The following is a 54,926-nucleotide window of genomic DNA, read 5'->3' as shown; positions in this document are numbered from 1 at the left end:
CAGCCCGGCACCTGCGCCCAGGGCTACATCACCGTCCGGTGAGATAACCAGTACGTCCTGACTGGCCGTTTCACTGCGAACAAAGAACGACGTGCGTGATGCGGTACCACCATCGGTGATGCCCATGCTCCAATCTTCTATAGGAAAACTGGCGGTATTGCTGGTGTCCCAGAAGTGAATTTGCGGGGTTGGTGATTTCAGTCGCAGAGTGTCGAAGTCGAAGTCTTCGCCGTCGACACAGTCGCTTCCCACGCACATGCTGAACGGGACAATAAGGTCGTCAAGGATCACTTCATCAGCACTGGCCACTACTGTCAGGGTCATGGCCAACCCGCCCGCTATCAAACGTAATGCACCCATTGCCCACCTCGTCTGAGCTATACGAACCCCTTGAGCGGCAGTGCCCAATCAGAGTTCTGGAAAAGAGCCTGCGAAATTAGCGGATCATGCTAAATGATACAAATGCTAAATTGTTAAATGTCGACATAATTGGCGAGCGCCCGCCGAGGCGGCCGCTCAGGGATCGGTTTGCGGTGTCAGTTGCAGGTGCTCCGGCAGCGTTATGTGGACGGGCCGGTTTCTTAATGGGCACTGGAATTCCAGTTCAACGGCAAGCAGCTGCAGTGGCTGTGGGCCGGCCTGACCATACAGTCGGTCGCCCACAATGGGGTGGCCAATGCCGGCAAGGTGGCGGCGGATCTGGTGTTTCCGCCCGGTTTCTATTGTGACTGAAACCAGGGTTTGATCATCAGCCTGGTGCAGGGTGGTGACGCGGCTCACCGCCGCTTTGCCCTCGACAGGCGCGTCGATCAGGCGATCGTCCGCCACAAGTTGTCCTGAGATCCGGGCCTGGTAGACCTTGTGAATGGTACGACCCTGGAACAGCCGGGACAGCTCTCCGGCAGCCTTGGGATCGTGGGCAATGACCATCAGGCCGGCGGCATCGGCATCCAGCCGGTGTAACAGAAAACAGTCACGGCCGGTTTTCTGTTCGGCCCAGCGCAGCAGGCTGCAGTGATCCCCCCATTGGGACCCCTGGGCCAGCATGCCATGGGGTTTGTACCAGATGCTGTAACGTTTGTTGTCGAGCAGGCACTCGGCGGGCAAGGGCTTCAGTGCCAGGACCTTGTCATCATAGTAGAGGGCAATCCGGGTACCGGGCTGCAACGCCTTGGTTGCCCTTCTGAGTCGCAACTGTTTCCCCTTGTAAGTCCACCAGCAGGCGCCTTTAGTCATGGCATCCTTGATCCTGCCCTTGGGCAGGCCGGTGCGTTCGGCCAGGGCTTCCGCGGCAGTTTGGGGTTCGGTGACGGTGAGTTCAAAAGTCTTTCGCATGGCTCCGGCCGGTCGGATGGTGAGCCGGCCATTTTAAGCCGAGTTGAGGCGCAAGTGGGGAGATTCGTGCTCATTGACATGGAATGGCAAACAAAATCTATAGAACACGGTGTAAAGAACCGCTCGAATGACCTCGTGCCTTCGAGGGATTGAGGTCGTGTCGCGGCCAAGAGCTTTGTGTGGACTTACAATCCGTTACCAAACCTTCCACCATAGTCCCATTGTTGCCTTGGCAAGGGCTGCTGAAACTAACCGGCTTAAGAAAAAAACCATAAAACAGACAACACTGGTCGACCGAGGGGGTGCAGGAACGGTGGGCCTGCCGTTGTTGCCAACCGGAGACCTGTCACCATGAGTTTCAGAACGCTGCTTTTGTCTGTCTGTCTGCTTGCCCTAGTCAATACCGGCGCCGCCGCCGAATCACTCAGGCTGGGCTTCAACTATCCCCAATCCGGACGCTACAAGGAACAGGGGTTGCAGCAGCGACTCGGGGCATTTCTGGCGGTGGAGGAGATCAACCGGTCCGGCGGCGTGCTGGGTCGTCCGTTGGAGTTGGTGATTCGGAACAGTCGCGGTGAGCCTGACCAGGGCGCCGAGAATACCGCAGAACTCATCGACAACGAGGGTGCACAGATGGTGTTCGGCGGCGTGTCCAGTGCGGTTGCCATTGCCTCAGGCAAAGCCGCCAGGGACCGGGATCGGCTCTACTTTGGCACCCTAACCTATTCCAATGCCACCACCGGCAGCGAAGGGCACCGTCACATGTTCCGTGAGCCCTACAATGCGTGGATGACGGCGCGGGTGCTGAGTCAGTACCTCAATGCCAATCACGCGAATGAGGAATACTTCTACATTACTGCAGACTACACCTGGGGGTGGTCGGTGGAAGAGTCGCTGCGGGGATTCTCCAATACCTCCGATGTCGAACGTCATCAGGGCGTGCGTACGCCGTTCCCCAGAGCTCTGACCAGTGATTTCCAGGCGGCCCTGGAACAGGCCAAGGCCAGCGATGCCAAGGTGCTGGTGCTGGTGCTGTTTGGTGACGACATGGTGCGGGCGGTGAATCTTGCCTATGAGCTGGGGCTGACCCAGCAGATGCAGGTGGTGGTACCGAACCTGACGCTGGGCATGGCTCGTGAAGTCGGCCCGACCATTCTTGAAGGTGTGGTCGGCGCGGTGCCCTGGGTCTGGAACCTGCCTTACGAGCATGACTACGCCCGGGGGATGGCGTTTGTCGACGCCTTCTCCGAGCATTATGACATGCGCCCATCCTCGGCTGCGGCCTCGGCCTACAGCATCGTTTACCAATATCGCGATGCGGTTGAGCGGGCGGGCAGCACCAGAACGGCAGATGTCATGCGCGCTCTGGAAGGTCACCGCTACAGTCTGTTGAAAGATGAGCAGTACTGGCGGGCGTTCGATCACCAGAATGTGCAGAGCGTCCATGTGGTCAGAATCAACGACCGCGAGACCGTTATGGCGGACCCCTACAGTTCCGGATACTTTACTATCATTGCTTCGTTACCCGGTGACGAGGCCGCGCAGACCCGGGAGGAGTGGCAAGCCCGGCGTCGTGAAGCCGGCCGGTCTGATACACTGTAATACCCCTTGTTTGCCAGAGAGTCAGACCCGTGATCAGTCTCTACCAGTTTCCGTATGCCTGGCAGGTCAATGCCAGTCCCTTCTGTCTGAAGGTTGAAACCTACTGCCGGCTGGCGGGGATTGATTACCGGATCTGCCCGACCCCTCCGTTCAGGGCGCCCAGGGGCAAACTGCCCTACATTGTCGACGACGGTCGCACCATTGCTGATAGCCGCGAGATTGTGCAGCACCTGGAGAAAAAGGGAGGAACGCCACCGGGAGCGCCGTTGAGTGATGAACAGCGGGCAACGGGACACCTGTTGCGTGAGCTCTGTGAGCAAAGCCTGTACTTTGCCATGCTCTATTCGCGCTGGATGGACGACGCTTTCTGGCCGGAAACCCGCGTTGAGTTTTTCCGGACGTTGCCCCCCGGGGTGAAGAGCCTGTTGCCTCGCGTCGCCCGGCGCGGGGTGCTGGCGGCCCTGAAGGGACAAGGGCTGGGACGCTGCCCGCAGGAGGAAGTGTATGCCCGTGCTGCCGCTGATCTGGACGCCCTGGCCTGGGCATTGGAGCGCAATCCGTTTGCGGTGGGGCCGCAGCCCAGCGAATACGATGCGACGGTCTACGCCTTTCTGGTCAACCTGTTGCGGGTGCCGCTGGCGACGCCGGTTCGCCATCACGCTGAGACTCACCCGGTGTTTGCGGCTTACCTGGCGCGGATGGATCTGGTGCTGAACGGCTCCCCGTCCTGAGATTCTCGCCTACGATACCGAACGGGGTGTGTTCAACGGCCAGCTCAGCCGTCATCCTGAGTCAGGGCGACCAGCGTGGCGCCGGTGAGCTTTTGCAGGTCCGCGGGGGTCAGTTCAATTTCCAGACCCCGGCGACCGGCACTGACAAACAGAGTGTCGAAGTGGCTGGCGGATTGATCGATGAAGGTTTTCAAGCGCTTTTTCTGCCCCAGCGGACTGACACCGCCGAGCACATAACCGGTGGCGCGCTGGACCTCAGCGGGATCGGCCATGGCCGCTTTTTTGGCGCCCGCGGCCTTGGCAATCCGTTTCATACTCAGCATTGCGCTGACTGGAACCACGCCGACCGCCAACTCCCTGCCATCCACCGTTACCACCAGGGTCTTGAACACCCGGTTGGGGTCCACCCCCATTTTTTCCGCCGCCTCGGTGCCGTAGGACTCACTGGCGGGGTCGTGGCTGTATTCGTGAATGGTGTGCGTAATCTTGGCCTTGCGGGCGCTGTTGATGCCTGGGGTCATTGGGCTGTCCTTGGAATGGCAACGGCGGAATCAGCCCGCAATTTACCATGAATCCGGTCCTGCCGGGGGGCGCAACAATGGGGATGTTTTGCCCGGAAGATGGCGATACAGTGAGTTCAGGCGTGAGGATCAGGAGTGACACGTGGTGGTCAGCGATGTAAATACCAGTGAACAGCGTCACCGGACCCTGGTCGCGGAGCTCTGTCGCCGCATTGAGCAGGCGGAATCCGCGCCGACACTGGCAGAGCTGGCCGCTCAGGCCGGCCTGAGTCGTTATCACTTGCAGCGGGTGTTCAAAGCCGTGACCGGGATCAGCCCGGCGGCCTATGCCCGCCGCCATCGCCACCAGCGGCTGGCCCAGACGCTGCATCAGCCGTTGTCGGTGACCGAGGCGGCCTACGCCGCCGGTTATGCCTCCAGCAGTCATTTTTATCGGGAAGCCAATGAGATACTGGGTATGAATCCGAAGGATTACCAGCGTCATGGGCGCAACAACACCATCCGATTCGCGGTGGGCCAGTGTTCACTGGGGGCGATCCTGGTGGCGTGCAGCGAGCGCGGTATCTGTGCCATCGCCCTGGGCGAAGATCCTCAGGCGCTGGTGGAGGAGCTACAGGGTCAGTTCCGCAATGCGGAGCTGGTCGGCGGGGATCGCGGATTTGAGCAACAGATTGCGGCCGTGGTGGGGCTGGTGGAGCAGCCGCAATTGGGGCTGACGTTGCCACTGGATATTCGTGGCACGGCCTTTCAGCAGCGGGTATGGCAGGCCCTGCGTGCCATACCTCCGGGACAGACCGTCAGCTACAGTGATATCGCCCGCCGTATCGGATCGCCGGCAGCAGTGCGGGCGGTGGCCGGTGCCTGCGCCGCTAACCGGCTGGCCGTGGCGATTCCCTGCCACCGGGTGGTGCGCAGTGATGGCGGACTTTCCGGTTATCGTTGGGGCATTGCCCGCAAAAGAGCCTTGCTTGAACGCGAGCGGGGATGATCCTCTACCACAGCAGCGCGATGGCGCGATGGCCCATCACCGGTGCATCAAAAACCACTTCTGCGGGCTGGTTACCGGCCATTCCGGCACACAGGTGCAGTGGCAGCAGATGTTCCTCCCGCGGGTGGCACAAGCGGGCTCCGGGGGCCTGGGCCCAGTCGCGCAGCCGCTGATTGCGGGTGTCTGCGGTCAGCTCCGGATGGCAGCAGGTGTCGATCAGCCAGTGGTGGAATGCATCGACGTCATCGCGGTAACGGTCATCGCCGCTTCGCAATAACTGCATGTTATGGAATGACAGGCCAGAGCCAACCACCAGAATGTTGCGCTCACGCAACGCCGCCAGAGCCTGACCGATGGCCAGGTGCTGACCCGGATCCATCTCCTGCTGCAGGGCAATCTGCAGGCAGGGAATGCTGGCGTCCGGGTACATCAGTTTCAGCGGGATGAACAGGCCATGGTCAAAGCCGCGGTCGCGATCGCCCTGCGCATCGATACCAGCCGCTGCAAGGTGCTTGAGGATGGTCTCAGCCAGCGCTGGCGCGCCCGGTGCCGGGTATTCGATGCTGTAGCTCTCCGGCGGAAAACCGTAATAGTCGTAAATCAATGCCGGCTGTGCACCACTGGTCACAGTGACGACGGGGGCTTCCCAGTGGGCGCTGATGACCACTATGGCCTCGGGGGTACCCAGTCGTTGTGGGATGGTCTGCAGGAAGTCAGTCATCGCCCGGTGCCCGGGGTCCGCCAGCAGTGGCAGCGGGCCGCCGCCATGGGGCAGGTACAGGATTGGGGCCGGAGGTGTGGCCATGGCGTTTCTCCCGGATAGTGGGCCGATAATAGTACCCAATCATGGCGCTTTCACCACATTGGTGAAAGCGGAACCTGGTGACGGACTCCATCAGGAATATTGACGAGGGCCACTTCGCTGGTCCGGTGCTGGCCTATAATGGGCGCAAACCTCTTCAGAAATCTGGCAAAGAGCGACCATGCTTCGAGACATACTGCACCCTTCCCTGGTTTTCCTGTCCGAGCTTTGGGATCGGCTGCTGATTGCCTGGCCGATTCTGGTGTTCCTGATGATGCTCATCGCCCTGATGGGCTTGTGGGTGGGGCGCCGTGAAGGCTGGCGCTGGCAGGACAGTTTGTACTGGGCGGGTATCACCGCGACCACGGTTGGTTACGGCGACATTCGACCCAGACGTGGCGGCTCGCGGTTGCTGGCCCTGTTGATTGCGATGATCGGGCTGGTCTTCAGCGGCCTGGTGGTGGCGCTTGCGGTGAACGCCGGGCAGTCCATGGTTGAGCTGCTCAGGTAAGGCTGGCGTTCGTCACAGCCAGTCGTGGAGCATGATGCCGATACCGATCCGGTGAATCCGCACGTTGTAATCCACCAGGCTTTCCCCGTAGCCATTGAAGTACTGCACGTAGCCCTTGGTGGTTTTGCCCAATGGAAAGCTGTAACCAAGTTCAAAGGTGGTCTTGTTGTCGTGGCTGCGGAAGTTGTTACGTAACCGCAGTGACAGCGACTGGCTCTCATCGACCTTGTAGATCGCCCAGTAGTCACCATAGCCCACGTAGCGGGTCATATCCGGGTTGTTGTCGTCGCTGCTGCTCTCCGGGATGCGATACCAGGGATTGGCAATGAACAACCAGCGATCAACACCATACACCAGGTTGGCGGTAATCCGGTTCCAGCTGCGGGATTGCGGCTCAGTGCGACCATTGGACTGGTGGTTCAGACCCAGAGTCACCATATCGAGTCGCCCGGGCCCCAGATCGAGGCGGGCATCGTAGCGATAAAACAGCTCTGGCTGGTAATTGGTTTCCCGGAACGGTGCGGAATCTTCGGTATTGTAGAGTTGCCAGAAGCTGAGCTGGGTGTAGCCAAACCAGAGCGTGGAGCGCTTATCGAAAAGGCCGGGTAGCAGCGGCACCTTAAAGCTGATCTGAAACTTGACCTCATGCTCTTTGACGTCGTAATCGTAATCGGTAAAACCCAGGCTGGGACTGTAGGGTTGCTGGTTCGGCGATGAGACGTATGAGTACGGCATCAGGTACGTCTGTTTGTAGGGCAGAAAGTTACCCGAGAGCGACATGAACGCTTCCTCAGACGCCAGATGGCGGCTGATCAGTGCCCCGGTGAAACTGCTTTCCTCGCTGGCGCCGACTGCCCCCCCGGGCTTGGGGGCGAGCAGTTCGGTGGCCTGTTCGACCTGCTGCCGCTGCTCGGGCGTCGCGTTCATGGCGCGTTCCTCGGCGTTGACTGCGGTATCGAAGCAGGCCAGGCGCTTGGCGCCGTTTTCAATCAGCGCACAGTTTTCAACGGTTACCGGAGCGACGGGAGGGGGGCTGACCGACTTACTGGGAGGCTCGGCTCCCTGAGCCATCACGTGTCCGGGTAAAACAAAGGCCAGTGCCAGGCACCACCCTGATTGCCGTTGGTTACATGCCCACTCTGCCACTGCTAGCGCCACTGCCCCGCCCTTTCGTTGTTAAAACCAGTGCAGAGGTTACCACCATCGTGCGGCGAAGCTGAATGCCAGTTGTGCCAATGCAGGCGGTGGTTAGCCCAGCACCGGCCAGTGTTCGTGGCTCCGGCGATCATTGCCGTCGTAGCTGTCGATACCATCGAAGGCAAGGAAGACCCGCTCGCTCTGGCTGGGCCGCAGAAAGACCCAGTCGTCCGGCTGCAGGGCAAGAGCGGCGCTGCCGTTGAGCATTTCCTGGTTGGTAGAGCGGCCATAGATCGGGTTGGGACTGAGCCCCGCTGGCGACTCGGCGACGGCTTTCCAATCTCCGCCATAGATGAACACCGCCTTGTGACGGTTGGGGTTCCACCACCCCATCAAGCGGCCGAGTCCGGGTATGCCGGGGATCTCGGGTGGCTCCACGACCTTCAGCACCGGGGTGGCAATGTAGGCGGCTGGCTGGTGGTCGGCCAGGGTCGGAAGGTCGAAGTCGGTGGGTTTGACCAGCGCAGAGCCGGCGGCGATCTCGTTGGCGGCGAAGCGCTCGTGCTGGTCGCGGTAGAGTGTATAGGTGGTGCTGCCGCCGGTATTCAGCGTGAGATTGCGGATGGAGCGGCCCAGTGTCTGTTCAGCCTGATCGACAAAGCCCTGGTAGCGGGCCATAGCCTGGTCGCGGCGCCAGGTGACCGACCCCGGTGCCTTTACGATGTGCGGCTCATAGCCCATGAAGCCGGCGAAGCTCAGCCGTGGCGACTGTTCAATGTGGTTGAGCATGGGGACCAGCTCGGCGGGCGCCCGGATCCCGCCCCGGTGCAGTCCGACATCAATCTCGATGTTGATGCGCAGCTGCAGGCCCAGCTCGGCGGCCAGCTGGTCGTACTGAGCCAGCCGCTCGGGACTGTCGATCAGCCACTGGAGCTGGTGCGCGGGCTCGAAGCCCCCCGGACTTGCCGCTGGCAGGTCGTGGTAGAACTGGCGTGCGGCCTTTACTGGCATGGGTTTGCCGAGCAGGACATCGGCGTCGGGCAGCGCGCTGGCCACCTGGTTCAGGAACGGCTGGTGAAACACCATCAACCGCCGGGTTCCGGTGCGCGCCATCACCAGTTTGAGCAGCGGCAGTGACGGCAGTGATTTGGTGACAATGCGGTAGTTGAATTGTCCCGCCAACTGTTGGCTGAGCAGGTCAATGTTGGCCAGCAACCGCTGCCGGTCGATGATCAGACGCGGCTGGTAGGGGCCGTGTTGACGGAGGGTGTCGTCGAGCCCCTGAAAATAAGGGCCATGACCACCATCGGCGCTGGACGGTCGCAGCCAGCTGGCCGTGCCGGCCAGCGTCAGGGCGCCGGCCCCCAGAAGCAGCCGGCGTCTGCCGGGGGAGAAGTTGTCGTTCTGACTCATCCGTTGAACAGTCCTTGCAGGTAGACGTTGAGGAAGCGTCCTTGCGGGTCCATCTGCTGTCGCAGGGCCCTGAATTCCTCCCAGCGTGGGTAAAGGTCAGCAAAATCCGTTGCGGTGCAGGTATTGAGCTTGCCCCAATGAGGGCGGCCGCCGTAGCGGCGGAAAACGGGTTCTATCGCCTGGAACAGTGGCTGATAGTCTTCCTCAAAAAAGCGATGCACGGCGATGGAGAGGGTGTCGCGTTTATAGAATGGGCTCAGCCAGATGTCATCGCCCCTGACAAAGCGCACCTCCAGCGGAAAGAACACTTCCGGAAAACGGTGCTCGATCAGGTCGCGGATTTCTGCCAGGGCCTTGAGACCCTCCTCTCGCGGCAGGTGATATTCCATCTCATTGAAGCGTACGTTGCGGTCACTGGTGTAGTTCTGCCACGACGAGGCCACTTTCACTTCCCGGTCGATGCTGTTGAGGATCCCTTTGAGCACCATTCGTCGCAGACTGGGGGACCAATCCAACAAATCACGGATTGTCTGCAGATCACGGGCGCCATCGTTCTGGTCAAAGGTGTCGGTACTGGACAGCGGCTCGTCGGTGAGTTCATGGGTGTCACACAGCCCCATGCCGGAAAACGGAATGTAGAAAAACTCGAAGTTACGGTAGCGGTCGGCGTTTTCCTGGGCGTTGGCCAGAATGTCCTCGATCGGCAGCCACTCGGACACCCGCTTGAGCCGGTATGGGCGGGTATTCTGCAGGGTGACATCGGTGACAATGCCAAGGCTGCCGAGGCCGACCCGGGCAGCCTGGAAGAGGTCACGGTTGTGATCCCGGCTGCAATGCATCAACTCGCCACTGGCGGTCACCAGCGACAGCGCCTCAATATTGGCGGACAGGCAGGTCAGGCCTGCGCCGGTGCCGTGGGTGGCTGTGGCGAGCGAGCCGGCGAGGGTCTGCTGGTCGATATCAGGCATGTTGATCAGGGCCTGATTAAGCGCCTCCAGGGGCTGGCCGAGCTGTCCCAGACGGGTGCCGGCGGCGATGGTGGCCTGCACCCGGTCATCATCATGGCTGAGGACTCCGCTGAGCCGGTGCAGGGCAATCAGGGTGTCGTCAGTGGGCACCAGTGGCGAAAACGAATGTCCGGAGCCGACCGCGCGGATAACCCCTGAGGCGTTGCGAACCTGCTCCTGCAGTTCGGCCACAGACGCCGGTGCGAGCCGGTTGAGGGGGTGGCAGGTCTGGCTGCCCGACCAGTTCTTCCATGGCAGGCGGCGGGAGGCACCGGCTTCGCGGGTCGTCGCCAGGAGCGACTCGAGCGGCAGCGAAGTGGCGGCGGCGACCGCCACCAGACGTTTCAGAAACTCCCGACGGTTGGGCATGTTGGTGGTCCTGTGGTGCTCACGGTGTGGCTGGATCACGGCGGGCCCCCGGATGGCGCGACATGAATGCAATCAGCTGTTCAAAATCCCGGGCCGAACAGTCCATGCACAGGCCATAGGGGGGCATGCCGCCGTAGCCTTCGATCACATGCACTAACAGGGTGTCCATGCCCTGGTTCAGCCGTGGCTGCCAGTCTGCGACATCACCGGTTAACGGAGCGGCGGAGCCGGGCCGGCTGTGGCACGCCTGGCAGGAACGCTGATAGATCTCCGCCAGGTCGCGATCTTCCGGTATGGCGGAGCTGGCATAGTGTTCCAGAGTCGCCCGGTCCGGCTCCTGCGAGCAGCCGGTCAGGATCAGCAGAAGCGACAGCAGCCATGGCCCCGGTGTGATTTGTATTCTCAGGTGATATCCCTCCAGCATGGCCCTTTTACGTAAGCACCGTCCGGTGTTTCCGGGTTGCATGGGCATGGTTTATGGGAAAACATGATTGTGTATCACGTATTGGCTGTCAAGGGTGTCGGACGCGTGGCGGCGCCGTCGTGCCAGTCACGGGGGTCAAGGCGGTAAAAGCCGGCCATGCAGTCGTACAACTCGGGTTCCTGGCTGGCCAGCAGCGCAGGGTGAAGGAAGAACGCCTCGGTTGCGACCGCGAAAAACTCGGCGGGTGAGGTGGCGCCGTATTCGTCGATGATGCTGTTGCCTCCAGAGTGTCGCCGGCGCCGTTCCCAGGCTTCGGAAAACACCTGCTGCCAGTGCTGGGCAACCTCTCCCGAGGCCAGCGGTGGCGCGCCGTCGGCGGCTCCGTCGACCTGGTCGAGCTGGTGGGCAAACTCGTGTAGCGCAACATTACTGCGGCTGCTGTTGTCGCCGGCTTCCCGTATCAGGGTGTCCCAGGCCAGTACCAGCTTGCCCTGCTGCCAGGATTCGCCCAGCCGTTCCTGGTCGTCGAAATGCAGCACCGGGCCGTCCTGTTGTGACTGGCTGACGCGGTAGGCACCTGGATAGACCAGGATTGACTGTAGTTTGTGGTAGTAATCCGGCGACAACTGATTGATCAACAAGGCACCGTGGGCCGCAATCAGCACCTTCATGGGCTCGGTCAGTTCGAGGCCGGCACAGCCATAGAATTCGACCCGCTCCAGCAGCACCCGCATGTGGGTGTGCAGGCGGGCGCGGCGGATGGGGGGCAGCCGCCGGTACAGGGCCATCTGTGCCCGTAGCTGCTCGATCCAGTCCATTGGCACTGGTATCCGGGCCAGCCGCTCGAGCTGGCGGCGGGGGCGTACAAACAGCCAGTAAAAGGCCGCTAAAACGATGGCGGTGAGCGCAATTCCGTAACCGAGCATGGGCTTCCCAGATCAGTAGTTGAGTTATTTGTCGTTGCCGTGGCAGGCGGTTCGGCCAATGTAACCGGGGCCGCCAGCTACAATGATAGGTAAGCGATAGCCCAGAACCAAACCAATAAGAGCCGTAACAAAAAGGTTAACCGAATGAAACAGCTTGCCCGTCGTGCGTTCCATACCAGTGCGATCCCCAAAGACCTGGACTCTGTGACCTGCCGTGACAGCGCCGGAGAAAATCCGGCGCTGGTGGGCGTTAGTCCGGAGTCGGTGGAAACTATCTGGCGCAGCGTGCAACGGTTGTACCGCAGTGGTGTGCACCCAGGTATTCAGGTGTCGATCCGCCACCGTGGCGAACAGGTGTTGCACCGTGCCATCGGCCATGCCACCGGTAATGGTCCCGACGATGGCCCGGACACCCCAAGAGTGGCCATGACCACGGACACCCCGGTGTGCTACTTCTCGGCGTCCAAGGCCGTCACCGCCCTCATCATGCACCTGCTGGCAGAACAGGGGCTGGTCAACCTGATGGATCCGGTTGCCTATTACTGTCCGGAATTTGCCCAGAGCGGCAAGCGCACCATCACCGTGCACCAGATACTGTCTCACCGGGGCGGCATTCCGGCCATCCCCAAGGACACTCCCATTGATGTGCTGTGGGACAAGGACGAGATCTGGCGGCTGTTGTGTGAATCCAAGCCGGTCGAAGTGGACGGAGCCAAGGTGGCCTACCATGCCATTACCGGTGGTTTTGTGCTGCAGAGAGTCCTGGAGAAGGTCACGGGTGACAGCATCGAGAACTTCCTTGATCGCCACCTGCGCCAGCCGATGGGGATGAAATGGTTCACCTACGGCATCGATCCTGCGCGCCTGGATCAGCTGTCACTGACTTATGCCACCGGCCCTCGCCCGACGCCTCCCGTGTCCTGGGTGGTCAAGCGCGCTCTGGGTGGGGACATCAAAACCATTGAGGAAGTGGTCAACGATCCGCGCTTCCAGGCGGCGGTGATTCCGGCCGGCAACCTCTGCGGTACCGCTGAGGAGATGAGCCGTTTCTACCAGATGATGCTCAACGGTGGGGTCTGGAATGGCAAGCGGATCTGCCAGGAGATTACCGTACGGCGGGCGATCCAGCAGTTTGGCTCGCTGCAGATCGATCGGACCATGCTGGTGCCGATGCGCTTCAGCGCCGGGTTGATGCTCGGTGGAAATCCTGTGGGTATCTGGGGACCGCAAAGTCGTTATGCTTTTGGTCACCTGGGATTGATCAACAAGCTGTGCTGGGCCGATGCCGGCCGTGATATCTCGGTCAGCATGCTCAATACCGGACTGCCCATCGTCGCCCATCACATCCCGGCACTGATGCGCTTTGTCCAGACCGTCTGCCGTGAGTTCCCGCTGATGCCTGAACAGGAGCGGCCGTTGGTTCTGGCCTGAGCCCGGCGCAGGCAGGACTACCCGGACAGCGATCGCTGTCCGGGGGCTTTCAAAGGTCGGTCAGCTGTGCCTCGAGGATGCCGAGTACCGACGACACCACATCGCGAAAGTCGGTGAGGGTCTGAGTGCGCTGAATCACCTCTTCCCGTTCATCGTCCAGCCGTTCCAGTTTCGGCACCACCCGGCGAATCCCCTCGGTGATGACTTCGTAAGGGTAGTGGTGATCCATGATGCTGAGCTTGTTGAGCTCAGCCACTTCCTGATGAAAGATGCTGATGATGTCGTACAGCATGTCCTTGTGCTGAATGCTGCCGGCTTCCCAGTAGGCGTCGTCCAGCAGTTCGAGCAGGGACAGGTATTCCCGAAGGGTATCGGCGACGGAGGTCTGGTTCATTCACTTGGCTCCAGGAGCGGTTGCGGCGGGTCAGGATCCTTGGCCCGCGCTTGCCAGGGTTTTCTTGGACTTACGGTTGCCTAGGACTATAGCAGCAGATGTGGCTGTGCGGCCTCGGTAAAATCATGAGGCGCCGTTCATTTTGTTGCCGGGGTAGTGAAAAGCAGGCAGAATTGGCCGGATCCTGCCGCTTTTTCAGCAACTGCTATACTCTTCTCTGAGGTAACCGACCTGCGGTGGTGCTGATGGCAGGACCGCGGTTCAGCCGGGAAAAGGTGTTCCCGTAACCTGATGATTTGCTCAATGGATGAGACCGATGAATAATAACGACCAGAAGGCTCCGCACAAGGAGCAGAGCGCCCGGGCCGTCGAGCTCGGCCAGCATGAGAGCGTTCGCTCCCATGTCCTCCGCCGCCTCAACGATGAGGTGGCCCAGCTTGAACGTCGCATTGAAACCCTGCGGCTGACCAAGGCACCGCACACCGCGATCATGATTTCCACCTACGAGCGCATGATTGACCGCAAGAAAGGCTTCATGCAGAGCTGGGGGTTCGGCCCCCGCAACTGACTATTGGCGCAGTGCCAGGGTAATGGTGTTGTAGCTGTGGGCCTCGTCGCCGGGTTGCTGGTGGCCGCAGTAGGCAGGGTTATCCACCTCCGGGGTTTGCGGATCACCATCGTCGTCATGATTGATGGGTTCTCCGTCGGACGTATAGATCAACACCCGTGACAGCGGATAATCCAGTTCCACTCGGATACAGTCGGGTGTTTCTGCTCCCAGGCTGACACCGCTGTTCTTTAGGAACAGGGTGTCGGTTTTGTCCATCACAAAATCCTGGCGTAACTCCATATCCCCCAGCGAGCGGCTGGCGAAACTGGCAATGGTGAATTCTGCGGCATTGTAGCCTTCGCTGCTGAACTGAATGGCATCGAACTGGCTGCTGGAGGTGAGGCTGGTGAGCTGCTGGGTGGCCGCTGCGTCGTCCCCGGCGCCGTTGCGGGCTACGTACTGGATGACTCGGAAAACCTTTTCAAATCCGCTGGTGCCGTCAGCGCCCTGTGGTGTGTAGTTCCAGTACAGGGTGTCGAAGATCCATTGGCGATTGGCCAGCGGCGCGCCGCTGCTGGTGGCGGCCTGATCAACAAAGCGGATGCTGGCTCCGTTGGCTCGGGTGTTGTAGGTGCCGGCCACGCCATTATCTATCAATCCGCTGATGTACTGGCGGCCAGCGTTGAAATTGTCAACCTCGGTGGAGGCCACCACCTGATTCATCAGATCCAGTGGGTTGCGCACCCGGACAAAACCGGTGTCGGTGTCGTTGCGGGTGTGGCCGAGGAACGCATCAATATGATTGCGCAAGGCTGTGGCCAGTGCTTTGCTGGCGGTGTCACCGGCATCGGCCGGCTCGAGGCCGAGGTAGGCGTCGTAGAAGCGGGTGTGTTTCAGGTTAGCCGGCTTGCCGGTGAGGTCTTCCAGGTCAAAGGTGGAAAAAACCAGGTCTACGTCATTGGCCGGGTTGAACGCAGAATCCCCGCTGTCGCTACCTCCGCAGCCGGAAAGTACCGCGCATAGGACGGACAGTTTCAAAAACAGTTGGTGATTTCTCATTCCTGGCATCCCCGAGGTGCGAAGGCACCGATTACGCGCTAAAGTGGATGTGGGCGCAGTGACGCGTTGATTGTCGAAAGTCGTTGCCCACTACGATCGCTAACCCTAGAGAATAAAGCGGGCGTCTTCCCACGCGGAGATCACATTTTGCATTATCGGTTTTTCCCGGCCGGCCTTTTATGGCTGATGGTGTTGCTGTCCACCCATGTGGCGACGGCTGCTGCGGGTGAAGACTGTTCTTCCCGGCCGCTGATGCTGGCTGATCGTGATGCCTCCTATGATCTGGCGCGGTGTGTCTGGTTTCTGGAAGATCCGGACCAGTCCCTGAGTCTGCGCGACATCCGTGATGAACAGCGTCACCCGTTTACCCTCCACGAAGGCAGTTTGCTCAATTTTGGCTACACCGAGTCGGCCTATTGGGTGCGCTACGACGTACGGCGGGGGACGACCACCGAGACGGATGAGTGGGTGCTCGAACTGGCGCTGCCGCTGGTGGATGAGGTCCAGCTTTATGTCGTGCAGGGCGGGGTTGTCGTCGAACGGCAACAGGCAGGCTATGCGTTGAGCCTGAAGGAGCGGGTGCTGGCGGTGCCCAATCCCACCTTTGTGCTGACACTTGAGCCCGATGTCGAAACCCGCCTCTACCTGCGGGTGGTCAACACGAATACCTTCCGCCTGCCCATTACCCTGTGGCAGCCGGCGAGCTACCTGGAAAAGGTGGCGGTCGAGGAGGCCTTCCGCGGAATCCTGCTTGGCTCGATCATCGGCATTCTCGCCTACAACCTGTTCGTGGCGGTCTCTGTCCGCGAGCGCAGCAATATCTATTACGTTCTCTATCTGCTGGTCGCCGTTGCCTTCATCATGACCGAGCAGGTCCATGGTCTCCAGCTGTTTGGTGAGCGCCCCTGGTTCCTCGACAAACAGTATCTGCACCAGCAGATCATAACGACCTGGTTCTTTGGCCTGTTGATGGCCCGGGCCCTGCTGGAAACTCACAAGCGGTCGCCCGATCTGGATCATGTGATCCGGATCTGCCTGTATTCGGTGTTGAGCACCTTCGCCCTGTCCTTCTTCGTGCCTTACCACACCGGCATGCAGTGGGCGGTGCTGGTATCGATCGTGCTCAGTGTGGTGATGATTGTGGTGAGTTTCCTGTCCTGGCGCCACTACAACCCGGCGGCGAAATCCTATTTCTATGCCTGGACAGTGGCGCTCACCGGCTTCTGTATCTATGCCCTGACGGTGATGGGCTTCCTGCCACTCAATATCTTTACTGCCCATAGCAGCCAGATCGGCCTGGCGGGTCAGATTATCCTGTTTTCCTTCTCCCTCGCCGACCGGATCAAGCTGGTTCAGGGCGAGGCACTCAACTGGAACCAGCGAGCCCTCGCCAACCTGCGCCAATACCGGTCACTATTCGACAATGCGGTGGAAGGGGTGTTCCAGATGTCGGTTGCCCGCCGTTTCGTGACCGCCAATCCGGCGATGGCGGCACTGCTTGGCTACACCGGTAGCGGGCAGTTACTGGCGACCAACCCGGACGTGCTGGATACCTGCTTCGTCGATGATGAGGTGCGCCAGTGGGTGGTCGGCAAGCTCGAGGCTACCGGTGCCATCAAGGGCGTTGAAGCCCGCTACATTACTCGCCAGGGCGAAGAACGCTGGGCCACGATCTCCCTGCATACGGTTTACGACGACTATGGTGAGCCCACCTACCTGGAAGGCACCTGCATCGATGCTACCGAGCGGCACCATCGCCAGCAGATTGAAAAAGAGCGTGAGCAGGAGCGGCTGGAGAAGGAACTGGCCCGCAACTCCGCAGAGGCCAAGAGCCAGTTCCTGGCCAACATGAGCCACGAAATCCGGACCCCGTTGGCGGCGATCATCGGTTATGGGGAAACTCTTCTGGACCCGGACCTGAGTGAGCAGGAAAAGCGCAACAGCGCGGAGACGGTGGTACGCAGTGGTCACCACCTGCTGGAACTGGTCAACGATATCCTCGACCATTCCAAGATTGACGCCAATAAGCTGGCGGTGGATGTCGTCACCGTCAACCTGGCGGAACTGTTGGACGAGTTACGGGCATTTTTTGAGCCCCGGGCGCAGGAGAAGGGCCTGGAATTTAACATTACCTGCGAATACCCATTGCCGGAAACCATCCATACCGACCCGACGCGATTCCGGCAAATCATCATCAATTTGTGTGGAAATGCGTTAAAGTTCACCGAAAAAGGGGTTATCTCCCTGACGGTGCGATGCGATCGTGAGGCTCAGCGGCTGTACGTTCGGGTGGTGGACAGTGGCATTGGCATGAAGCCAGAGCAGATGCAGCGTCTGTTCGATCCGTTCGCCCAGGGCAGCGCCGCGATCTCCCGTCAGTATGGTGGAACCGGGTTGGGTCTGAGCATCTCCCGCCGCCTGGCGGAATTGCTGGGGGGCTCCATTACCGCTGACAGCACCTACGGTGAAGGCAGTGACTTTGAGGTCAATATTGCCACCGGGCCGTTGGATGGCGTCCATTTCCTTCGCAATTCGTCGGAGCTGACCCAGCGCCGCCAGCTGCCGCTGGTTCTGGCACCACGACTGTCCGGCCGGGTGTTGTGTGCCGAGGATAACGAGGTCAACCGCAAGCTGGTGAGTTTGCTGCTTGAACGGACCGGGGTTGAGCTGGTTCATGTCGGCAACGGTGCGGAAGTGCTGGAAACCGCACTGAACGAGCCTTTCGACCTGATCCTGATGGATATCCAGATGCCGGTGATGAACGGCCGGGATGCCACTGTGGCGTTGCGCGAGGCCGGGTTGAACACGCCGGTGATTGCCCTTACCGCCAACGTGATGGCTGAAGATATCGACGATTACCGGCAGGCCGGGTTCAGTGAGCACCTGGCCAAGCCCATCGACAAACGGCGGTTCTACGAACTGTTGTCACGATACCTGAAGACCGCGCCGGATAATGGTAACCACCATAACCGCAGTTACCGGGGGCTGGTGTTGGTGGCGGAGGATAACCGGGATAACCGTGCCCTGGTGGAACGTCTGCTGACCCGCCTGGGGCTGGATGTCATGTCGGTGCCTGCCGGCGATGAGGCCGTCAGAACCGCGCTGGCGAAGCCGGTCGACCTGGTCTTGATGGATCGCCACATGCCCGGTATGGATGGGGTCGAAGCGACCCGGCTGATGCGGCAGGCGGGTTTTCGGCGTCCGATTATCGCGTTCAGTGCCGGGGATCAGCGCGAAATTGACGACATGGTGGGCGCCGGTTGCGAAGGGGTGCTGACCAAGCCCATTGACCAGAGCCGGCTGGTGGCCGTTCTGGATCGTTATCTGCCAACGGGGCCACGGCCAGTGGCGGATGCGGAAGCCAGTGCTGCGGGCATCCGTGAACTGGCGGCCCAGTTCCTGGCTGGGCTGGGAGAGCGCAAGGTGGCTATGGACGCTGCGCTGGCCTGCCGGGACCGGCAGGGCCTGCAGCGGGAATCCCACCAGATCAAGGGGACCGCCGGTGCCATGGGCTATCCTGCCATGACCAGCCAGGCCGGTGCTCTGGAGCAGGGACTCAAGGCCGAGCCGGTCGATTGGGATCAGGTAGCCCGCCAGTTGGCGGTACTTAATGGCATGATTGAACAGGCGGTGAACAGCGGCACGGCCCAGGCCTGAGCCGCAGACACAGGACCACAGGAAAGCAGACTATGACAGAGAATTATCCACGTCAGGAAGGGCACTCGCTGAGCATGATGTACGGTACCTACGCCGATGTCCTGTTTGTGCTGTTCCCGTTCCTGGTCATTGTGATGCAGAGACTTTGGGATGGCGAGCTGGCCGATGTGCTGTTACGGCCGGACCTGAGCATTGCCTCGGCGATTCTGGGCGGGTTGGCGATTGGCAAGTTCGTCCTGGGCCTGGTGACCGAACGGAACCTGGGGCGCTATAAGGAACGCATTGTCTTTTTTATCGCGCTGACCCTGTTTGTGGTCATGGGGCCTGCGATGATCCTGATTCTCAGCATTGTGGGCGGCGGTGCAGTGCCGGGTTTTGTCGCGTTCCTGCAGCCGGTCCTGTTGATCGTTTCGATTTCGCTCTATACCACGGCGATCAGCATCAGCAACCTGCTCACTCAGTCCAAAACCGGGGACTCCGGCGGGGCACGGGAGTCGGGCGCGGATTCGGCCAAGAGCGCCAGCGTCGTTAACCATGAGCCACTGTCAATCCCGCGCCGACCCAATGGCGACGGTGTCTGAACGGCAGGGTCTGTAACCTATTCATTCAGAGGTAGCGAGTTATGCATAATTTGAAAGTGATGGTCGTGGAGGATGAACCGGTGATGCGGGAAATGCTCCGTGACATGCTCTATCACGCCGGGGCCACCAGGGTGGTGGAAAGCGAAGATGCCCGTGGTGCGCGGGCGGTGTTCGCGGCGGACAGCTATCAGATCGTCATGCTGGATCTGGGGCTGCCGGATGGTGACGGCCACGAACTGATGAAGGAATTCAAGGACGCCAACCCGGGCCAGCACGTGGTGCTGGTGACAGCTGATGACTCGATTGAAAGCATTCAGAAAGCCATCAGTGCCGGAGCCAATGGCTATGTGGTGAAACCCTACTCGCAGGAGAAGATCCACGACGTCGTCAATAACTACGCCATGATCCATGGCTCTGAAGCGTCCGGGGTCGGTGCAAGTGGAGGCCTGGGCCGGAAGCACTAGCGTTCCGCGAGTGCTCGGTTTCCGGCCCGGGGCTCCGGGTCAGGCAACCTGGCGGGCAATCCAGGAATTGTAGCGGGTGGCCAATGCTCTTACATAGCGGGCCTCGTCGCCATCAAGGCTGCTCAGCACACCTTTGAAAATCCAGCCCCGTTCATACAGGCCCAGCACCCGTTGTTCGTCATCCAGGTTGACCCGCTGGTTCAGCTTCCTGCAGATGGCGTCCAGCAGCGGCAGTTTGTTGGGACGACGGATGGGGGCATCGCGCTGGCTTGACGATGAGCTGGCGGGGCGCCGGGTAGGTTGTCTTCTCATGGGATTCTCCTTGTCGTTTGCTGCTGCAAATACCCCGTGCGTTTCACAACCGGGGCTTAACAGGGAGAAGCGTGACCCGGTTGCTCGACGGCTCCCGGGATTGACCGAAAGCCGCTAGTTTTCCAACACCATGGCGCAAACAATCTGCCGCTGGGGGCAGCGCTCGCTGGTGACGATGACTTGATGGCTAGGGACAATTGGCATTGATCGGCTCGTTGGAAATAGGACGACTGTGGTATTCGGTTCGACAGGCAGTGTAGCGCTTACTGGGGGCTTTGCCTATGGGCAGTTGTACGCACGATTTGACGATCATGGAGTGTAGCGGCAAACCACTACAGACCGGCCCGGCGCCAGGTTCCATAATTCGTCCTGTCACGTGTTTTACGTTGTGCAATCCGCGATGCCTCCCGCAAGGCGTCGAGTGGATCTCTCCTTATTAACGCAGCCAGCTGGCTGCGTTTTTTTTGTCTCGGGTTCCCCGTAGCGGCTACTTACTACAGTTTTTCACACGCTCGGTGGTGATAATGTGAACCGTATTTTTATTGATCGTTCACCGAGGTTGAAACTGAAGAAAATGGAAAGTGACAGAGGCGCCGTTCGCCCATTCCGTAAATTCCGGACAGATCTGTTAGTCGAGGTGGTGTTATTGCTGGCCATGGTGGGTTATTTCGTAGGGACGGCCAGCCAGAGTGTCGGAGAGAACATCTCGGTAACCGCAATCGGAGCAGGTTTGATGGCTCTGTTGAGCTGGTGGACCCTGACGACAGTCAGCGATGGCCTGGAACTGCTGGTCTCCCGCGACCGGACCTGCCATTAGGCCAGCTGGCTGCAGCCCGGGTCACTGCTGTTACCCAGCGGGGGTGTCGCGAGTTCACACCAGGTTTCTCTCAGGATCAGGGCGTCGTTGGCGGCGCGGTGAATGGGCAGTGACAGTCGTTGAATAACCTGCTGGCGGGTGGCGGACCAGACTTTGACCTCGGCCGCTGTCAGCAACAGCGAAATGGACTCAAGCTGAAACCTGGGCTGAAGATTCGCGGCGCGGAACAGTCGGTGCAGCCAGAAACTGTCAAAGGTCCAGGCATCACAGAACACATGGCCATCCAGCAGGTCATTGAGCTGCTGGGCCACCTCGCTAACGGGTACCCCTTCCCGTTCCAATGTTTCCCGGCTGATGCCATGAATGCGCTCTGCGCTTTCAGACCAGTCCTTCCAGAGTACGTGCGGGTGGATGAGCCAGCTGTGGAGAGTGCCATCAGGCAGGCACAAGCCAACCTCAATCGGGTAACTGGCGATCAGGTCCAGACTGGACGCTTCAAAATCGATAAATGCCGGGCTTTTTGCGGTGTTCATTCCGTTCTTTTTTATTTGTGGAGCCGTTCTGAGAGTGTAACCGTCCTGTCAAACAGACGCGAATCCTTGAAGGGTTTTTAAAGGCTCCTTATATCCTGCCACAGCACTGTTACAATATGCCGATTAACCGAAACATCGGCCGCCCGACCGATCTGTCTACGAGTCTTTCATGAAAGAAACCGTTGTTGTCATCTATTCCGGGGGGATGGATTCATTCACCCTGCTGCACAAGGCGCTTGCGGAGGGGCATGCGGTTCATGCCCTGTCGTTCAACTATGGCCAGCGTCATGTGCGTGAACTCGACTGCGCCCGCACGGTGTGTGAGTCATTGGGGATTCCCCATCGGGTGATTGATATTCGTGCCCTCAGCGAGGTCATGGCAGGGTCGGCCTTGACCGGGGAGGTCGAGGTGCCGGAAGGCCACTATGAAGAAGACAGCATGAAATCCACGGTGGTGCCCAACCGCAACATGATCCTGTTGTCGTTGGCCACGGGCTATGCGGTGACGGTTGAAGCTCAGGCGGTCTGGTTCGGGGCCCACGGTGGTGATCACGCCATCTACCCGGATTGCCGGCCGGAGTTCATGGAAAAAATGGACGCGGTCTGTCGAGTGGCCAATTACCAGCCGGTGGCGATCGCGGCGCCGTACATTCGCGCCGACAAGGGTGAAATCCTCGCTGAAGGGCTCGCCATGGGACTCGACTATAGCCACACCTGGACCTGTTACAACGGTCGTAACAAGGCCTGTGGTCGCTGCGGATCCTGTGTGGAGCGGCTGGAAGCGTTCGCCAGCAATGGCCTGCGTGATCCCTTACCCTATGAAGAGAGTGTGCGCTGATGTATCGGGTCAAGGAAGCCTTCTATACCCTGCAGGGCGAAGGAGCGCAGTCGGGGCGGGCTGCGGTGTTCTGCCGCTTTAGCAAATGTAACCTGTGGAATGGCAGGGAGCAGGACCGGGCGTCGGCGGTATGCAATTTTTGTGATACCGACTTTGTGGGCACCGATGGCCAGAATGGCGGTCGTTTTGAGTCTGCGGAGGCACTGGCGGCCCATATTCGCCGGCTCTGGCCCGGTGAACAGGGGCGCCCCTATGTGGTGTGCACCGGGGGCGAGCCGCTCCTGCAGCTGGATGAGCCGCTGATTGCGGCCTTTCATCAGGCGGGGCTTGAGGTTGGGGTGGAAACCAATGGGACTCTGCCTGCACCCGCGGGTATCGACTGGCTCTGCGTCAGCCCCAAGGCCGATGCGGAGGTCGTCATCCGGCGCTGCAATGAGCTCAAGTTGGTGTATCCGCAGCCGCTGGCGTTGCCGGATCGGTTTGTCGATATCGAGGCTGACCACTACTTCCTGTCGCCCATGGCGTCACCGTCATTGCCCGAGGATGGGCCGGATCCGGTCAAGCAGAGCAATACCCGCAAGGCGACGGATTACTGTCTGCAGCACCCACGCTGGCGGCTGACCCTGCAAATGCACAAGATCGTCGGTATCGACTGAGCGGGCCGGGGGCTCAGGCAGTTGCCGACGCCTGCGGCTGGTTGGACTGCGCGGCAGCTTCCCGACGTTCGTTGCGGAACTGGCTGGGGCTGACACCGGTCCAGCGCTTGAAGGCGCGGGTAAAGTTGGCGGCATCGGCATAGCCCAGGGCGTCGGCGATCTGGCTCAGATTCATGCTGGTGTTTTCCAGCAGTTCACCGGCGCGTTCCAGACGCACATCGTCCACCAGATGCTGAAAACTGCGTTCCTCTTCCTGCAGCCGCCGTTTCAGGGTGCGCTCGGACACAAACAGGGTGTTGGCGACCTGGGCCAGCTTGGGCGGAAACGGGTGGCTGGTTTCGATGACACGGCGCACCCGGCAGCCAAAGCCGGCGTCTTCGGTGAGCTGGCGCAGGGATTCTTCACACTCGGCACGGGAGGATGCGGCCAGGGCCTCGTCGCTGAACTGGATCGGCGCGTCGAGAATGGCAGCCGGGAACACAAAGGCGTCCTCGCGGCTTTCATAGCGAACCGGGACCGGGATCTGCTGGCGGAAACGCTGGAAGTAACCCGGCTCTGCCCCCACGCGACGTATCTCGGCATCCCTGACTGGGCTTCCCAGCAACTGATTGCCCATCGTGATGCAGCCAAACAGCATCGCATCAAGAATGAAGCCCTGCAGGGGCCCCAGGTCAATATCACACACCAGCCGGAACACCACGCGATCACCTTCCCGATGCTGATGGACCCGGATGTGGGGGGCACGCAGGGTCAGGTAACGGCTCACCAGATCGAGTGCTTCACCAAGGTTCTCGCTGCTCATTACGGCAATGCCGAGGGCACCGTGCAGCGGCAGTTTCATTTCTCTGGCCAGCATGATGCCTAGGCCGGGCTCACCGCTTTCGATAATGGCACGGGTGACGAATTCGCTGGCCTGGGACTGGCTGACCCGCAGCTCAGTGGATTGCAGGCGCGACGGATCCAGTCCGACCCTCAGTAGCAGAGCGTGTTCGTCAACATTGAGGTTGTGTAGTAATTCGGCCAGCAAATGTAAGTAGATGGCTGGCAAACCGAGGTCCTGGGCCTGGGAAGCGGAGGCTCGCATGTCTGTTTCCTCGTCTGAATAGGGGCTGTTCTTATTGTGTTGTTACGCTAAGGGTCAATTGATTATGACTTGATCAGCTGCCCCGCCCCATGACTTCACTGACGGTGTTCAGGGATCTGCAGGCCAATTGGCATTGAGGGCATGACAAGATTTTCAATATGTGCTCTGTGCACGGACAAAGCGAATCAATGCTGACGCAGAGCGTTTTGGTGCCTCCAGCATGGGTAGATGACCTACCCCGCGGAACACGTGGATGTCGGCCTCTGGCCGCACTCTGCGGAAATAATCCACACAGCAGGTCGGGGTAATAACGTCCCGTGCACCCCACTGGACCTGCAGCGGAATGGTCTGGCTGTCGAGATAGCGGGCCGGGGCGAGGCCGTCCGCAACCATGTCCGAAAAAATGTGGCGGTGGGCATGTTCACGGCTGATCAGGTCGGGGCCGAGGAGGCCGGTTATGGCCAGGGCGCCGGGGTTGGTGCTGCCGTTGCCGACCGAGGTAAACATGCGGTGGACCTCCGGTAACGAGGTCGGTACCAAAATACTGTCACGGTCCGAGGTGAACGGAGCATTGATGTCGACATCTGCGTGTTCGGGAATACCGGCACTGTTCAGTACGGTCAGCGAACGGGCTTCCGGCTCCAGGCGGCCTGCCAGAATCGAGGCAATGGCTCCACCCATGGAGCTGCCCACCAGATGGACATTGTCCAGGTTCAGGCTGCTCAGCCAGTTACGCAGCCGTGACGCCTGGATTTCGTAGCGATAGCTGGCGTTGGCGTGGTACTCACTTTCCCCAAAACCGGGCAGGTCTGGCACCAGCAGGTGCCAGTCGCGAGGCAGCAGCGGCAGCCACAGCCCCCAGTTTTCCTTCATTGCGGTAAATCCATGCAGCAAAACGACCGTCGGGCGGCCGGCGCTGGGGCTGCCCCGTTCCAGCCAGACCAGGCGATGGTTGTCGACCACGGCCTCGCGGCGGCGGGTCTGTTGCAGCCAACGATGGCTGGTGCGGGCCAGGGGCCAAAGGTCTGGGGTCGGAATGCGCATGTGAGTGCCTCGCGGTACGTTGAGCTTTCAGTGTACCGGGCTGCGGGCGGTAGGCTTTGGCTGTTCCGCCCTGGCATGGAGGTTACGAGGGCAAGTGTGCTCTGCTCTCAGAGCTGCAGATCGGTGATCAACGGGTCGTGATCGGAGCTGCGCCAAGGGGCGATGGGTTCGGCTGACACAGCTGCGGGGGCACGAAAGTCCAGCGCGCGGGGTTCGTCGGCATTAATGGCCCAGATCCGGGCGGCTACTATATGGTCGGCCAGCGCGCGATCGGCCAGGCTGTAATCGAGGGTGCCGCGGCGACCCTGATAGCGGTAGCTGGCCGCGGGCGCGTCAGTGGTGTCGTTGATCAGGTCCCGAAAGCCCTTGTCGCGCAGACGTTGAATGGGCCACTCGCGGGCATAGCTGTTGAGATCTCCGGTTACCAGGGTACCGGCAATAGCCTGTGCGGGCAGGGTCGCCAACCATCGTGTCAGAGCGTCGGCCTGCTCCGTACGACGGTTGGCAAAGCAGCCCTGGCCGTCGTGCTGATCGCGGTCTGCGCCGCGGGCATTGCGGCAGTGTTTGGACTTGAAGTGGGCCAGCACCAGCCGCACGGTTTCACCGCCGGAAAGCGGCTGGAACTGTTGCAGCAATGGCCGCCGTCCCAGTCCCGGCCATTGTTCGGCAGGCGGTCGCAACGCGGGCCCTACCGTGCGTACCCGGTCTGCCCGATACAGAAAGCCCACGGTAATAGCCACTCCGGGATCACGGCTGGCAGGAATCACATAACGCCACGGTGCACCAAGTGCCTCGGCGAGGCTGGCGATGGCGCTATCCGATCCATAGCCATCGTTCTCCAGTTCGCTGGCAGCCAGTACGTCCGCCTGGCTCTGCTCAATGGCGGCCACCAGATGGCGGGTTTGGCGCAGCCATTGCTGGCGGTTACGGGCGCCGCGGCTGGTGGTGAACGTCCCCTGCTCGCCATTGAAATAGTTACCCAGATTCAGGGTCATCAACCTCAGGTTGCTGTTGATACCTTGTGCCGGAGCCTGTGGTCGTGGGTTGGTGGGCTCGAAACGGGGGGCTGCCAGAGGTTGCAGGCGCCAGTGCTGATAGCGGTAGTCGAGGATGCCGTCGAGTCCGGTGACCACAGTGCCGGTGCGAAAATTGGTTTGCCGGCTCAGGCCGCCATCGGGATAGGGCGTTGGCACTGGGCCGCGTTGGCTGCGACCGTCATCGAGAATCAGCCGCAGCAGCTGTTGCCGTTGTTCCAGTATCCAGGCTTCGTCACCCGGGGGGAGCAGCTGGGTCGGGACGGTTTGTTGTTGCGGGGCCAGTGTGAGGGTGCCGAAGTCAGCCAGCTGGTGGTGATCAATGATCTGCAGCGGCTGGCTGAGGGCAATGCGCATGCCTTCCAGAGACTCGCGCTGTGCCTCATTCAGTGGCAACTGGACGGATACCGGTGGCGGCAGTGACGCCGGGCCGCAGGTCTTGATCGAATCCACCGCGGTCAGCTCGGTGAGTCCGTGGTATTCGGTCACGGTCCCGGTGACGGCTACCTCCTCGCCAACGGCCCCGTCGCGCAGACGGGTGTAGATGAACAGCGCGCTGGAGGCGTCGGTGTCATGCTCGGGTTGCTGAAGGAAGAAGCCGCCGAGGCCCTGGTCACCGCGGGCGTCGAGGGTGATCACACCGCGGACAGACACCCGCTCGCCGATTTGCGGGGACTGAGACCCGGAACCCTGGATGTCGGTGATTGACCGGTACACACCATCGCACGCGGCGGCCGGCACTGACAGAGCGAGCAGGACAAGGCCAATGTTCCAGGTGTTGGTGAGGCGAGTCATGATGGTACAGTCAGTGGTTGTGTCGAGGGAACCGTGAAGGAGCATTGTAGACGATGAGTCATGGATTATGGGTGGTGCTTGTGGTGGTGGTTATGGCCGTGGGGGTCATCTGGTACCAGAAAACCCGCACCGACCGAACTCTGCAGGCGCTGACCGAGAAGGGCTTTGAGGTGTCCCGGCAATGGCGCTCCAATGTGCTGGTGGTGGCCGATGACAGCCGCCGGCAATTGGCGATTGTCTGGCCACAGAGGTACACCATTGTCGACGCGACCGCACTGACCGGGGTTGAGGTGACGGAGCAGGAGCTTGAAGCCAGCCGTCACCGTTATAACCTGGTGCTGACCTTCGATCACCCCGAGGTTCAGCGTGTAGGACTGGCTCTCAATAACCGGGGTGACCGTGCCCGGGCCTGGGCGGCAGAGATCGAGCAGTGGCGTGCCGGGGGACGCTGAGCACGGACGTGCTTCCGGTCAGAGGCAGGCGGCCGCTTGCGGACTCTGGCCAGACAGTGCCTGAGTAGCCTCGTCGCTGACCAGGGCCAGTGGCTGGGCCAGCGGATCGCTGTTTTCGTGGCCAAGCCCCATCTGCCGCAGCAGGTGGGGCATCAGCGCAGCCCGCACGCTGAGCTCGAGGCGTTCGTTGCGCATGTGGTAGTCATCGGCAATCAGCGCCCGCTGGTGGCTGTTTAGGCGGGGGTTGGGCTGAAAAATCACGGTGACTGTGCGGTTCCAGTGCTGATCCTGGAGCTGGCTGTGGCTGGCCCGTTCAGGCAGCAGGCTGATCGGCGCACGGAAATGGCTGACCAGGAAATCGCGGAAGTTCTGCTGGTTATGGCACCAGGCCCGGACATGCCAGCCGCGGTCACTGCAAATCAGGGTGTGGGGCTCAAGCAGGCATTGTTCCGGTTGCGGGTTGTCCATGGACAGATACACCGCTTTCAGCTGGCGACCCTGGCGGCAGGCTGCAATCAACGGACGCACTACCTCGGGGCGGGCCAGCGGCAGCGGATGCCGGAGCATCTGGCTGTTGGGCAGCTCGATGTCGAGGTTTTCAACGGTCTGGCTCAGGCTCTGGTGACGGCAGACCAGTTCCAGGTATTCGCTGGCATGGCCCTGGGTCACTGAGGGGCTGAAATCGCTGGCGGGAACATAACCTTTGAGATGGCGATCATAGACCAGATTGCCCGGCGCCACTTCCCGCAGGTAAGTGTTGATGTCCTTGGAGGCCTGTTGGCGCCCGATCCCGAAACTGTGGCAGATATGATTGGTGGTCAGCCTGCCTTCCCAAAGCGCAATGATCTCAATCAGGCGATAGCGCAGCAGCAAGTCCCAGCGGATGGGCCACTCCGTTTTTTTCATGTTGCTCAGCTCTTCGATTTGGCGAATCGGGCCGGGGAATACTCCGGATTTTCGGCCATGTTAGCAGCTTTGCCCTGCGCCGGTGTGTTACGTCACCTTAATGTAAAACAATGTTAACTGCTTGCAGCCCATGGCCTGGACGCACGTTACACCCTGTCCTCTTTCGGTTTCCACTGATAGGGTTTGTGCATGCAGTTCTAGGTTCTAATCAGTCATTAGCTTACTATTAGCTATTACCAAACCTCGATGTGCCCATCCTGTTATCTGGGCTTACTTTTTTATGGGAGCCCGGGGCTCCTGTTGTTGTGGAGTACGAGTAATGAGAGACCAGTTTCCTTTTGCTGTGGCCCGTGTCACCCGCCGCTGGCGCAAACTGTTGGATGAACGTCTGAAGGATCTTGGTGTCACTCAGGCGCGCTGGACCACCATGGTCTACCTGCAGAAAGGTGGCGAAGGGCTGACCCAGCGCGAACTCGCCAGCCTGATGGCGATTGAGAATCCGACGCTGGTCCGGCTGCTTGACAGCCTGGAAGAGCAGAGCCTGATCGAACGTCGTCCCTGCCAGAATGATCGTCGGGCCCGCCGTCTGTTCCTGACTGAAGATGGCGAGCGCTTCATGGACGATCTCAACGCCCGCGCCCAGGCGCTGCGAGAGGAGATGCTTGAGGGCATCAGCGATGACGAAATCGCCTGCGCCCTCAAGGTGTTCCAGAAGATCATGGTCAACGGCGACAGCCAGAAGTAATCTTTCATCCGCTCACCCCGCAGCGCCTGAGGGCATCAGGGAGCCAGCTTGAGTAACAACACCGTTGAGGCACTCAGGGCACGGTATGGTGACGGCTGGCGCTGGCTGGCGGTAACCACCGTTATGCTTGGGACCATGGCGACGGTGTTGAGTGCCACGGTGATCAACGTGGCACTGCCGGATATCATGGCCGAATTCGATATTCGCCAGGGCACCGCCCATTGGCTTGCCACCGGCTATATCGCTGCCATGACCACCACCATGCTGGCATCCACCTGGTTGCTGGAGCATTTTGGTGTACGCATGGCGCTGGGCTGCGCCATGCTGCTGTTCAGCGGGGTTTCGGTGTTGGGTGGGTTCAGTCCCAGCACAGAGGCGCTGATCACCGCCCGGGTTGCCCAGGGGGCGCTCGCCGGTCTGATGCAGCCGATGGCGATGTACCTGATTTTCCGCATCTTCCCCCGTGATCGTCGGGGCCAGGCCATGGGCATCTATGGCATGGGAGTGATCCTGGCGCCCGCTCTGGGGCCGGTGCTGGGCGGTTTTTTGGTGGATCATTTTGACTGGCGTTACGTTATGTTTGCGCCGGCCCCGGTAACCTTGCTGGGGGTCTTCATGGCCTGGAAGTTTCTGCCTGTTCCTGTACAACGCCCTGCTCCCTACCCGTTTGATCTGCCCGGACTGCTGTATCTGGGGGGGGCGCTGCTGCTTGGGCTGGACGCGCTCAATCGGCTGCAGGCCGCCGACGGCCAGTGGCTAACCATTGTGGTGGAGTCTCTCGGCGCGGCCCTCATGGTGACGCTGTTTGGTCGCCGGCAGCGCCGAGCGCGGCATCCGTTGCTGCGAGTTCAGCTGATGCGGCGGTCGTCCTTTCTTTACGCCAATCTAGGGGCTCTGGCCCTGGGGCTGGCACTCTACGGATCCACCTACCTGATTCCGCTGTTTGTCCAGACCGCCCTGCAGTTCTCGGCTTCCGATGCCGGCCTGCTGATGCTCCCGGCGGGGATTGCCCTGGGGATCACCTTTCCCATTGCCGGGCGCCTGGCAGACCGGTTCAGTGCCCGTTCGCTGACGCTATACGGCATCGTAGCCTTTGGCCTTTCTGCGGTGCTGTTTGCAGTATCGGACCTGAGCCTGGGGTTTGTCTGGCTCGCGATCTGGGCGGTCATCGGCCGCATTGGCCTTGGTTTCATGCTGCCGGCGCTCTCCACCGCCGCCCTCAATCCGCTGGAAGTTGAGGAGCTGGGTGCAGGGTCCAGCATCATTAACTTTTCCCGCCAGCTGGGTGGCGCCTTCGGCATTAACCTGGTTGCGTTGACCCTGGAGTATGGTGACCACGTCGGCCCGGTACCGGCACTGTCGGCATTCCATACGGCCTGGTGGCTGGTCGCGGGACTGGTTCTGATTGCCCTGGTGCCGGTTCTGCGAATGCCGCGATGATTGTCGAAACGGGCGGGTTGCGAGTATACTGGCGCCACTCTCGGGGGAGTAGCCTCCATCAGCGCTCGCTGATGGGTGGTGGTCAACACACTTGGAGCTCAACTCCATGGCCATCACGTCCTTCCGCTCATGGCGGAGATTGGCAAGACCTGGGACAGTACCATCTCCCAGGGGCGGAGGATGGCACTGTCTCATGTCAAAAATCTGCCCCGGAGATCCCTTGATGGACGCTTTTCTTGCTTCTTCTGTTGCCGTATTTATCGCCGAGATCGGTGACAAGACCCAGCTGTTATCCCTATTCCTGATCAGCCGTTTTACTCAGCGTACCCCGATTATTCTCGGTATTCTGCTGGCGACCCTGGTCAACCACGCGCTGTCGGCCTGGCTGGGTGCGTGGATTGCTGCATGGATTCCCGAAGCCTGGCTACCGTGGTTGCTGGCGGGCAGCTTTATTGCCATCGGGCTGTGGTTGCTGATACCCGACAAGGATGACAGCGATGAGTCAGGATTTCTGGGGCTGGGAGCGTTTGCCGCAACCACGATCCTGTTCTTCCTGGCGGAAATTGGCGACAAGACCCAGATTGCCACCGTGGTCCTGGCAGCCCGGTTCAGCGATACCTTCTGGGTGATTGTCGGTACAACGGTTGGTATGCTAGCAGCCAATGTGCCGGTTATCATGGCGGGTAAATGGTTGATGGATCGCATGCCCATGGCAACCGCCAGGGTGGGCGCCAGTGTCTTGTTTATGATTTTGGCGGTGGTGACCCTTTGGACTGTGTGGGCTGCGGCCTGAGTGGGGATATGTGTGTCCCGGTTTGCAAGAGTGAGTAGCGCGATGCGCGCTGGATGAATGATGATGAATGTGAACAACCGGGTGACGGGCTGGCGCTGGCTGGCTGCCAGTGCCCTTCTGATGACATCAATGGTGGGTTTTGCCGGCGCTGAGCCGGAGTTGCCGCCGGTGGCCGCGGAGGAAACGGAAGGCGATCGTGGGGCCCGGGTTCCGCTGTTACCGCTGAACGGTGACCTGGCCGGTGACCTGTCCGTTTTCCATACCCGTTACGAGGATACCTTCGCCCAGCTGGGAAGCCGGCTGAGTCTGGGCTACCTGGAACTGGTCAAGGCCAATCCTGGCATCGATCCCTGGTTACCGGGGGACGGCACGCTGATCACCCTGCCCCGTCACTACGTGATGCCGGAAACCCGGCGCGAGGGCATTGTCGTCAACTTGGCGGAATACCGGTTGTATTACTTCCGCGACGGAGGTGTTGAGGTCTATCCGGTGGGGGTGGGCACGGATGACAACCCGTCGCCGCTGACCGATGCCAAAGTCACCATGCGCCTGGAATCGCCCGCCTGGTACCCTCCGGCGAGCATCCGCGCCGAATACGCCGCCAGTGGTGACTACCTGCCCCGGATGATTCCCCCGGGGCCGGACAACCCGCTGGGGACCCACGCCCTGGCCCTGAGCGAGGCCGGTTATCTGATTCATGGCACCAACAAGGGCTTTGGGGTTGGCATGCAGGTCAGTCACGGCTGTTTCCGTATGTACAACGAGGACATTGCCGGGCTGGCGTTTTCGGTCGCCAAGGGCACATCGGTTCAGGTGGTCAATCAGCCGGTCAAGGTGGGTCTGAACGGTCGTGAAGTCTGGCTGGAAGTGCACCGCTCCGAAGAAGACTATACCGACAGTGATCGCAATGCCCTGTGGCAGCAGGTGTCGGCCCGTCTGGAGCAATTGCGGGAGGAGCTTCCCGGGGTGGAGATCCAGCGGCAGGCGGTAGAGCTGGCGGTTGATCAGGCGGATGGGATTCCGCGCATGATCGGAGAACAGCTGGCCCAGGTCGCCGCCGATGGGGGCGAAGCCGATGCCAGTGCCAACTCCGGCGAAAACAATCATTTCCTGCAGCTCTGGTTCTGATCCGGGCGCAGACGAGGAAGACCCATGACTCAGACAGTTCTTATTACCGGCGCCAGCTCTGGCCTCGGCGAAGGTATGGCACGGGAATTTGCCAACCGTGGCTGCAATCTGGCGCTGTGTGCCCGCCGCACCGAGCGGCTGGAGCAACTGCGTGAGGAACTTGAGGGCAGTCATCCGGGTCTTACCGTGAAAGTGCGGGCCCTGGACGTCAACAATCACGACCAGGTGTTTGAGGTGTTCCAAGCCTTCCGTGACGACTTTGGCCAGCTGGACCGCATCATTGTGAACGCAGGTATCGGAAAGGGGCAGCCTCTGGGAGCCGGCAAGTTCCGGGCTAACCTGCAGACCGCAGAAACCAATTTTGTGGCGGCACTGGCGCAGATGGAAGCCGCCATGGAAATTTTCCGGGCCCAGAACAAGGGCCACTTGGTGGTGGTTTCCTCCGTGACCGCGGTACGGGGTATGCCGGGCAATGTGACCACGTATGCGGCCACCAAGGCGGGGCTGGCGGCACTGTCGGAAGGATTGCGGGTGGAATTGGCGAAAAAACGCTCACCGATACGGGTGACGACCCTGTATCCGGGCTATATTCGTACTGCGATCAATGAAAAAGTGAAGAACACACCGTTTATCGTCGATGCCCGGACCGGCTGTGCAGCCATGGTCAAGGCCATCGAATCTGAAAAGCCTGAGCTCTACGTGCCGGGCTGGCCATGGACGCCGCTGGGGTTTGTGCTCAAGCGGTTGCCCGTGGGCGTGCTTGCCCGCCTGTTCTAGCGGGCCACGCCATAACGCCACGGCTGGGCTCACCAGGACTTGATCCGGGGAGACGGCATGTTGGTTACCGAACCCAGACTATCCATCCGTTCCCGCCTTTACCGACGCGGCTTCGCCCTCCTGTTGCCTGTCATTGCTCTGCTGCTGCTTGCCTTTGGCAGCACGATCCGGGATGCCGGGGCTGAGGGCCGTTCTGGCCTGGTGCTGACCATCGATGGCGCCATCGGGCCCGCCACCATGGACTACGTGGTGCGAGGCATTCGCAGCGCTGAAGAGCAGGGTGCCGAGCTGCTGGTGCTGCAGATCGATACCCCGGGCGGCCTGATGGAGTCCATGCGTACCATCATCAAGGCGATCCTCGCCGCTGACGTTCCTGTCATCTCCTATGTCGCGCCGGAAGGGGCCCGTGCCGCCAGTGCCGGCACCTATATCCTTTACGGCAGTCACGTCGCCGCTATGGCGCCCGCAACCCATTTGGGCTCGGCGACACCGGTACAGATGGGCGGATTGCCAGGGTCCAGCGAGCCGGAACCTGAGCCTGACGCCGAATCCGATTCCGCCTCCGATGATACCGCCGCAGAGGACAGCAAGCGCCGGGGCGGCACTGCTATGGAGCGCAAGGTGTTGGAGGACGCGGTCAGTTATATCCGCGGTCTTGCCGACCGCCACGGCCGTAACGCCGACTGGGCCGAAGAGGCCGTGCGGGAGGCGGTGAACCTGGGCGCGGAGCAGGCGCTGGAGCAGAATGTCATTGATCTGGTGGCAAGTAACCTGCAGAACCTGCTGGCCCAGCTGGACGGTCATGTGGTGCGTCTGGCCTCCGGGGACCGCACGCTGCAGACCCAAGACCTGGAACTGGTGCACCTGGAAGCGGACTGGCGTACTCGCCTGCTGGCGGTGATCACCGACCCTAACGTGGCCTACTTCCTGATGATCATCGGTTTCTACGGCATCATCTTCGAGCTGTCCAACCCCGGCGCCATCGTGCCGGGCGTGATTGGCGCTATCTGTCTGATCCTGGCGTTATTCGCCTTCCAGGTGCTGTCCGTCAACTATGCCGGGCTGGCGCTGATCCTGCTGGGGCTGGCCTTTATTGTCGGCGAGGCGTTCATGCCCAGCTTTGGCATACTCGGTATCGGCGGCATTATCGCCTTCGTGACCGGCTCGATCATCCTGATGGACGGCAGTCACAGTGATATATCGATACCGACCATCGGTGGCATTGCGCTGGTGGCTGCAGGCTTCATTCTGTGGACCGTGCTGCGGCTGATGAGCCTGCGGCGACATCATCCGGTCAGCGGCCGGGAGCAGATGGGGTTTGAGAAGGCCGAGGCGCTGGACCGGTTTCATGATTCCGAAGGCGAGTACCGTGGTCATGTCCGGCTCAGTGGGGAGCGCTGGAACGCGGTCAGCGCCACGCCAATTCATGCGGGTGAAGTGCTGCAAGTGCTGGCGGTTGAAGGTCTCACCGTTCGGGTCCGTGCGGTGCCCCAAGGTGACAACGGGGACGACTAAATCGAGCAAGGGAAGGAGGTAATATGATTGGTGATCTGATTCCCTATGTGGCACCCACTGTGGTGCTGGTGTTGATCATTGGTTCGGCAATCAGGATCCTGCCGGAATACGAGCGTGGCGTAGTGTTCTTCCTTGGCCGCTTCCAGGGGGTCAAGGGACCAGGGTTGATCATCATCATCCCTGGCATTCAGCAGTTGGTGAGGGTGGATCTGCGGGTCATTACCATGGATGTACCCAGTCAGGATGTGATTTCCAGGGATAACGTCACCGTGCGGGTCAACGCGGTACTGTACTTCCGGGTGGTGGACCCTGAACGGGCAATCATTCGGGTGGAAAACTTTACCAACGCCACCAGTCAGCTGGCCCAGACCACCTTGCGCTCGGTGCTGGGCAAGCATGATCTCGACGAAATGCTGGCGGAGCGGGACAAGATAAACTCTGACCTGCAGGAGATTATTGACGCCCAGACCGAGGAATGGGGGATCAAGGTGGCCAATGTTGAGATCAAGCACGTCGACCTGAATGAAACGATGATTCGGGCCATTGCCCGTCAGGCTGAGGCGGAAAGGGAACGGCGTGCCAAGGTCATCCACGCAGAGGGGGAGCTGCAGGCGTCGAAGAAACTGGTGGAGGCGGCGGAAATCATGTCCACCAACTCGGGGGCGATGCAGCTTCGCTACATGCAGACTCTGGCGGATATGAGCACCAACAATACGTCGACCATTGTGTTCCCGCTGCCAATGGATCTGCTGGAGGCGTTCCGCAAGGCCGGGGGCAAACCGGGCCAAGACGCCGAATAACCGACGAAAAAAAACCGGTCACGGAGACCGGTTTTCCATAAGTCAGAAGACTCATTACTTCTGGCTGGCTTGCTCCAGCATACGACGAGCGCGCTCGTTGGCTTCGTCAGCGGAACGCTGAGCAGCCTGTGCAGCGGCCAGTGCTTCTTCAGCGGTCTGCTGTGCAGAACGTGCAGCGCTGATAGCCTGGTTAGCAGTTTCCATTGCGTTGCCGGCAGTCTGCTCAGCGGAAGCAGCGTTTGCACTTGCTTCGTCAATAGCAGCCTGGTTGGACGCACAACCAGCAGTCATAGCAGTGGCCAGGGCAATTCCAGCGATGGTCAACTTACGCATATCAAATCCTCTTTATTGAGTCGATTTACTTCCTGTGGAGCAGAAGCTTCTTTAGCCAACATCCAGTTATTTCGTGCGCGGGTGGCTTCGACAACCGGAATCGTGAATTAGTTTAAAACACAATCAGCGATAATGTTAACTAAGTATCGACAAAAGTTTTCACGGTTCGACAACAACTTAAAAAATGTTAACCCGCGAAGTCGTCAAAAAATGACGAATGCATGAGGAGCTGAAGGCGTCAGGGCACAATCTGGATGGGGGTGCCGTCGGCGACCAGTTGCCAGATTTCATCCATTTCGTCGTTGCTGACCGCAATGCAGCCGTTCGTCCAGTCGAGGCCGCGGTAGGCGAAGGCATAGTCGCCGGCCTCATTGGGCAGACCGTGGATCATGATGCTGCCACCGGGGTCGAGACCCCAGGCGCGGGCCAGCTCACGGTCTCGGGTGTTGGGGTAGGAAATGTGAATCGACTTGTAGAAGTCGCTGTTGGCGTTGCGCCAGTCCAGGGTATAGCGGCCTTCCGGGGTGCGTTCGTCGCCTTCGTAAAGCTTGTGGCCCACGGGATTGTCGCCCAGGGAAATGCGATAGCTGCGGATCACATCTTCTCCGGCCATCAGGTAGAGCCGGCGTTCCTGCTTGCGCACCAGAACCTCACTGATGGACGGCATGTCGTCCATGGTAGTGGTCGCCAGTGCCAGTTCCGAGGCCTGTCCTTGTGGGGCCAGAATCAGCAGTAACGGCAGTGCGATAGACAGCAGCAGGTGGTACGGACGCAAAACCAATCCTTACTAATCATTAATCAGGGAGTGGAACTTTTTATAGCACAGACAGTCGTCATAACGAATATTGTCGTGTCGTCAAAATGTTAAGTTTCTTGATCGGTCATTTTCAGGCCCACCATGGTGACCCGATCAACATCGGTTGCCCTCGCCACCAGGGTGACCGGTCCCAGCAGCACCTTGTCGCCCACCACCGGATGGCCCCGGGTGCGCCGGGCAAAGCAGTCGGCCAGTGACAGTTCAGGGGGCAGTTCATCAAACTCGATGCCATAGACCTGCTCCACATCCCCGAGCAAGGCATCGCCATTGAGCACGAAATCCCCGAAAAAGGCCCGTTCTGCCAAATGCCGTGGCGGCTGCCGGCCACTGAGTGACTTGCCGAGTTCCGGTAACAGATCGGGTACCGCAAAAATGGCAATGACATCGCCCGTGCTGACCATCAGCTCCGGCACCGGTTGCAGGCACAAGCGCTCGCGGAAGACCCCGGCAATGGCGGTGTTGGGCGGCAACTTGAGCTGCTGCAGCGGCCGGCTGTCGCGCCAGGGCTCTCCCCGCAACGGAAACAGCATCAGTTCGTGATCACCGGCGGCGCTGACATCCAGTGGCATGCGCCGGTAAGGATCATCGCCGGCGGGTACTTCCAGCTTCAGCTTACGGGCCAGTGGCGCCATGGTGGTGCCCTGGATCAGCAGCGACACCAGGACGATGAAGAAGGCGATATGGAACAGCAGCCGGGCCTCCGGCAGGTTGGCCATCACCGGGAACAGGGCCAGCACGATCGGTACTGCCCCCCGCAGACCGACCCAGCTGATGAACCCGAGCTCGCGCCGGTTGAAACCGAATGGCCACAGGGTGCCGATCACCGCGAGCGGGCGGATCACAAAAATCAGTGTGGAGGCCAGCAACAGGGCACCGGCGGTCAGCGGCAGCAGCTCGGAAGGGTTCACCAGCAGACCCAGGATCAGGAACAGGCAGAGCTGAGCCAACCAGGCGAGGCCGTCATGCACCTGCAGGATCATCGGCAACATTCGCACATGGCGATTGCCGATCATCACTCCGGTCAGGTATATCGCGAGAAAGCCGCTGCCCTGAAGGGCGTTAGTGGCGGCAAAGATGGCCAGTCCGGAAGCAACCACCAGTAACGGATACAGCGACGGCGTGAGCGGAATGCGGTTGACCAGCGCGACCACCAGGTAGCCGCCGGCGACGCCCATCAGCGTGCCGATGCCGAATTGCTGAACCAGGATCGAGGCCACCTGCCAACCGGCACTGGCTTCACGGGTTTCCACCATAGTCACCAGCATCATGGTGAGGAAAATGGCCATCGGGTCGTTACTGCCGGACTCGATCTCCAGGGTGGCGCTGACCCGTTCGTTCAGGTGCAGCCCGCGCCCCTGCAGCAATGAAAACACGGCAGCGGCGTCGGTGGAGGAAATGATCGCGCCCAGCAGGAACGCGGTCATCCAGTGCAGGTCGAATACCCAATGAGCAATCAGGGCCGCCCCGGCGGCGGTGATGAATACCCCCACCGTGGCCAGCATCAGGGCGGGCTTGAGGCCAACCCGGAAGGTGTCTGCCCGGGTGCGCATACCGCCGTCAAGGAGGATGACCGCCAGCGCCAGGTTGCCGACCAGGAAGGCCAATTCGAAATTGTCGAAGCGGATCCCGCCGGCACCGTCCTCGCCCATCATCATGCCCACAATCAGGAAAATCAGCAGCACCGGCATGCCCAGCCGGCTGGACAGCGGGCTGAGTACGATGCTGATGACCAGCATCAGGGCAGCAATGAGGATGAGCGTGAAATCCATTCAGTCTCCAGCGGTTGGTCGGGCAGCCGGTATTCCGGGGCAAGGGCGGATTTCCGGAGTCAGCATGCGTCGCTACAGGCCGATGCGCCCCGGAAGGGGACTCAGCTGAAAGTATCGCACACCCGCAGAGGTTAGTGGCGGCAATCCCGGTGAACAATTGTGGATTCGCGCGCGCGGTAAAACGCGCTTGCCAGTTTCTGTGGCGGGCTCTATAGTCTTGCCGACACCTACGGGTGCGTGTCGTTCAGCGGGTGTAGTTCAATGGTAGAACGGCAGCTTCCCAAGCTGCATACGAGGGTTCGATTCCCTTCACCCGCTCCATTCCGGGCCGTTACCGGCACCCTCCTTCTGCTGAACACCAGGAGCTCACGCTCTGGTAGAGCTGGTCATGCCCCTGTTCACAGCGCTCTCAATACCAACAGCGTCCAACCTGGATTCGCCCAAGATCTGACCGGTGGTTTCTTCGACTCGGGCGCTACCGGAAAGCCTCATCACCGTCAGCCTGATCGTCGTATAAATTTTGGTTGTTGTACATTTGTACTAAACTGTTGAGGGTTGCGGTGTCTCTATGGGGAAAGGGGCCTGTCATCGCCGTTTGTTGGTGGAGTATCGGGCCTTGGCCGAGCTCACAGGACTCCACTGAACGGTAGTAGGAACACCCAGGATTCAACAGGAACTCTGCATGACCGATGACATTGTGGAATTTGTTGCGGAAGACGATGCGGATAGCAAAGTCGCCGAGATGCCCGCGGCACACCTCTGGCAAATATTGGTGGTGGACGACGATCCGGAAGTGCACGAGTCGACCCGATTTGCCCTCTCAGACATTGAGCTTCTCGGGGCGCGGGTAAGCCTGCAATCTGCCTTCTCGGCGGAAGATGCGCGCCAGTATCTGTCAGCTCATGATGAGCCGGCGGTTATTCTGCTTGATGTGGTGATGGAAACCTCCGATGCGGGCTTGCGGTTGGCCAAGTGGATTCGGGAAGACCTCAAACTGCTGAAAACCCGGATCATCCTGCGTACCGGACAGGCTGGTTATGCCCCGGAACTCAAGGTCATCAGCGAATACGACATCAACGACTACCGGGTGAAGAATGAGCTGACTCAGGTTCGGTTGATTACCTCACTAACCGCAGCGTTGCGAAGTTACCAGCAGATTCTCCGGCTCGAGACCAGCCATCGTGGACTGCAGCACATTATTGAGGCAACCCGGAGCCTTCTCAGCAGTGACGGCTTTCGCCAGTTTTCCTTTGGTATTCTGACCCAGATCGGGGGGGTCCTGAATCTCAACGAATCGGAAGGCATCGTGGTGGTGTCGATACCCCGTGACCGGGTGGCCGCAGAGCCGTTTGAGCTGAATGATCAGAGCATCGTAGCGGCGACCGGGCGCTTTGAGGGACTGATTGCGCGATCGGTACAGGAAATATCCTCTCTGCTTCAGCGGCAGTTGATCGACCGGGTCATCAAAAGCAATCAACATTATTTCGGCGCCGAAGGCACGGCACTGATCTGTCGCGGTCAGCATTTTTCATTGGTGGTGTATGTCGAATGCCGGCAAGCGGTGACGGCTGAGGAGAAAGACCTGTTGCAGCTGTTCTGCCAGAACATTGGTCTGATGGCGGACAATATGACACTCATTGACCGCCTGAATCAGCAGGCGTTCTTTGACCCGACCACCCTGCTGCCCAATCGCAATAGTTTTGAACAATGGCTGGATGGCCAGCGACGGCAGCTGTTTGACCATCGCCTGTTGCTGATCAATATCGATTATTTCAACAGCGTTCTGGAAACACTGGGCCAGGCCAAATGCGCCAAACTGATCCGGCAGTATGCGAGCAAGCTACAGGGCAGCCTGCGCGACATCAGTAAGTTCTTTGCTCACCTGGGGGATGACACCTTTGCGGCGGTGATTCCCGGAGCCGTTGATAAAACGGTGGTGGAGTCGGTACTCAACCAGGAAGTAGCGTTCACCGGGTTTAATGTGCACATCATGGCCACGGCGATCACCGTGGATCTCGATGAGATGGGGTTGAATGGCGCCCAGCTATTGGGCGCTGCTCACCTGTTTATGAAAGATGCCAAGCGACATAACCGTCGCGGGCTCAAGCACTACCCGATGGCGGCGCTGGAAAATGGGCGCCGCAACATCCAACTACTGCGGGATCTGGTGATTGCGATCCGTGATGATCAGCTGACCATGCATTATCAGCCCAAATGGGACCTTGCGGGGGAATGCTATTGCGGCATGGAGGCGTTGGTTCGCTGGCCCCATCCCGATGGTCACTGGGTGTCCCCGGCGGAATTTGTCCCGTTGGCTGAAACCGCCGGTTTGGGCAACGATCTGTTTCAGTGGGTGTTGGAGAGGGTGCTCCGGGAATATGCAGACCTGATTGCCCATGTTCCCCAGGCCGGTCCTGTGGCGATCAATATCTCCGGTGCGCAACTGCATGACCTGTCCATTGTCGACCGTTTTACGGCCTGTGCGGAGCGTTATGGTGTCCCGGTTTCCAGTTTGATCTTCGAAATAACCGAGTCGGCGGCGATTGTTGGCGGCATCGAAGGTGCCATTGAATTGCTCGGCCGATTGAAAGCGTCCGGCGTCAGCATCTCTCTGGACGATTTTGGTACCGGCTATTCATCTCTCTCCTACCTGGCGCGATTGCCGGTGGATCAGCTCAAGCTGGACCGATCGTTTATCCAGAAGATCAAGGAACCCGCTGGCGTTGCCATCGTGAGATCGATTCTGGACCTGAGCGCATCGCTGGGGTTGGACGTGGTGGCCGAGGGTATCGAAGAAGAAGCAGAAGCTCGCCTGCTACGGGAACTGCGCATCAACAGCTTCCAGGGCTATCTGTTTGCCCGTCCAATGCCCATGGCCGAGGTCCGCGAATTGCTGCAAGGGCGCGCGTAATCATGCCGGTGCCCTGGTATCGTTCGATCCGTACCCAGGTCTTGCTGCTGCTGACGGCGCCTCTGTTACTCCTGTTCTGGTTGTTGGTGGTTCATACCAAGCAAGTGTTTGAACAGGTGCAGGTGGAAAACCTGGTGCAGTCGGTCACTACCTACTCCCAGACACTGAACCTGGGGATTTCTGTGCACCTGGGGATTGGCAACTCGGTGCAGCAGCTTGCTCCGTTTTTGAACGAATTCATCGGGTCTGATGTCGATGGCATTGATTATCTTGCCCTGACCGATGAACAGGGTGAGCTCATCGCCAAGACGCCGGAAACGCCGGTGCTGGCGACGGTCGCCGCGAATCTCCCGATGACGCCGGAATTGCTGTCCCTGGATCAGTATCACGTTTCCATTCCCATCCTGCTGGAAGGCGACAACGTCGGCCTCTTACATTACGGCGTGTCACTCAACAGCATTCGCCAGGCCTCCCAGTCGGTATTTCAGAGATTCCTGGGCCGGAGTCTCCTTGGTCTCGGCTTGATCGTAATCCTGATCAGTACGTTGGCCATCTGGGGATTGCTAAGAATCAGCCGCCGGCTTCAAGGCCTGATACAACGCAGCCGCAAGATCGCCAAAGGCGACTATAGTGTGCCGATTGTCGACAACAGACGGGATGAAATCGGTGTTCTCGGCCATCAGATGGAGCGAATGCGGGAAGCGATCCGGAACCGGATTGCCGAGTCGAACGAAAGCCGACTGCAGGTGGAGCAGCTCAACCGCAATCTTGTAGAGACCCTGGAGCAACTCAGGGTGTCGCAAGTGAACTTGGTGCAATCCGAGAAACTGGCCAGTCTGGGCGGCATTGTCGCTGCGGTAGCCCACGAGCTGAATACCCCGGTTGGTAACGCCCTCACAGTGGCCACGACCTTCGATCAGAAGGCACAGGAATTCAGCCGGGCACTGGCGCAGGGGCTAAAAAAGTCGATCTTGGAAAAGTACGTGTCAGATTCGATTCTGGCAACGGAACTGATAACCCGTAACCTGACGCGAGCTTCGGATCTGGTGGAGAGTTTCAAGCACGTCGCTGTTGATCAAACCAGCTCAAAGCGCCGGCGGTTTAACCTCAGTGACACCATGGAGGACCTGCTGACCACGTTGCGGCCTACCATCAAACACCGGCCGGTCACCATCCATGTCGACATTCCGGATGACATAGAAATGGACAGCTTTCCGGGCCCGCTCTGTCAGGTGGTGTCTAACCTGTTCAACAATTCCATGGTTCATGCGTTTGAGTCCAGTGATACCGACGGCACCTGGGACATTACCGCGCGTATGGCCACGGCCGAGCAGGTCACCTTGCGGGTTACGGACAATGGCACGGGAATGCCGGAGGCAATTGTGAACAAGATTTTCGACCCTTTCTTTACCACCCGGCTCGGCCAGGGGGGCAGCGGCCTGGGGCTGCATATTGTCTATAACCTGGTCACCTCGGTGTTGGGGGGGACGGTGTCGGTAGACTCGGAACCTGACCGGGGGAGCACGTTCATCCTGCAGTTGCCCCTGAGCCCTCAAACCCTCAACGACAATACCCCTGAACAACCGGTGACCGCATGACAACGCATGGTAGATTCCTGATCGGGTGGGTGTTCCTGATGCTGCTCCAGAGCTCGGGTGCACAGGCTTGGGAGTTGATAGAGGACCGGCTATTTTTTAATACCTATGGCACCCTGGGGCTGGCTGTTCTGGATCACGACGATGTCGTGCTTGCCAATATTCAAAACCAGACCATTGATGATCAGCCCTCGGCCAGTTTTGACAGCAGGGTGGGGCTTCAACTTGATTACCGCGTGGCGGATGAATGGTCCATCACCTGGCAGGGGTTGGCAACTAAAGATGGGCCCAGCAGCTATACACTGGAGACCAAATGGGCTTACCTCAGCTATGACGCCACTCCCTGGTTGAACCTGCGCCTGGGGCGCTTCATTACGCCGCTTTACCAGATTTCTGAGCAACGTTATGTGGGTTATAGCCAGCCATGGGCCCGACCGCCGCTGGAGGTGTATGGCAACGAAAACCAGTTTGATGTTTCTGATGGCCTCTGGGCAAAACTGATACTGCCGACCACCCGTGTCACCTCCGTCATCGAAGTGTTTGTCACTCGGCTTGAGGATGAGGTGGCGGACATTGATGTCGAGCTATCGCCCATCGTGGGAGTGGCCTTTTCTGTTTCGTACCAACATCTGGATGTGCGGCTGATGTCTGCCCGGCTTCCGATTTCCCTGCATGGGGGGACGCTGGACAGTCTGGCAAACCTGTTGCAGCAGCCAACCGCCGACCACCGCTATGACCTGGATGATACTCTCTGGTACTACGATCTGGGGCTGCAGTACAGTGACCTGAAGTGGTTGGGGATGGTTGAATACATCCAGAATCGGGTCGACAGCTACTACTACCCGGAAATAGAAGCCTATTCTGTGACTGCCGGCCGTTATGCCGGGGCCTTCCTGGTTTATGCCGTCTATTCCAGGCGTGTCTCCCTGAACAATAACGCGGAGAACGGCCTGACAGGTGGCGCCAGCGTCGTGGCCAATGGCCTTATCGCGGATCGGAATTCGCGTGATCAGTCCACCATTGGCCTCGGTGCCCGTTGGGATGCGATGGCGGGGGTTGCGATCAAGGGACAGTGGGATCATATCCAGGTCAAACCGGGCGATCGAGGGGGCTTTGATCAGGCGCCCCATGGCCACGTTAATATGTTTACCGTTTCAGTTGACTGGGCGTTCTGATGAAAACCGCGTACGCGTTGCTCAGCCTGCTCCTGTTAGCCACTTCTGTCCCGGCTTTTGCGGAGCAATTGGTGGTGGTGGCCGGCCCAGACAGCGACATTTCCAGACTCAGTATCGAGGAGCTGTCGGATCTTTATCTCGGTAAACGCTCGACAGACCACGAGGGGCGACAGCTGACGGTGTATGACCTGGATGATCTGGCGGTACGCAGTGATTTTTGTCGTTCCGCTTTGTCGATGTCTCTGCTCCAGTTGCGGGCCTACCGGGCAAAACAGGTCTTTACCGGGCGTGGACGTCCACCCCGGCAGCTCGCAGTAGAGGAGCTGATCGAACGTGTGAAGAACAACCCTCAGGCCATTGGCTACCTTCCCCGTGATAGAGCCGGGGGATTGACGATCGTCCACAGTTTCTGACCGGCCCTGTGGGGGACACGGAGGTGATGGCGGCCATCATCAGGGTGTAACCCTTCGGCAGGATCACCCTGATGCGCGCATACTCGCGGGCCCTGACTGCCGGGTTGCTCAGTGCAGTTTGAGGCGCGGGTGCATGGCCCGATTGATCTTGTCCATCAGCCAGATCATGCCGGTACGCAGGAACCCGTGCAGGGCCACCTGATGCATGCGGTACAGCGAGACGTAGAACAGTCGCGCCACCTTGCCTTCAATATACATACTGCGGCCGGACAGGTTGCCCATCAGGTTGCCGACGGTGGTGTAGTGGCTGAAGTTGATCAACGAGCCGTGGTCCTTGTACACAAAAGCCACCTCATCACCACCATCGAGTCGGTTGACCAGAGTTTCAAACAGAGTGTCGGCCTGCTGGTGAGCGGCCTGGGCCCGCGGAGGAACCGGACGCTCGGAATCCGGTTGCGGGCAGGCCGCGCAGTCACCGAAGGCGTAGATATCGCGATCCATAGAGGTACGCAGGGTCTGGCTGACCACCAGCTGGTTGCCGCGGTTGGTTTCCAGGCCATCAAGCTGGGTCAGGAATACCGGCGCCTTGATACCGGCCGCCCAGATGGTCATGGCGGACGCCAGTTCGGTACCGTCTTTCATCACCACCCGGTCTGACTTGATCTCGCTGACCGGCTGCCCTGTGAACACGGTGACCTTCTGATTCTCCAGTTCCCGTGTGGCGGCCGCTGATAGCCGGCCCGGCAAGGCCGGCAGGATGCGATCGGCGGCTTCAATGACCGAGATGCTGACGTCGTCGGACTTGAGCGCGTTCATGCCGTACACCGGCAGTTCCCGCGACGCCAGGCGCAGCTCCGCGGCCAGCTCAACGCCGGTGGCGCCGGCCCCGATAATGGTGATCGGCAATTGCGCTGGCTGATCCTGCTTGGCGGCATGATTGGTGCGCAGGAAGGCATTGAGCATCAGATTGTGGAACTTGCGTGCCTGGGCCAGGCTGTCGAGGAACAGGCAGTGTTCCTGAGCGCCGGGCGTGCCAAAGTCATTGGCGGTACTGCCCACGGCAATCACCAGGGTGTCGTAGGACACCTCCCGTTCTGGCACCACTTCGTGCCCATCGGCGTCGTAGAAGGGGTCCAGGGTGATCTTCTTGCTGCCCCGGTCGAGCCCGCTCATCCGCCCGAGCTGGAATTCGTAATGGTGCTTGCGGGCATGGGCCCGAAAGTTGACTTCGTTGCTGCTGGCATCCAGCGAGCCGGCAGCCACTTCGTGCAGCAGTGGCTTCCAGACGTGGGTCAGCACCGCGTCGATGAGGGTGACACGCGCTTTCTTCTTTTTAGCGAGTTTGTTTCCCAGGCGGGTGACGAGTTCAAGGCCTCCGGCGCCGCCGCCAACGACGACGATGTGGTGCAGGTTTTCCATGGGCAATTCCCCTAAAGTAAAGACAGCGAAAGGTGCTGCCGGGGCAGGTCCCTTCGCTTTCTTCACTCACGGTTGGCTTAGGGCACGTATGCTAACGGGGATGGCCGTAAGAGACAATTGAACTTAAGCGCCATGGCGGTTCCGTGGGCGGCTTATTGCCCTGCAAGTCTCTGTAATGGCGTTGTGATGATGCGGATTTGACGGTGGGATCTGCTAACCTAATCTACAGTCGGTTGTTGTTACAACCTGCGCATAGGTCATTAAGGAGAAAACCGTGAAGATCGAAGTCTCTGGGATTACCGAGGGGCAACCCATACCGGAAAAGTTCGCCTTTGGCGTGTTCAATGCCGACGACCACATGAGTTTCGGTCCCAACCGCAACCCGGAGGTGGCGTGGGACAAGGTGCCTGAGGGCACCCGGAGTTTTGCCATCGTGATGTTCGATCCGGACGTGCCGAGCGTTGCCGATGACGTTAACCAGGAAGGCAAGGTCGTGTCTCGGGATTTACCACGGGTGGACTTCTTCCACTGGCTGCTGGTGGATATTCCGGCGGATGTGCGCCGTATTCCCGAAGGTGAGGATTCCAATGGCGTCATGCCCAAGGGCAAGCCAGCGGGCGCCGGTGCGATTGGTCTGCGTGGGGTCAATAATTACACCCAGTTCCTGGCCGGAAATCCGGACATGGCGGGTATCTATGCGGGTTATGACGGCCCCTGCCCGCCCTGGAACGACGAGCTGCTGCACCACTACCATATCGAACTCTATGCCCTTGATGTGGCATCTCTGGGCCTCAGCGGCGAATTTGATGGTGTGGCGGTGCGCGAGGCAATGAAAGGCCATATTCTCGCCAGCGCCCGGGTAACCGGCACCTACACCCTGAACCCCGATCTGCGCTAGTCACTGCGGCCAGCGGAACCCGGTTGTAACAATCGACGGGGTTCCGTGTCCAGCCTCTGAACGGATAACGGAATTGATCGATCCCTGCCGTCTCTGGTTGTCAGTGACGGCAGTTTTTATGATGCGAGGAACAACGTGATACACGATCAGGTACAAGACTATTACGGCAAGGTGCTGGAGAAATCTGACGACCTGCAGACTAATGCCTGCTGCACCGACGCCAACATGCCGGACTACCTAAAGCAGGTGGTCAGCAAGATCCATGACGAAGTGGTGATCCGCTACTATGGCTGTGGCCTGGTAGCGCCGCAGCACCTGGACGGCATGCGTATCCTCGATTTGGGCAGTGGCTCCGGTCGTGATGTCTATGCGTTGTCTGCCCTGGTCGGCGAATCCGGTGAAGTGGTTGGGGTCGACATGACCGACGAACAGCTGGAGGTAGCCCGCCGCCACGTCGATTACCACGCCGAGGCGTTTGGCTACGCAGCGCCCAACGTCCGCTTCCTCAAGGGCTACATTGAGAAGCTGGACGAGCTGGATCTGGAGCCGGGCAGCTTTGATATCATTGTCTCCAATTGTGTGATCAACCTCAGCCCGGACAAACCCGCGGTATTACGGGAAGCTTTTCGCCTGCTCAAGCCCGGCGGAGAGCTCTACTTCTCCGATGTCTACGCCGATCGACGCATTCCCGACGCGCTGGCTGCAGACCCGGTGTTGTACGGTGAATGCCTCAGCGGCGCCCTGTACTGGAACGACTTTGAAAACCTGGCGAAGGCTGCCGGCTTCGATGACCCGCGGCTGGTGGAAGACAGTCCGATCACCATCAACAATGCCAAGCAGGCCGCCAAAGTCGGGCCAATCCGCTTCTTCTCTGCCACTTACCGGCTGTTCAAGCTGGAGGGCCTGGAACCCGCCTGTGAAGATTACGGCCAGGCGGTGATCTACCGCGGTACCGTGCCTCACCATCCCCACAGCTTTGAGCTGGACAAGCACCACCACATCGCCACCGGCAAGGTGTTCCCGGTGTGCGGCAATACCTGGCGCATGCTTTACGACACCCGTTTCCGTGATCACTTCGAGTTCATCGGTGCGGGCAAGACCCACTATGGCCTGTTTGAAGGCTGTGGATCGGCGATGCCATTCGACAGCGGCGTGGCTGATAGCGGTGCCGAGGGCGGAGGCTGCTGCTGATGGCTGATCCAATGCAGTCCCGACAACGGGTGCTGTTCCTGTGTACCGGCAATTCCTGCCGCTCCCAGATGGCCGAGGGTCTGTTGCGTGCCCACCATGGGGATCGCTATGACGTGGTCAGTGCCGGTACCCGCCCGGTGGCGGTGAATCCCTGGGCGATCAGGGTCATGGCCGATGGGGGGTATGACATCTCCGGTCAGCGCTCTCAGTCACTGGATGAGTTCCACGGTGAAGGGATTGATGTTGTGGTCAGTGTTTGTGACGCCGCCAGTGGACTGTGTCCGGATTTTCCCGGCAGCACCCGCCTGCGCTGGAGCGTGCCCGATCCGGCGGACGCCCGTGGCAGTGATGAGCAGATTCTGGCCCGGTTCCGCTCGGTGCGGGAGGATCTGAGGCAGCGGATTGAAGCGGCCTTCGGGGCAACGGCCTAGGGCCGTTGTCGTTAGGCGGTCTGGAGACACCATGGCCCGATTACGCATACCCCCCCGTATTCAGATGATTTTCCGGTTGGCGCTCCAGAATGGCACGCCAGGGCGCGCCGCGCGCCTGGCGGCTGTGGTGGGAAGCCTTCTGGTGCTGATCAACCAGTGGGAAGCGGTCACGGGCAACGGGGCCATCGATTGGCTCAAACTTACCCTGACCTTTTGCGTCCCCTATCTGGTGTCCACCTACACCAGCGTAAGCAAGGACCTGTTCCTGCTCCGGGAGGCGGACAAGGCACGACAAACCGTTCACCAGGAAGCGGAATCGCCGGATAGCCCCGGCAACCCCATGTAACCTTTCGGCCTCAGCGGTGTCTATGGGTCAGGTGGTTCTTGAGACGGCGCAGGGCCGGAACACTCTGGCGGGAGGTGGCGAATGATGCGACTGTCCGGGCACTGGTTGCTGCCCATTCTGCTGCTGGTGAGCCTGTCAGCGGCGGCGCAGCAAAAAAATGGCTTTGACCTCAGCAACGCTCTGATCCCGGTGGATCAGATCCTCTCCGGAGGGCCACCCCGGGATGGTATTCCGTCCATTGATCAGCCGCGCTTTGAGCCAGCGGCCGAGGCCCGGCTGTGGCGGTCTGACGATATCGTGATGAGCTATGACGTCGCCGGCACCAGCTATGCCTACCCCATTGGTATCCTCAACTGGCACGAGATCGTCAATCATCGTTTTGACAGCGGACGGGTGCTGATTACCTTCTGCCCGCTGTGCGGTACCGGCATCGGCTTTGATCCGACGTCGGCGGGGCGTGATTTGACCTTCGGGGTATCTGGCTTGCTCTATAACAGCGATCTGCTGATGTATGACCACCAAACCGAGTCGTTGTGGTCTCAACTCGAGGGTCGTGCCGTGTCCGGCCCCCTGGCCGGCACCCGGTTAGTGCCGGTGCCGGTGCGCCATGAACGGTGGCAGAGCTGGCGCGAGCGGGTCGGTGATCAGGGCCGGGTGTTGTCCACTGATACTGGCCATACCCGCAATTATCGACGTTCTCCCTATGGCGACTACGACCACTCGGAGCGCATTTATTTTCCGGTTTCCCACAGCAGTCGCCTGTTCCACCCGAAGACCTGGGTGCTGGGGTGGCAGCACAACGGTGAAGCGAGGGCCTGGCCCTTTCCGGAACTGGCAGAAGCCGGTGCCGAGGTGGAGGACGAGATAGGCGGCTTGGCCGTGGTGATCCACTACGACGACTCGGTACCGTCAGCGGTGCTGACAACCACCGAGGGTGAGCCGCTGGCGGCGATCCGGGCGTTCTGGTTTGCCTGGTATACCTTCCACCCGGAAACCACCGTCTTCTCAGCGCCATAAATTTTCCAATTCACTGTAATACCCGGGTGCTTGCTGTGTCTCTTCAGTGAGCCGGTTATGTCGTGCCGGTCACGACAACCACTGTAAGGAGAGACTCATGTTCACAACCCAACCCCTTGGGCGGGCTATTCGCTCCGCCCATGACCATCAACGCACCACCTGGTGGTCCGCCGCCCTGGTCGCCCTGGTGATGGGTAGCGGCGGGGTGGCGCTGGCGGCCTGTTCGCCGTGCAACCCCTGTCGCGGCCGCTGCCGTGCCAGCCAGCAGTGTCGGGCCGGCGGTAATCCCTGTACCGCGAAGGCCGGCTGTTGCGCGGCCAATCCCTGTGCGGCTAATCCGTGTGCCAGCCGTAACCCGTGTGCCTCGAAAAATCCGTGCGCCACACGTTGTAATCCCTGCGCGAATTCAGGTTGTAACCCCTGTTCAGCGGCCGGGCGCTGCAGTGCTGCACCGAACCCCAGTGCCGCCAAGCGGGTCACCCGTCCGGCCAGTTATCAGCCCTATGAGGGCAATCCCTGCGCATTAATGGCCAAAGGGGAGGCCTTGTTTAACGACACCTCGCTGAGTAGCAATGGGCTGTCGTGTTCGTCCTGCCACAGTGGCGATGCAGGCTATAACGCGACCTTTGCGGTGGCTTATCCCCACTCGGTGGCGATGGCAAAAAATGTCTTTGGATTGGACTCGGTCTATCTGGATGAGATGGTGCAAATCTGCATGGTTCAGCCCATGGCGGCGGAGCCTCTGGATTGGAATGGTGAGGCGCTGGCGGCCCTGACCGCCTACATGGAGACCGTCCAGAACCGGGTGGCGGCCAACCCCTGTGCCCTGCAGGGAGGGGGATGCGGAGCCTGTAAGCCGTGCAACCCATGCAATCCCTGTGAACCGGCCAATCCCTGTGCGGGCAAGAACCCCTGTGCCGTCAAGGCGCCCACAGACACGGCCGCCCACGACCTGGTGGCCTGAGATGCGTCGCCTGGCCGGGGCAGGAATCCGGTCAGGCCGACAGGAGGCAAGACGATGAGTGCGTTGGAGATACCCCGGCTACACACCTTGCCCAGGCAACAGCTCGAACGCTGCCTGGCGGCGGCGGATGAGATCCTGGAATGTCATCGGGTACTGAAGAAGGGCGGCCTGAACGTGGTTGGCGAAGTCCTCAAAGGGCAAGGGGCGTTCTATGAGATGGATCACTACCCCAAGGATGATGTCTATGACCGGGACAGTCACAGCCAGTACTACTACCATGCCCACCGCGAGGATCATGATGAACACGGGCATTTTCACCTGTTTGTCCGCCACGGTGCGATGGGAGATCACCACCAACCGGTGCTGGGGCCGAAGGGCGAGGACCGGGTGGTCCATCTGGTGGCCATTGCCATGGATGCCTGGGGCTACCCTACGGAGTTGTTCGAGGTGAATCGCTGGGTAACCGATGAAAGCTGGCTACCGGCAGACCAGGTGATCGGTCTGCTCGATCAGTTCGAGATCGACCATGCGGCACCGAGTTGGCCAGTCAACCGTTGGATCACCGCCATGGTCCGTTGCTTCCGGCCGCAGATCGAGGCGCTGCTGAAACAGCGGGATCAGGTGATCGCTTCATACCGCGATGGCAGCCTGGCCGACGTGCTGGAAGACCGGCGGCTGGAAATCACCGGGAGTCTGCCCATTGACCTGGAATCCTGGCGCCAGTTGTTGCTGGAAACACTCGCGGTGCAGGCCTCTGCGCGAGTTGCGGAAACGGCCAGGTCGTAGGCTGGGCTGCGGACGGGATTACTCGCCGGGGTCGTCCCGATCTTTGCCGGCCAGGGCCTTGGCGATGTTCTCATCCAACCGGCGCAGATAGTCCGGATCCGGGGTCTGGCTGGAATGGGCCCGGATCAGTGCAGCGCTGTTGCGGAGGTTACCGATAAACGAACGGCAATTCCGGCACATCATCAGGTGTACCTTGACGGACAGCCGGTCCGTCGCGCCCAGTTCGCCATCCAGGTAATCGCTGGCAATGGTCGCCAGGTCTCGACACATTAACATTCGCCGGACTCCTGAAAGTGTTCAACCATGAGGAAGATTTTTTGCCGTGCCCGGTGCAGCAGGACCCTCAGGTTGGATGCGCTGACATCGAGAATGTTACACACTTCGTCGGAGTGGCGCTGATGGGCTTCGTACAGCATCAGTGCGGAGCGCTGAGCCTCCGGCAACCGGGACAGGTGCTTGTCGAGGCAGTCGCTCAGAGCGCCATTTTCCAGCAGCGCTTCGGCGGACTCACTGGTGGTCATCCTGGGAGGCACGGCCCAGCGGCCGTTGGGTTTGAAGCGGCTGGCGAGGTCCGGGTCGAGGGCTTCGCTGAAGTCGGTCGTCAGCTCGCGCTGACGGTGGCGCAGGGTGTTCTTGGCACGGTTGGCCACAATGCGATGGAGCCAGGTGCTCAGGCCTGAGCGGCCCTCGAAACCCTGGATGGCGGTCACCACCTTCGCCCAACAGTCCTGCACGATATCTTCCGCACTGCTATGGTCAGTGTAATAGCGGGCCACCGCCAACATGCCCGGGGTATAGCGCCTGACCGCCTCCCGATAGGCATCGGGGTCCCCGGCTTTCAACCGGGCAACCAGTCCTGCGTCCGGCTCCCGGGTCTCACGGATGTGCATTCCTTCTGCTCCTGCCCCTGATGGGCTTTCAGAGGCCGCCATGGGTGAAAAGTTCCGGTTTGTTGAGGGAAACGTTATAAATTTTTGAAAACCGGGCTGTAACATTCAGGATATGGCAGTGTCTATGCCCCACAATTCTTAGCGACAAGGTCCCGGATGGCCCCATGAATAGAAAGAAACTGATACTGATTGCCGTAATCGCCACTCTGGTAGGACTGTTCATCGCCTTTGACGGCCACACCGTGCTGACCCTGGATAACCTGCAACGCCATCAGGATAGCCTGCAACAGTGGATTGCCGCCAATACGGCGTTGGCGGTAGGCGGTTTTGTGTTGATCTACATAGCGGTGACCGCCCTGTCGCTGCCTGGGGCGGCTATCCTGACCCTGGCCGGGGGTGCCTTCTTCGGCAACCTCTACGGCCTGGCGGCAGTGTCGGTGGCGTCTACCGTGGGTGCCTCGCTGGCCTTTCTGGCGGCCCGCTTCCTGTTCCGAGACAGCCTCCGGGAACGCTACGCAGAGACCATCCGCCGAATGGATCAGGGCATCAAGAAGGATGGCGCCTTTTACCTGGCCACCCTGCGTCTGGTGCCGGTGTTCCCGTTCTTCCTGATCAATCTGGCCATGGGTCTGACCGCGATGAAGCTGCGCACCTACGCCGTTGTGAGCTGGCTGACCATGCTGCCGGGCACCTTTGTCTACGTGAATGCCGGAACCCAGCTGGCGCAGATTGAGGCGCTTGGGGACATCGTGTCGGCCGACGTGCTGGGTGCCTTTGCCCTGCTCGGCCTGTTCCCATTGATCGCCAAGGTTGTGATCGGCTTTGTCCGTCGCCGCCGGGTCTATCGTGGCTTCCAGAAGCCTGCGCAGTTCGACTACAACCTGTTGGTGATCGGCGGAGGCTCGGCGGGCCTGGTGTCCGCCTACATCGCCGCGGCGGTGAAAGCCAAGGTGGCATTGATTGAACGCGACAAGATGGGCGGTGACTGCCTCAACACCGGCTGTGTGCCATCCAAGGCGCTGATCAGGAGTGCCAGGGCTGCGGATACTCTGCGTCACGCAGATCGCTATGGTCTGGCGTCGGTGCCGGTGAAGGGCTCCTTCGCCAATATTATGGCCCGTGTAAAGCGGATTATCGCTGAAGTGGAGCCTCACGATTCTCCGGAACGGTACAGAAAATTGGGGGTGGACTGCATCCAGGGTGAGGCCCGATTCGTATCTCCCTGGGAGGTGGACGTGCAGACGGCTGACGGTCGTCGTCAGCGACTGACCGCGCGTAGCATCATTATTGCCAGCGGCGGTAAGCCGATGTTGCCGGCGATTCCGGGGCTTGAGGCCATGGATCCGCTGACCTCGGACACCCTGTGGCAGCTCGATGAGCAGCCTGAGCGGTTGTTGATTATCGGCGGTGGGCCCATCGGCTGTGAGCTGACTCAGGCCTTCAACCGGCTGGGGATCCCGGTGACTCAGGTCCAGCGTGGCGCAAGGTTGCTGCCCCGTGAAGACCAAGATGTGGCCGAGCTGATTCAGCAGCAGTTCGTCAGCGAAGGGGTGGACCTGAGACTGGAGCATGCCCCGATAGAATTTGTCGAGGAAGGCGGAAAACGGGTGTTGTATTGCGACCACCATGGCGAGCGGGTTGGTATTACTTTTGACCGGGTACTGGTCGCGGTGGGCCGTCAGGGCAATACCGCCAGTCTTAATCTGCAGGCCTTGGGCATTGAGCCTGCGGCAAACGGTACCGTGCCGGTGGAGGAGGACCTGAGTGTCCGATACCCCAATATTTTTGCCTGTGGCGATGTTGCCGGCCCCTATCAGTTCACGCACGCAGCGGCCCATCAGGCCTGGTATGCGGCAGTGAACGGGCTGTTCGGGCAATTCAGGCGTTTTCGGGTCGATTACCGGGTAATGCCGTGGGTGACCTTCACCGCGCCGGAAGTGGCCCGGGTCGGGCTGAGTGAGGAAGAAGCCAGGGCCAGGGGGGTGGCCTACGAAGTGACCCGTTACGGCATCGATGACCTGGATCGTGCCATCGCCGAGAGTGAGGCTCATGGCTTTATCAAGGTGCTGACCGTTCCGGGCAAGGACAGGATATTGGGCGCGGTGGTGGTCGGGAGCCGGGGTGGTGAAATACTCGCCGAGTTTACCCTGGCGATGAAACACGGCCTGGGGCTGAACAAGATTCTGGGCACCATTCACCCCTACCCGACCTGGAACGAGGCCGCTAAGTACGCTGCCGGCGAGTGGAAGCGGGCGCACGCCCCAGAGGCCATCCTCAGGCTGCTGGAGAAGCTGCATCGCTGGCGGCGGGGCGGAGCTGACGATCGGCGCCCGGCAGAAGCCGTGAGCGAAGCGGCGCATGAACCTGTGGCGCGGCGTGATATAAGCCAATAAACGGATC

At 60.2% G+C, this 54,926-nt stretch carries 55 protein-coding genes and 1 tRNA gene (1 of these 56 running past the window's edge); 33 read left to right on the top strand and 23 right to left on the bottom strand.

The window, feature by feature from the left end:
• Together BLV11_RS07265 and BLV11_RS07260 are read right to left on the bottom strand one after the other, a co-directional pair.
• Positions 1 to 324: the 5' portion of a hypothetical protein gene (locus tag BLV11_RS07265; RefSeq protein WP_175528306.1), read on the bottom strand. It extends 276 nt beyond the left edge of the window; 324 of the gene's 600 nt are visible here — the first part of the coding sequence; its start codon is at positions 322 to 324; the stop codon falls past the left edge of the window.
• 192 nt (positions 325 to 516) lie between these two features.
• On the bottom strand, positions 517 to 1,335 hold the full coding sequence (locus BLV11_RS07260) for an RluA family pseudouridine synthase (protein WP_091812311.1): 819 nt from the start codon (positions 1,333 to 1,335) through the stop codon (positions 517 to 519).
• A 351-nt stretch (positions 1,336 to 1,686) separates the two neighbouring features.
• On the opposite strand from BLV11_RS07260, the gene BLV11_RS07255 reads away from it, so the two are divergent.
• Together BLV11_RS07255 and BLV11_RS07250 are read left to right on the top strand one after the other, a co-directional pair.
• Positions 1,687 to 2,937: an ABC transporter substrate-binding protein gene (locus tag BLV11_RS07255; protein WP_091812310.1), complete on the top strand. Its 1,251-nt coding sequence runs from the start codon at positions 1,687 to 1,689 to the stop codon at positions 2,935 to 2,937.
• A gap of 29 nt (positions 2,938 to 2,966) precedes the next feature.
• Positions 2,967 to 3,668 (top strand): glutathione S-transferase family protein, encoded by a 702-nt coding sequence (locus BLV11_RS07250; protein WP_091812309.1) that lies wholly within the window; start codon positions 2,967 to 2,969, stop codon positions 3,666 to 3,668.
• A 44-nt stretch (positions 3,669 to 3,712) separates the two neighbouring features.
• On the opposite strand, the gene ybaK is transcribed toward BLV11_RS07250, so the two are convergent.
• A complete protein-coding gene (gene ybaK, locus BLV11_RS07245; RefSeq protein WP_091812308.1) occupies positions 3,713 to 4,189 on the bottom strand; it encodes a Cys-tRNA(Pro) deacylase in 477 nt (158 codons plus the stop codon).
• A 142-nt stretch (positions 4,190 to 4,331) separates the two neighbouring features.
• On the opposite strand from ybaK, the gene ada reads away from it, so the two are divergent.
• Positions 4,332 to 5,177, top strand: a complete 846-nt coding sequence (gene ada, locus BLV11_RS07240; protein WP_091812307.1) for a bifunctional DNA-binding transcriptional regulator/O6-methylguanine-DNA methyltransferase Ada — start codon at positions 4,332 to 4,334, stop codon at positions 5,175 to 5,177.
• A gap of 4 nt (positions 5,178 to 5,181) precedes the next feature.
• Here ada and BLV11_RS07235 read toward each other — a convergent pair whose 3' ends face one another.
• Positions 5,182 to 5,982: a DODA-type extradiol aromatic ring-opening family dioxygenase gene (locus BLV11_RS07235; protein WP_091812306.1), complete on the bottom strand. Its 801-nt coding sequence runs from the start codon at positions 5,980 to 5,982 to the stop codon at positions 5,182 to 5,184.
• 178 nt (positions 5,983 to 6,160) lie between these two features.
• Here BLV11_RS07235 and BLV11_RS07230 point away from each other — a divergent pair, with 178 nt between their 5' ends.
• A complete protein-coding gene (locus BLV11_RS07230) occupies positions 6,161 to 6,490 on the top strand; it encodes a potassium channel family protein (RefSeq protein WP_091812305.1) in 330 nt (109 codons plus the stop codon).
• 12 nt (positions 6,491 to 6,502) lie between these two features.
• Here BLV11_RS07230 and BLV11_RS07225 read toward each other — a convergent pair whose 3' ends face one another.
• The 5 genes from BLV11_RS07225 to BLV11_RS07205 all read right to left on the bottom strand — a co-directional run bounded on the left by BLV11_RS07225 (position 6,503) and on the right by BLV11_RS07205 (position 11,766).
• Positions 6,503 to 7,561 (bottom strand): phospholipase A, encoded by a 1,059-nt coding sequence (locus BLV11_RS07225; protein ID WP_091812304.1) that lies wholly within the window; start codon positions 7,559 to 7,561, stop codon positions 6,503 to 6,505.
• A gap of 177 nt (positions 7,562 to 7,738) precedes the next feature.
• Entirely contained in the window at positions 7,739 to 9,040 is a 1,302-nt protein-coding gene (locus BLV11_RS07220; RefSeq protein ID WP_091812303.1) for a DSD1 family PLP-dependent enzyme, read from the bottom strand.
• Positions 9,037 to 10,416 carry a D-arabinono-1,4-lactone oxidase gene (locus tag BLV11_RS07215; protein WP_091812302.1) on the bottom strand — a complete coding sequence of 460 codons (1,380 nt, stop codon included), beginning with the start codon at positions 10,414 to 10,416 and terminating at the stop codon, positions 9,037 to 9,039. Before BLV11_RS07215 ends, BLV11_RS07220 begins: the two co-directional genes overlap by 4 nt.
• A gap of 19 nt (positions 10,417 to 10,435) precedes the next feature.
• Positions 10,436 to 10,840, bottom strand: a complete 405-nt coding sequence (locus BLV11_RS07210) for a c-type cytochrome (protein WP_091812301.1) — start codon at positions 10,838 to 10,840, stop codon at positions 10,436 to 10,438.
• 74 nt (positions 10,841 to 10,914) lie between these two features.
• Positions 10,915 to 11,766, bottom strand: coding sequence for a M90 family metallopeptidase (locus BLV11_RS07205; protein WP_091812300.1), 852 nt, complete (start codon positions 11,764 to 11,766; stop codon positions 10,915 to 10,917).
• Between the two features lie 144 nt (positions 11,767 to 11,910).
• On the opposite strand from BLV11_RS07205, the gene BLV11_RS07200 reads away from it, so the two are divergent.
• Positions 11,911 to 13,197, top strand: a complete 1,287-nt coding sequence (locus BLV11_RS07200; protein WP_091812299.1) for a serine hydrolase domain-containing protein — start codon at positions 11,911 to 11,913, stop codon at positions 13,195 to 13,197.
• A gap of 49 nt (positions 13,198 to 13,246) precedes the next feature.
• Here the strand turns inward: BLV11_RS07200 and BLV11_RS07195 are convergent, their stop codons facing one another.
• Complete coding sequence (locus BLV11_RS07195) at positions 13,247 to 13,591, bottom strand: hypothetical protein (RefSeq protein ID WP_091812298.1); 345 nt, start codon at positions 13,589 to 13,591, stop codon at positions 13,247 to 13,249.
• A gap of 316 nt (positions 13,592 to 13,907) precedes the next feature.
• Here BLV11_RS07195 and BLV11_RS07190 point away from each other — a divergent pair, with 316 nt between their 5' ends.
• Entirely contained in the window at positions 13,908 to 14,159 is a 252-nt protein-coding gene (locus BLV11_RS07190; protein ID WP_091812297.1) for a hypothetical protein, read from the top strand.
• Here BLV11_RS07190 and BLV11_RS07185 read toward each other — a convergent pair whose 3' ends face one another.
• Positions 14,160 to 15,200: a hypothetical protein gene (locus BLV11_RS07185; RefSeq protein WP_245725954.1), complete on the bottom strand. Its 1,041-nt coding sequence runs from the start codon at positions 15,198 to 15,200 to the stop codon at positions 14,160 to 14,162.
• Between the two features lie 186 nt (positions 15,201 to 15,386).
• Between BLV11_RS07185 and BLV11_RS07180 the strand changes: the two genes are divergently transcribed.
• Genes BLV11_RS07180 through BLV11_RS07170 form a run of 3 tightly spaced genes read left to right on the top strand, consistent with a single transcriptional unit; the run spans position 15,387 to position 19,902 of the window.
• Complete coding sequence (locus tag BLV11_RS07180; protein WP_091812571.1) at positions 15,387 to 18,857, top strand: response regulator; 3,471 nt, start codon at positions 15,387 to 15,389, stop codon at positions 18,855 to 18,857.
• A 32-nt stretch (positions 18,858 to 18,889) separates the two neighbouring features.
• A complete protein-coding gene (locus BLV11_RS07175; RefSeq protein WP_091812296.1) occupies positions 18,890 to 19,438 on the top strand; it encodes a hypothetical protein in 549 nt (182 codons plus the stop codon).
• Between the two features lie 41 nt (positions 19,439 to 19,479).
• Positions 19,480 to 19,902, top strand: a complete 423-nt coding sequence (locus tag BLV11_RS07170) for a response regulator (protein ID WP_091812295.1) — start codon at positions 19,480 to 19,482, stop codon at positions 19,900 to 19,902.
• Positions 19,903 to 19,941: 39 nt separating this feature from the next.
• On the opposite strand, the gene BLV11_RS07165 is transcribed toward BLV11_RS07170, so the two are convergent.
• Positions 19,942 to 20,214, bottom strand: coding sequence for a hypothetical protein (locus BLV11_RS07165; protein WP_091812294.1), 273 nt, complete (start codon positions 20,212 to 20,214; stop codon positions 19,942 to 19,944).
• A 574-nt stretch (positions 20,215 to 20,788) separates the two neighbouring features.
• On the opposite strand from BLV11_RS07165, the gene BLV11_RS07160 reads away from it, so the two are divergent.
• Entirely contained in the window at positions 20,789 to 21,031 is a 243-nt protein-coding gene (locus BLV11_RS07160) for a hypothetical protein (protein WP_091812293.1), read from the top strand.
• Here the strand turns inward: BLV11_RS07160 and BLV11_RS07155 are convergent.
• The gene (locus BLV11_RS07155) at positions 21,028 to 21,564 is read right to left on the bottom strand and encodes a 3'-5' exonuclease (RefSeq protein WP_091812292.1); all 537 of its coding nucleotides are present in this window, start codon (positions 21,562 to 21,564) and stop codon (positions 21,028 to 21,030) included. The genes BLV11_RS07160 and BLV11_RS07155 overlap by 4 nt on opposite strands.
• Before the next feature lie 169 nt (positions 21,565 to 21,733).
• On the opposite strand from BLV11_RS07155, the gene queC reads away from it, so the two are divergent.
• Both queC and queE read left to right on the top strand, forming a co-directional pair.
• Entirely contained in the window at positions 21,734 to 22,402 is a 669-nt protein-coding gene (gene queC, locus BLV11_RS07150) for a 7-cyano-7-deazaguanine synthase QueC (protein ID WP_091812291.1), read from the top strand.
• Positions 22,402 to 23,058: a 7-carboxy-7-deazaguanine synthase gene (gene queE / locus BLV11_RS07145; RefSeq protein ID WP_091812290.1), complete on the top strand. Its 657-nt coding sequence runs from the start codon at positions 22,402 to 22,404 to the stop codon at positions 23,056 to 23,058. Before queC ends, queE begins: the two co-directional genes overlap by 1 nt.
• A gap of 13 nt (positions 23,059 to 23,071) precedes the next feature.
• Here the strand turns inward: queE and BLV11_RS07140 are convergent, their stop codons facing one another.
• The 3 genes from BLV11_RS07140 to BLV11_RS07130 all read right to left on the bottom strand — a co-directional run bounded on the left by BLV11_RS07140 (position 23,072) and on the right by BLV11_RS07130 (position 27,015).
• Entirely contained in the window at positions 23,072 to 24,142 is a 1,071-nt protein-coding gene (locus BLV11_RS07140; protein WP_091812289.1) for an AraC family transcriptional regulator, read from the bottom strand.
• A gap of 153 nt (positions 24,143 to 24,295) precedes the next feature.
• A complete protein-coding gene (locus BLV11_RS07135) occupies positions 24,296 to 25,186 on the bottom strand; it encodes an alpha/beta fold hydrolase (RefSeq protein ID WP_091812288.1) in 891 nt (296 codons plus the stop codon).
• Between the two features lie 107 nt (positions 25,187 to 25,293).
• A complete protein-coding gene (locus BLV11_RS07130) occupies positions 25,294 to 27,015 on the bottom strand; it encodes an ExeM/NucH family extracellular endonuclease (RefSeq protein ID WP_175528305.1) in 1,722 nt (573 codons plus the stop codon).
• A gap of 53 nt (positions 27,016 to 27,068) precedes the next feature.
• On the opposite strand from BLV11_RS07130, the gene BLV11_RS07125 reads away from it, so the two are divergent.
• Positions 27,069 to 27,467 carry a hypothetical protein gene (locus BLV11_RS07125; RefSeq protein ID WP_091812286.1) on the top strand — a complete coding sequence of 133 codons (399 nt, stop codon included), beginning with the start codon at positions 27,069 to 27,071 and terminating at the stop codon, positions 27,465 to 27,467.
• An 18-nt stretch (positions 27,468 to 27,485) separates the two neighbouring features.
• Here the strand turns inward: BLV11_RS07125 and BLV11_RS07120 are convergent, their stop codons facing one another.
• Entirely contained in the window at positions 27,486 to 28,373 is an 888-nt protein-coding gene (locus BLV11_RS07120) for a BrxR family helix-turn-helix transcriptional regulator (protein WP_091812285.1), read from the bottom strand.
• 319 nt (positions 28,374 to 28,692) lie between these two features.
• Between BLV11_RS07120 and slyA the strand changes: the two genes are divergently transcribed.
• From slyA to BLV11_RS07085, 7 genes are all read left to right on the top strand, one after another.
• Entirely contained in the window at positions 28,693 to 29,118 is a 426-nt protein-coding gene (gene slyA, locus BLV11_RS07115; protein ID WP_091812284.1) for a transcriptional regulator SlyA, read from the top strand.
• A gap of 48 nt (positions 29,119 to 29,166) precedes the next feature.
• Positions 29,167 to 30,558: a DHA2 family efflux MFS transporter permease subunit gene (locus tag BLV11_RS07110; protein ID WP_091812283.1), complete on the top strand. Its 1,392-nt coding sequence runs from the start codon at positions 29,167 to 29,169 to the stop codon at positions 30,556 to 30,558.
• Positions 30,559 to 30,781: 223 nt separating this feature from the next.
• On the top strand, positions 30,782 to 31,351 hold the full coding sequence (locus BLV11_RS07105; protein ID WP_091812282.1) for a TMEM165/GDT1 family protein: 570 nt from the start codon (positions 30,782 to 30,784) through the stop codon (positions 31,349 to 31,351).
• Between the two features lie 57 nt (positions 31,352 to 31,408).
• The gene (locus BLV11_RS07100) at positions 31,409 to 32,479 is read left to right on the top strand and encodes a L,D-transpeptidase family protein (protein WP_425433822.1); all 1,071 of its coding nucleotides are present in this window, start codon (positions 31,409 to 31,411) and stop codon (positions 32,477 to 32,479) included.
• Between the two features lie 24 nt (positions 32,480 to 32,503).
• On the top strand, positions 32,504 to 33,256 hold the full coding sequence (locus tag BLV11_RS07095) for an SDR family oxidoreductase (RefSeq protein ID WP_091812281.1): 753 nt from the start codon (positions 32,504 to 32,506) through the stop codon (positions 33,254 to 33,256).
• 57 nt (positions 33,257 to 33,313) lie between these two features.
• Positions 33,314 to 34,771 carry an NfeD family protein gene (locus tag BLV11_RS07090; protein WP_091812280.1) on the top strand — a complete coding sequence of 486 codons (1,458 nt, stop codon included), beginning with the start codon at positions 33,314 to 33,316 and terminating at the stop codon, positions 34,769 to 34,771.
• A gap of 23 nt (positions 34,772 to 34,794) precedes the next feature.
• Positions 34,795 to 35,571, top strand: coding sequence for a slipin family protein (locus tag BLV11_RS07085; RefSeq protein ID WP_091812279.1), 777 nt, complete (start codon positions 34,795 to 34,797; stop codon positions 35,569 to 35,571).
• Between the two features lie 54 nt (positions 35,572 to 35,625).
• On the opposite strand, the gene BLV11_RS07080 is transcribed toward BLV11_RS07085, so the two are convergent.
• The 3 genes from BLV11_RS07080 to BLV11_RS07070 all read right to left on the bottom strand — a co-directional run bounded on the left by BLV11_RS07080 (position 35,626) and on the right by BLV11_RS07070 (position 38,490).
• Positions 35,626 to 35,904 carry an Lpp/OprI family alanine-zipper lipoprotein gene (locus tag BLV11_RS07080; RefSeq protein ID WP_091812278.1) on the bottom strand — a complete coding sequence of 93 codons (279 nt, stop codon included), beginning with the start codon at positions 35,902 to 35,904 and terminating at the stop codon, positions 35,626 to 35,628.
• Positions 35,905 to 36,142: 238 nt separating this feature from the next.
• Positions 36,143 to 36,664 (bottom strand): L,D-transpeptidase family protein, encoded by a 522-nt coding sequence (locus BLV11_RS07075; RefSeq protein WP_175528313.1) that lies wholly within the window; start codon positions 36,662 to 36,664, stop codon positions 36,143 to 36,145.
• 104 nt (positions 36,665 to 36,768) lie between these two features.
• Positions 36,769 to 38,490, bottom strand: a complete 1,722-nt coding sequence (locus BLV11_RS07070) for a potassium/proton antiporter (protein ID WP_091812277.1) — start codon at positions 38,488 to 38,490, stop codon at positions 36,769 to 36,771.
• Between the two features lie 247 nt (positions 38,491 to 38,737).
• Between BLV11_RS07070 and BLV11_RS07065 the strand changes: the two genes are divergently transcribed.
• The 5 genes from BLV11_RS07065 (at position 38,738) to BLV11_RS07045 (ending at position 44,584) form a co-directional block, all read left to right on the top strand.
• Positions 38,738 to 38,811 (top strand) — tRNA-Gly (locus BLV11_RS07065).
• 361 nt (positions 38,812 to 39,172) lie between these two features.
• Entirely contained in the window at positions 39,173 to 41,401 is a 2,229-nt protein-coding gene (locus tag BLV11_RS07060) for a GGDEF/EAL domain-containing response regulator (RefSeq protein WP_091812276.1), read from the top strand.
• A gap of 2 nt (positions 41,402 to 41,403) precedes the next feature.
• Positions 41,404 to 42,999, top strand: coding sequence for a sensor histidine kinase (locus tag BLV11_RS07055; protein WP_091812275.1), 1,596 nt, complete (start codon positions 41,404 to 41,406; stop codon positions 42,997 to 42,999).
• Entirely contained in the window at positions 42,996 to 44,171 is a 1,176-nt protein-coding gene (locus BLV11_RS07050) for a hypothetical protein (RefSeq protein WP_091812274.1), read from the top strand. Before BLV11_RS07055 ends, BLV11_RS07050 begins: the two co-directional genes overlap by 4 nt.
• Complete coding sequence (locus BLV11_RS07045; RefSeq protein ID WP_091812273.1) at positions 44,171 to 44,584, top strand: hypothetical protein; 414 nt, start codon at positions 44,171 to 44,173, stop codon at positions 44,582 to 44,584. Before BLV11_RS07050 ends, BLV11_RS07045 begins: the two co-directional genes overlap by 1 nt.
• Before the next feature lie 108 nt (positions 44,585 to 44,692).
• On the opposite strand, the gene BLV11_RS07040 is transcribed toward BLV11_RS07045, so the two are convergent.
• Positions 44,693 to 46,003: an NAD(P)/FAD-dependent oxidoreductase gene (locus BLV11_RS07040; RefSeq protein WP_091812272.1), complete on the bottom strand. Its 1,311-nt coding sequence runs from the start codon at positions 46,001 to 46,003 to the stop codon at positions 44,693 to 44,695.
• A gap of 274 nt (positions 46,004 to 46,277) precedes the next feature.
• Here BLV11_RS07040 and BLV11_RS07035 point away from each other — a divergent pair, with 274 nt between their 5' ends.
• The 7 genes from BLV11_RS07035 to BLV11_RS07005 all read left to right on the top strand — a co-directional run bounded on the left by BLV11_RS07035 (position 46,278) and on the right by BLV11_RS07005 (position 51,636).
• Positions 46,278 to 46,901 carry a YbhB/YbcL family Raf kinase inhibitor-like protein gene (locus BLV11_RS07035; RefSeq protein WP_091812271.1) on the top strand — a complete coding sequence of 208 codons (624 nt, stop codon included), beginning with the start codon at positions 46,278 to 46,280 and terminating at the stop codon, positions 46,899 to 46,901.
• Between the two features lie 135 nt (positions 46,902 to 47,036).
• Complete coding sequence (locus BLV11_RS07030) at positions 47,037 to 48,092, top strand: methyltransferase domain-containing protein (RefSeq protein WP_245725953.1); 1,056 nt, start codon at positions 47,037 to 47,039, stop codon at positions 48,090 to 48,092.
• Positions 48,092 to 48,523 (top strand): arsenate reductase ArsC, encoded by a 432-nt coding sequence (locus BLV11_RS07025; RefSeq protein ID WP_217634548.1) that lies wholly within the window; start codon positions 48,092 to 48,094, stop codon positions 48,521 to 48,523. The genes BLV11_RS07030 and BLV11_RS07025 overlap by 1 nt, the downstream gene beginning before the upstream one ends.
• A 31-nt stretch (positions 48,524 to 48,554) precedes the next feature.
• Positions 48,555 to 48,869 (top strand): nitrate/nitrite transporter NrtS, encoded by a 315-nt coding sequence (nrtS, locus tag BLV11_RS07020; protein WP_175528304.1) that lies wholly within the window; start codon positions 48,555 to 48,557, stop codon positions 48,867 to 48,869.
• Positions 48,870 to 48,950: 81 nt separating this feature from the next.
• The gene (locus tag BLV11_RS07015) at positions 48,951 to 49,886 is read left to right on the top strand and encodes a DUF3179 domain-containing protein (protein ID WP_245725952.1); all 936 of its coding nucleotides are present in this window, start codon (positions 48,951 to 48,953) and stop codon (positions 49,884 to 49,886) included.
• A 97-nt stretch (positions 49,887 to 49,983) separates the two neighbouring features.
• Positions 49,984 to 50,850 carry a cytochrome-c peroxidase gene (locus BLV11_RS07010; protein ID WP_217634547.1) on the top strand — a complete coding sequence of 289 codons (867 nt, stop codon included), beginning with the start codon at positions 49,984 to 49,986 and terminating at the stop codon, positions 50,848 to 50,850.
• Between the two features lie 54 nt (positions 50,851 to 50,904).
• A complete protein-coding gene (locus BLV11_RS07005; RefSeq protein ID WP_175528303.1) occupies positions 50,905 to 51,636 on the top strand; it encodes a DUF6969 family protein in 732 nt (243 codons plus the stop codon).
• An 18-nt stretch (positions 51,637 to 51,654) separates the two neighbouring features.
• Here the strand turns inward: BLV11_RS07005 and BLV11_RS07000 are convergent, their stop codons facing one another.
• Positions 51,655 to 51,912: a zf-HC2 domain-containing protein gene (locus BLV11_RS07000; RefSeq protein ID WP_091812270.1), complete on the bottom strand. Its 258-nt coding sequence runs from the start codon at positions 51,910 to 51,912 to the stop codon at positions 51,655 to 51,657.
• Positions 51,906 to 52,526, bottom strand: a complete 621-nt coding sequence (locus BLV11_RS06995) for an RNA polymerase sigma factor (protein ID WP_091812269.1) — start codon at positions 52,524 to 52,526, stop codon at positions 51,906 to 51,908. Before BLV11_RS06995 ends, BLV11_RS07000 begins: the two co-directional genes overlap by 7 nt.
• A 164-nt stretch (positions 52,527 to 52,690) precedes the next feature.
• Here BLV11_RS06995 and BLV11_RS06990 point away from each other — a divergent pair, with 164 nt between their 5' ends.
• Positions 52,691 to 54,919, top strand: a complete 2,229-nt coding sequence (locus BLV11_RS06990; protein ID WP_091812268.1) for an FAD-dependent oxidoreductase — start codon at positions 52,691 to 52,693, stop codon at positions 54,917 to 54,919.
• Positions 54,920 to 54,926: the final 7 nt, after the last annotated feature.

Origin of the sequence: Marinobacter mobilis, from assembly GCF_900106945.1 — a bacterium.
GTDB lineage: Bacteria > Pseudomonadota > Gammaproteobacteria > Pseudomonadales > Oleiphilaceae > Marinobacter > Marinobacter mobilis.
Note: the sequence above shows the minus strand (reverse complement) of the source record. Positions and strands in the feature narration are given on the sequence as shown.

What these genes read in the sequence shown, in the direction of transcription:
- BLV11_RS07155 (WP_091812292.1), bottom strand. Translation starts at nt 21,564, where the DNA reads ATGAACACCGCAAAAAGCCCGGCATTTATCGATTTTGAAGCGTCCAGT.
- BLV11_RS07135 (WP_091812288.1), bottom strand. Translation starts at nt 25,186, where the DNA reads ATGCGCATTCCGACCCCAGACCTTTGGCCCCTGGCCCGCACCAGCCAT.
- BLV11_RS07105 (WP_091812282.1), top strand. Translation starts at nt 30,782, where the DNA reads ATGGACGCTTTTCTTGCTTCTTCTGTTGCCGTATTTATCGCCGAGATC.
- BLV11_RS07180 (WP_091812571.1), top strand. Translation starts at nt 15,387, where the DNA reads ATGGTGTTGCTGTCCACCCATGTGGCGACGGCTGCTGCGGGTGAAGAC.
- BLV11_RS07055 (WP_091812275.1), top strand. Translation starts at nt 41,404, where the DNA reads ATGCCGGTGCCCTGGTATCGTTCGATCCGTACCCAGGTCTTGCTGCTG.
- BLV11_RS07175 (WP_091812296.1), top strand. Translation starts at nt 18,890, where the DNA reads ATGACAGAGAATTATCCACGTCAGGAAGGGCACTCGCTGAGCATGATG.
- nrtS (WP_175528304.1), top strand. Translation starts at nt 48,555, where the DNA reads ATGGCCCGATTACGCATACCCCCCCGTATTCAGATGATTTTCCGGTTG.
- BLV11_RS07000 (WP_091812270.1), bottom strand. Translation starts at nt 51,912, where the DNA reads ATGTTAATGTGTCGAGACCTGGCGACCATTGCCAGCGATTACCTGGAT.
- BLV11_RS07225 (WP_091812304.1), bottom strand. Translation starts at nt 7,561, where the DNA reads ATGGCTCAGGGAGCCGAGCCTCCCAGTAAGTCGGTCAGCCCCCCTCCC.
- BLV11_RS07005 (WP_175528303.1), top strand. Translation starts at nt 50,905, where the DNA reads ATGAGTGCGTTGGAGATACCCCGGCTACACACCTTGCCCAGGCAACAG.
- BLV11_RS07140 (WP_091812289.1), bottom strand. Translation starts at nt 24,142, where the DNA reads ATGCGAGCCTCCGCTTCCCAGGCCCAGGACCTCGGTTTGCCAGCCATC.
- BLV11_RS07125 (WP_091812286.1), top strand. Translation starts at nt 27,069, where the DNA reads ATGAGTCATGGATTATGGGTGGTGCTTGTGGTGGTGGTTATGGCCGTG.
- BLV11_RS07120 (WP_091812285.1), bottom strand. Translation starts at nt 28,373, where the DNA reads ATGAAAAAAACGGAGTGGCCCATCCGCTGGGACTTGCTGCTGCGCTAT.
- ybaK (WP_091812308.1), bottom strand. Translation starts at nt 4,189, where the DNA reads ATGACCCCAGGCATCAACAGCGCCCGCAAGGCCAAGATTACGCACACC.
- BLV11_RS07235 (WP_091812306.1), bottom strand. Translation starts at nt 5,982, where the DNA reads ATGGCCACACCTCCGGCCCCAATCCTGTACCTGCCCCATGGCGGCGGC.
- BLV11_RS07080 (WP_091812278.1), bottom strand. Translation starts at nt 35,904, where the DNA reads ATGCGTAAGTTGACCATCGCTGGAATTGCCCTGGCCACTGCTATGACT.
- BLV11_RS07215 (WP_091812302.1), bottom strand. Translation starts at nt 10,416, where the DNA reads ATGCCCAACCGTCGGGAGTTTCTGAAACGTCTGGTGGCGGTCGCCGCC.
- BLV11_RS06990 (WP_091812268.1), top strand. Translation starts at nt 52,691, where the DNA reads ATGAATAGAAAGAAACTGATACTGATTGCCGTAATCGCCACTCTGGTA.
- BLV11_RS07200 (WP_091812299.1), top strand. Translation starts at nt 11,911, where the DNA reads ATGAAACAGCTTGCCCGTCGTGCGTTCCATACCAGTGCGATCCCCAAA.
- BLV11_RS07185 (WP_245725954.1), bottom strand. Translation starts at nt 15,200, where the DNA reads ATGAGAAATCACCAACTGTTTTTGAAACTGTCCGTCCTATGCGCGGTA.
- BLV11_RS07045 (WP_091812273.1), top strand. Translation starts at nt 44,171, where the DNA reads ATGAAAACCGCGTACGCGTTGCTCAGCCTGCTCCTGTTAGCCACTTCT.
- BLV11_RS07025 (WP_217634548.1), top strand. Translation starts at nt 48,092, where the DNA reads ATGGCTGATCCAATGCAGTCCCGACAACGGGTGCTGTTCCTGTGTACC.
- BLV11_RS07220 (WP_091812303.1), bottom strand. Translation starts at nt 9,040, where the DNA reads ATGAGTCAGAACGACAACTTCTCCCCCGGCAGACGCCGGCTGCTTCTG.
- BLV11_RS07015 (WP_245725952.1), top strand. Translation starts at nt 48,951, where the DNA reads ATGATGCGACTGTCCGGGCACTGGTTGCTGCCCATTCTGCTGCTGGTG.
- queC (WP_091812291.1), top strand. Translation starts at nt 21,734, where the DNA reads ATGAAAGAAACCGTTGTTGTCATCTATTCCGGGGGGATGGATTCATTC.
- BLV11_RS07040 (WP_091812272.1), bottom strand. Translation starts at nt 46,003, where the DNA reads ATGGAAAACCTGCACCACATCGTCGTCGTTGGCGGCGGCGCCGGAGGC.
- BLV11_RS07010 (WP_217634547.1), top strand. Translation starts at nt 49,984, where the DNA reads ATGTTCACAACCCAACCCCTTGGGCGGGCTATTCGCTCCGCCCATGAC.
- BLV11_RS07085 (WP_091812279.1), top strand. Translation starts at nt 34,795, where the DNA reads ATGATTGGTGATCTGATTCCCTATGTGGCACCCACTGTGGTGCTGGTG.
- BLV11_RS07230 (WP_091812305.1), top strand. Translation starts at nt 6,161, where the DNA reads ATGCTTCGAGACATACTGCACCCTTCCCTGGTTTTCCTGTCCGAGCTT.
- BLV11_RS07165 (WP_091812294.1), bottom strand. Translation starts at nt 20,214, where the DNA reads ATGAGAAGACAACCTACCCGGCGCCCCGCCAGCTCATCGTCAAGCCAG.
- BLV11_RS07190 (WP_091812297.1), top strand. Translation starts at nt 13,908, where the DNA reads ATGAATAATAACGACCAGAAGGCTCCGCACAAGGAGCAGAGCGCCCGG.
- BLV11_RS07210 (WP_091812301.1), bottom strand. Translation starts at nt 10,840, where the DNA reads ATGCTGGAGGGATATCACCTGAGAATACAAATCACACCGGGGCCATGG.
- BLV11_RS07050 (WP_091812274.1), top strand. Translation starts at nt 42,996, where the DNA reads ATGACAACGCATGGTAGATTCCTGATCGGGTGGGTGTTCCTGATGCTG.
- BLV11_RS06995 (WP_091812269.1), bottom strand. Translation starts at nt 52,526, where the DNA reads ATGCACATCCGTGAGACCCGGGAGCCGGACGCAGGACTGGTTGCCCGG.
- slyA (WP_091812284.1), top strand. Translation starts at nt 28,693, where the DNA reads ATGAGAGACCAGTTTCCTTTTGCTGTGGCCCGTGTCACCCGCCGCTGG.
- BLV11_RS07090 (WP_091812280.1), top strand. Translation starts at nt 33,314, where the DNA reads ATGTTGGTTACCGAACCCAGACTATCCATCCGTTCCCGCCTTTACCGA.
- BLV11_RS07130 (WP_175528305.1), bottom strand. Translation starts at nt 27,015, where the DNA reads ATGACTCGCCTCACCAACACCTGGAACATTGGCCTTGTCCTGCTCGCT.
- BLV11_RS07170 (WP_091812295.1), top strand. Translation starts at nt 19,480, where the DNA reads ATGCATAATTTGAAAGTGATGGTCGTGGAGGATGAACCGGTGATGCGG.
- BLV11_RS07070 (WP_091812277.1), bottom strand. Translation starts at nt 38,490, where the DNA reads ATGGATTTCACGCTCATCCTCATTGCTGCCCTGATGCTGGTCATCAGC.
- BLV11_RS07195 (WP_091812298.1), bottom strand. Translation starts at nt 13,591, where the DNA reads ATGAACCAGACCTCCGTCGCCGATACCCTTCGGGAATACCTGTCCCTG.
- BLV11_RS07095 (WP_091812281.1), top strand. Translation starts at nt 32,504, where the DNA reads ATGACTCAGACAGTTCTTATTACCGGCGCCAGCTCTGGCCTCGGCGAA.
- BLV11_RS07160 (WP_091812293.1), top strand. Translation starts at nt 20,789, where the DNA reads ATGGAAAGTGACAGAGGCGCCGTTCGCCCATTCCGTAAATTCCGGACA.
- BLV11_RS07260 (WP_091812311.1), bottom strand. Translation starts at nt 1,335, where the DNA reads ATGCGAAAGACTTTTGAACTCACCGTCACCGAACCCCAAACTGCCGCG.
- queE (WP_091812290.1), top strand. Translation starts at nt 22,402, where the DNA reads ATGTATCGGGTCAAGGAAGCCTTCTATACCCTGCAGGGCGAAGGAGCG.
- BLV11_RS07255 (WP_091812310.1), top strand. Translation starts at nt 1,687, where the DNA reads ATGAGTTTCAGAACGCTGCTTTTGTCTGTCTGTCTGCTTGCCCTAGTC.
- BLV11_RS07060 (WP_091812276.1), top strand. Translation starts at nt 39,173, where the DNA reads ATGACCGATGACATTGTGGAATTTGTTGCGGAAGACGATGCGGATAGC.
- BLV11_RS07100 (WP_425433822.1), top strand. Translation starts at nt 31,409, where the DNA reads ATGATGATGAATGTGAACAACCGGGTGACGGGCTGGCGCTGGCTGGCT.
- BLV11_RS07205 (WP_091812300.1), bottom strand. Translation starts at nt 11,766, where the DNA reads ATGCTCGGTTACGGAATTGCGCTCACCGCCATCGTTTTAGCGGCCTTT.